At 40.9% G+C, this 48,941-nt stretch carries 42 protein-coding genes, 4 tRNA genes and 3 pseudogenes (1 of these 49 only partly in view); 29 read left to right on the top strand and 20 right to left on the bottom strand.

Annotation, left to right across the window (positions count from 1 at the left end; all coding sequences use genetic code 11):
* Nucleotides 1-16: 16 nt before the first annotated feature.
* From O3633_RS07755 to O3633_RS07740, 4 genes are all read left to right on the top strand, one after another.
* Nucleotides 17-88, top strand: a tRNA-Gly gene (locus O3633_RS07755).
* Between the two features lie 7 nt (nt 89-95).
* Nucleotides 96-181 (top strand) — tRNA-Leu (locus O3633_RS07750).
* An 8-nt stretch (nt 182-189) separates the two neighbouring features.
* Nucleotides 190-263: transfer RNA gene (locus O3633_RS07745), tRNA-Arg, on the top strand.
* Between the two features lie 16 nt (nt 264-279).
* A tRNA-Pro gene (locus tag O3633_RS07740) sits at nt 280-353 on the top strand.
* Nucleotides 354-607: 254 nt separating this feature from the next.
* On the opposite strand, the pseudogene O3633_RS07735 reads toward O3633_RS07740, so the two are convergent.
* Together O3633_RS07735 and O3633_RS07730 are read right to left on the bottom strand one after the other, a co-directional pair.
* Nucleotides 608-1,528, bottom strand: a pseudogene (locus tag O3633_RS07735) (IS110 family RNA-guided transposase); the annotation flags it as partial.
* 3 nt (nt 1,529-1,531) lie between these two features.
* Nucleotides 1,532-1,684 (bottom strand): annotated as a pseudogene (locus O3633_RS07730) (ISL3 family transposase); the annotation flags it as partial.
* Between the two features lie 164 nt (nt 1,685-1,848).
* Here O3633_RS07730 and O3633_RS07725 point away from each other — a divergent pair.
* From O3633_RS07725 to O3633_RS07645, 17 genes are all read left to right on the top strand, one after another.
* On the top strand, nt 1,849-3,000 hold the full coding sequence (locus O3633_RS07725) for an iron-containing alcohol dehydrogenase (RefSeq protein WP_371620903.1): 1,152 nt from the start codon (nt 1,849-1,851) through the stop codon (nt 2,998-3,000).
* 185 nt (nt 3,001-3,185) lie between these two features.
* On the top strand, nt 3,186-4,457 hold the full coding sequence (locus O3633_RS07720) for a glycosyltransferase (RefSeq protein ID WP_371620902.1): 1,272 nt from the start codon (nt 3,186-3,188) through the stop codon (nt 4,455-4,457).
* Complete coding sequence (locus O3633_RS07715; RefSeq protein WP_371620905.1) at nt 4,457-5,437, top strand: NAD-dependent epimerase/dehydratase family protein; 981 nt, start codon at nt 4,457-4,459, stop codon at nt 5,435-5,437. The genes O3633_RS07720 and O3633_RS07715 overlap by 1 nt, the downstream gene beginning before the upstream one ends.
* Nucleotides 5,412-6,227 (top strand): MBL fold metallo-hydrolase, encoded by an 816-nt coding sequence (locus O3633_RS07710; RefSeq protein WP_371620901.1) that lies wholly within the window; start codon nt 5,412-5,414, stop codon nt 6,225-6,227. Before O3633_RS07715 ends, O3633_RS07710 begins: the two co-directional genes overlap by 26 nt.
* The gene (locus tag O3633_RS07705; RefSeq protein WP_371620900.1) at nt 6,205-7,467 is read left to right on the top strand and encodes a F390 synthetase-related protein; all 1,263 of its coding nucleotides are present in this window, start codon (nt 6,205-6,207) and stop codon (nt 7,465-7,467) included. Before O3633_RS07710 ends, O3633_RS07705 begins: the two co-directional genes overlap by 23 nt.
* A gap of 14 nt (nt 7,468-7,481) precedes the next feature.
* On the top strand, nt 7,482-8,426 hold the full coding sequence (locus tag O3633_RS07700; RefSeq protein WP_371620899.1) for a 3-oxoacyl-[acyl-carrier-protein] synthase III C-terminal domain-containing protein: 945 nt from the start codon (nt 7,482-7,484) through the stop codon (nt 8,424-8,426).
* A 188-nt stretch (nt 8,427-8,614) separates the two neighbouring features.
* Nucleotides 8,615-9,079: an IS200/IS605 family transposase gene (tnpA, locus tag O3633_RS07695; RefSeq protein ID WP_049529891.1), complete on the top strand. Its 465-nt coding sequence runs from the start codon at nt 8,615-8,617 to the stop codon at nt 9,077-9,079.
* Nucleotides 9,080-9,353: 274 nt separating this feature from the next.
* A complete protein-coding gene (cls, locus tag O3633_RS07690; RefSeq protein WP_371620898.1) occupies nt 9,354-10,886 on the top strand; it encodes a cardiolipin synthase in 1,533 nt (510 codons plus the stop codon).
* A gap of 284 nt (nt 10,887-11,170) precedes the next feature.
* On the top strand, nt 11,171-11,461 hold the full coding sequence (locus O3633_RS07685; RefSeq protein WP_049529889.1) for a thiamine-binding protein: 291 nt from the start codon (nt 11,171-11,173) through the stop codon (nt 11,459-11,461).
* Nucleotides 11,424-12,182: an ABC transporter permease gene (locus tag O3633_RS07680; protein WP_080982612.1), complete on the top strand. Its 759-nt coding sequence runs from the start codon at nt 11,424-11,426 to the stop codon at nt 12,180-12,182. The genes O3633_RS07685 and O3633_RS07680 overlap by 38 nt, the downstream gene beginning before the upstream one ends.
* Before the next feature lie 36 nt (nt 12,183-12,218).
* Complete coding sequence (locus tag O3633_RS07675) at nt 12,219-13,226, top strand: ABC transporter substrate-binding protein (RefSeq protein ID WP_049529888.1); 1,008 nt, start codon at nt 12,219-12,221, stop codon at nt 13,224-13,226.
* Nucleotides 13,226-13,954 (top strand): ABC transporter ATP-binding protein, encoded by a 729-nt coding sequence (locus O3633_RS07670; RefSeq protein WP_049529887.1) that lies wholly within the window; start codon nt 13,226-13,228, stop codon nt 13,952-13,954. Before O3633_RS07675 ends, O3633_RS07670 begins: the two co-directional genes overlap by 1 nt.
* Before the next feature lie 117 nt (nt 13,955-14,071).
* On the top strand, nt 14,072-14,530 hold the full coding sequence (locus O3633_RS07665) for a CtsR family transcriptional regulator (protein ID WP_049529886.1): 459 nt from the start codon (nt 14,072-14,074) through the stop codon (nt 14,528-14,530).
* Nucleotides 14,531-14,536: 6 nt separating this feature from the next.
* Entirely contained in the window at nt 14,537-16,969 is a 2,433-nt protein-coding gene (locus tag O3633_RS07660; RefSeq protein WP_371620897.1) for an ATP-dependent Clp protease ATP-binding subunit, read from the top strand.
* Between the two features lie 247 nt (nt 16,970-17,216).
* Entirely contained in the window at nt 17,217-18,275 is a 1,059-nt protein-coding gene (locus tag O3633_RS07655) for an AAA family ATPase (RefSeq protein WP_371620896.1), read from the top strand.
* Between the two features lie 9 nt (nt 18,276-18,284).
* Entirely contained in the window at nt 18,285-19,061 is a 777-nt protein-coding gene (pnuC, locus tag O3633_RS07650; RefSeq protein ID WP_371620895.1) for a nicotinamide riboside transporter PnuC, read from the top strand.
* A 1-nt stretch (nt 19,062) separates the two neighbouring features.
* Nucleotides 19,063-19,836 carry an NUDIX domain-containing protein gene (locus tag O3633_RS07645; protein ID WP_049529882.1) on the top strand — a complete coding sequence of 258 codons (774 nt, stop codon included), beginning with the start codon at nt 19,063-19,065 and terminating at the stop codon, nt 19,834-19,836.
* Between the two features lie 356 nt (nt 19,837-20,192).
* Here the strand turns inward: O3633_RS07645 and O3633_RS07640 are convergent, their stop codons facing one another.
* On the bottom strand, nt 20,193-20,423 hold the full coding sequence (locus tag O3633_RS07640; protein WP_049529881.1) for a hypothetical protein: 231 nt from the start codon (nt 20,421-20,423) through the stop codon (nt 20,193-20,195).
* Between the two features lie 282 nt (nt 20,424-20,705).
* On the opposite strand from O3633_RS07640, the gene O3633_RS07635 reads away from it, so the two are divergent.
* The 3 genes and pseudogenes from O3633_RS07635 to O3633_RS07625 all read left to right on the top strand — a co-directional run.
* Entirely contained in the window at nt 20,706-21,395 is a 690-nt protein-coding gene (locus O3633_RS07635; protein WP_049529880.1) for a hypothetical protein, read from the top strand.
* A 211-nt stretch (nt 21,396-21,606) separates the two neighbouring features.
* A complete protein-coding gene (locus O3633_RS07630; RefSeq protein ID WP_049529879.1) occupies nt 21,607-22,293 on the top strand; it encodes a DUF1275 family protein in 687 nt (228 codons plus the stop codon).
* 331 nt (nt 22,294-22,624) lie between these two features.
* A pseudogene (locus O3633_RS07625) lies at nt 22,625-23,533 on the top strand (reverse transcriptase domain-containing protein); the annotation flags it as partial.
* Between the two features lie 65 nt (nt 23,534-23,598).
* Here O3633_RS07625 and O3633_RS07620 read toward each other — a convergent pair.
* The 7 genes from O3633_RS07620 to O3633_RS07590 all read right to left on the bottom strand — a co-directional run bounded on the left by O3633_RS07620 (nt 23,599) and on the right by O3633_RS07590 (nt 31,626).
* A complete protein-coding gene (locus O3633_RS07620) occupies nt 23,599-26,250 on the bottom strand; it encodes a valine--tRNA ligase (RefSeq protein WP_371620894.1) in 2,652 nt (883 codons plus the stop codon).
* Between the two features lie 123 nt (nt 26,251-26,373).
* Nucleotides 26,374-27,375, bottom strand: a complete 1,002-nt coding sequence (locus tag O3633_RS07615; RefSeq protein ID WP_371620893.1) for a virulence RhuM family protein — start codon at nt 27,373-27,375, stop codon at nt 26,374-26,376.
* Between the two features lie 31 nt (nt 27,376-27,406).
* Entirely contained in the window at nt 27,407-28,648 is a 1,242-nt protein-coding gene (locus tag O3633_RS07610) for a helix-hairpin-helix domain-containing protein (protein WP_371620892.1), read from the bottom strand.
* Between the two features lie 138 nt (nt 28,649-28,786).
* A complete protein-coding gene (locus tag O3633_RS07605) occupies nt 28,787-29,671 on the bottom strand; it encodes a hypothetical protein (RefSeq protein ID WP_049529876.1) in 885 nt (294 codons plus the stop codon).
* A gap of 60 nt (nt 29,672-29,731) precedes the next feature.
* On the bottom strand, nt 29,732-30,298 hold the full coding sequence (locus O3633_RS07600; protein WP_371620891.1) for a GNAT family N-acetyltransferase: 567 nt from the start codon (nt 30,296-30,298) through the stop codon (nt 29,732-29,734).
* A complete protein-coding gene (locus O3633_RS07595) occupies nt 30,285-30,863 on the bottom strand; it encodes a flavin reductase family protein (RefSeq protein ID WP_371620890.1) in 579 nt (192 codons plus the stop codon). Before O3633_RS07595 ends, O3633_RS07600 begins: the two co-directional genes overlap by 14 nt.
* A gap of 367 nt (nt 30,864-31,230) precedes the next feature.
* The gene (locus tag O3633_RS07590) at nt 31,231-31,626 is read right to left on the bottom strand and encodes a helix-hairpin-helix domain-containing protein (protein ID WP_371620889.1); all 396 of its coding nucleotides are present in this window, start codon (nt 31,624-31,626) and stop codon (nt 31,231-31,233) included.
* 215 nt (nt 31,627-31,841) lie between these two features.
* Here O3633_RS07590 and uppS point away from each other — a divergent pair, with 215 nt between their 5' ends.
* The 5 genes from uppS (at nt 31,842) to gmuD (ending at nt 38,044) form a co-directional block, all read left to right on the top strand.
* Nucleotides 31,842-32,594, top strand: coding sequence for an undecaprenyl pyrophosphate synthase (gene uppS, locus O3633_RS07585; protein ID WP_371620888.1), 753 nt, complete (start codon nt 31,842-31,844; stop codon nt 32,592-32,594).
* 8 nt (nt 32,595-32,602) lie between these two features.
* Complete coding sequence (locus O3633_RS07580) at nt 32,603-33,406, top strand: phosphatidate cytidylyltransferase (protein WP_049529872.1); 804 nt, start codon at nt 32,603-32,605, stop codon at nt 33,404-33,406.
* 21 nt (nt 33,407-33,427) lie between these two features.
* Nucleotides 33,428-34,684: an RIP metalloprotease RseP gene (gene rseP / locus O3633_RS07575; protein WP_371620887.1), complete on the top strand. Its 1,257-nt coding sequence runs from the start codon at nt 33,428-33,430 to the stop codon at nt 34,682-34,684.
* A 16-nt stretch (nt 34,685-34,700) separates the two neighbouring features.
* Nucleotides 34,701-36,554 (top strand): proline--tRNA ligase, encoded by a 1,854-nt coding sequence (locus tag O3633_RS07570; protein ID WP_371620886.1) that lies wholly within the window; start codon nt 34,701-34,703, stop codon nt 36,552-36,554.
* Between the two features lie 110 nt (nt 36,555-36,664).
* Nucleotides 36,665-38,044 carry a 6-phospho-beta-glucosidase GmuD gene (gene gmuD / locus O3633_RS07565; protein ID WP_371620885.1) on the top strand — a complete coding sequence of 460 codons (1,380 nt, stop codon included), beginning with the start codon at nt 36,665-36,667 and terminating at the stop codon, nt 38,042-38,044.
* Nucleotides 38,045-38,117: 73 nt separating this feature from the next.
* Here gmuD and O3633_RS07560 read toward each other — a convergent pair whose 3' ends face one another.
* The 10 genes from O3633_RS07560 to O3633_RS07515 all read right to left on the bottom strand — a co-directional run.
* On the bottom strand, nt 38,118-38,792 hold the full coding sequence (locus tag O3633_RS07560) for a rhomboid family intramembrane serine protease (RefSeq protein WP_371620884.1): 675 nt from the start codon (nt 38,790-38,792) through the stop codon (nt 38,118-38,120).
* On the bottom strand, nt 38,776-39,315 hold the full coding sequence (locus O3633_RS07555; protein WP_371620883.1) for a 5-formyltetrahydrofolate cyclo-ligase: 540 nt from the start codon (nt 39,313-39,315) through the stop codon (nt 38,776-38,778). Before O3633_RS07555 ends, O3633_RS07560 begins: the two co-directional genes overlap by 17 nt.
* Before the next feature lie 3 nt (nt 39,316-39,318).
* Nucleotides 39,319-40,449: an N-acetyldiaminopimelate deacetylase gene (locus O3633_RS07550; RefSeq protein WP_371620882.1), complete on the bottom strand. Its 1,131-nt coding sequence runs from the start codon at nt 40,447-40,449 to the stop codon at nt 39,319-39,321.
* A gap of 61 nt (nt 40,450-40,510) precedes the next feature.
* Nucleotides 40,511-41,209 carry a 2,3,4,5-tetrahydropyridine-2,6-dicarboxylate N-acetyltransferase gene (gene dapD, locus O3633_RS07545; protein WP_371620881.1) on the bottom strand — a complete coding sequence of 233 codons (699 nt, stop codon included), beginning with the start codon at nt 41,207-41,209 and terminating at the stop codon, nt 40,511-40,513.
* A gap of 63 nt (nt 41,210-41,272) precedes the next feature.
* Nucleotides 41,273-42,205 (bottom strand): DMT family transporter, encoded by a 933-nt coding sequence (locus O3633_RS07540; protein ID WP_371620880.1) that lies wholly within the window; start codon nt 42,203-42,205, stop codon nt 41,273-41,275.
* A gap of 100 nt (nt 42,206-42,305) precedes the next feature.
* Nucleotides 42,306-44,825, bottom strand: a complete 2,520-nt coding sequence (gene pbp1b / locus O3633_RS07535; RefSeq protein ID WP_371620879.1) for a penicillin-binding protein PBP1B — start codon at nt 44,823-44,825, stop codon at nt 42,306-42,308.
* A gap of 148 nt (nt 44,826-44,973) precedes the next feature.
* Complete coding sequence (gene galU / locus O3633_RS07530) at nt 44,974-45,873, bottom strand: UTP--glucose-1-phosphate uridylyltransferase GalU (RefSeq protein ID WP_049529865.1); 900 nt, start codon at nt 45,871-45,873, stop codon at nt 44,974-44,976.
* Between the two features lie 21 nt (nt 45,874-45,894).
* Nucleotides 45,895-46,911: an NAD(P)H-dependent glycerol-3-phosphate dehydrogenase gene (locus O3633_RS07525; RefSeq protein ID WP_371620878.1), complete on the bottom strand. Its 1,017-nt coding sequence runs from the start codon at nt 46,909-46,911 to the stop codon at nt 45,895-45,897.
* Nucleotides 46,912-47,059: 148 nt separating this feature from the next.
* Nucleotides 47,060-48,718 (bottom strand): ABC transporter permease, encoded by a 1,659-nt coding sequence (locus O3633_RS07520; RefSeq protein ID WP_371620877.1) that lies wholly within the window; start codon nt 48,716-48,718, stop codon nt 47,060-47,062.
* Nucleotides 48,708-48,941: the 3' end of an ABC transporter ATP-binding protein gene (locus O3633_RS07515; RefSeq protein ID WP_371620876.1), read on the bottom strand. Its footprint extends 858 nt past the window's final position; only the last 234 of its 1,092 coding nucleotides appear in the window; its start codon lies off the right edge, out of view; the stop codon is at nt 48,708-48,710. Before O3633_RS07515 ends, O3633_RS07520 begins: the two co-directional genes overlap by 11 nt.

Genomic DNA, 48,941 nt, shown 5'->3' with positions numbered 1-48,941 from the left:
TAACCAAGAGGTCGATGCGAACGTAGTTCAGTGGTAGAACACCACCTTGCCAAGGTGGGGGTCGCGGGTTCGAATCCCGTCGTTCGCTTAGAGAGGCCGGGGTGGCGGAACTGGCAGACGCACAGGACTTAAAATCCTGCGATTGGTAACGATCGTACCGGTTCGATTCCGGTCCTCGGCATATAAAGAGCACCCTTAGCTCAACTGGATAGAGTACCTGACTACGAATCAGGCGGTTAGAGGTTCGACTCCTCTAGGGTGCATTTTTTCTATTTAACTCGGGAAGTAGCTCAGCTTGGTAGAGTACTTGGTTTGGGACCAAGGTGTCGCAGGTTCGAATCCTGTCTTCCCGATTGATATTACAATAGTAAGAACACTGGTTGTTCTTTTTTTGTTTGTTATGACTGTTTTTTCAATAAAATTTGGCTCTTTTCTACTATTTGTCAAGTCTATCAAGGTTTTAAGTAAAAAAAGAGATAAGATAGTAGCTATTCTGAGGTTACTGTCTTATTTTTAACACTTTTTGATCCATAAAAGGGCATGCTAAAAAACACCTCATCTGGTATTTTTTGAAACAAGGTGTTACAATAATACGGCATAGACAGCCTTATCGATTTTGGGTCAAAGAGTAGAGGTAATACATTGTTCGAATGAGCCGATGTATAGAGGCAATCGTATGTGGCTTAGTTGAAGCTATTGTCGATTGTCTTTTTCGTTTCTCATAAAAGTCAGCGATATGGCAGGGATTGGTATGACTAGCTGAAGCGATGTTGTGAATACACTTGAACAAGATTTTTCTGGCATAGGGATTACCTCGTTTAGTGATGTGTCCCTTAGTGAGAAAGTTCCCAGATTCATAGTGCCTCAGGTCAATGCCAATAAAAGCGTTGATTTGATTGGTAGACTGAAAGCGACGAATATCTCCCAATTCGCCAATGATAGATGTCGCTGTGGTTTCTGCGATGCCAGGAATTAACCGTAAGATATCATACTCTGGTAAAGGCTGAGCTAGAGCTACCATGTCGTTTAAGACAACTTGTCTGCGTTCAGAAAGACGAAGCCATTCTTGGGCATAGTAACGAACCTCTTCAAGCATTGGAGAGGTTTTCTTGACCGCACAAAAAGATTGTTTAGCGAGTTTTATAAGTTTATCAGTCAGGTAAGCAATACGCTTTTCAGAGATGCGTTTGGAAGTAGATTGACGGATAATCTCACACAAGTCACTTTGAGATAGGCTTAATACAAACTCTTTGTATGGGAAAGCCATCACTAAGTTCCAATATTGTTCTCCAGTTGGTGTGGATAAGAGATTTTCCCATTCAGGAAAGGTGACTTGTAAGACCTTGTGTAGACGGTTTTTAGCTCGAACAAGATCTTCAGTCATATTTTGATAGAAACGGCTTAAATCAGGCAGGTGTTGATAAATTTCTTCCTGCACGCAAGTTGGTTTACGATTGTGCACAAGCTGAGATTTAGCCAACTTTTCAGCGTCAATTTTATCTGTTTTACGAACTCGCAGACTGTCCAATTACTTCATTTGACTTTCGCAATCCGGACAAGATGTGGCATTGTAATCCAGTTTAGCGATGATGTCCTTGTGAGTAACCATATTGATGATATCTAGAATCTTGATGCTTTGGTCTTTGATTTCGAGTAGTTTTGTGATAAAATGTAATGGTTCCATATGAATCTTTCTAATGAGTTGTTTTGTCGCTTTTCATTATAGGTCATATGGGACTTTTTTCTTATGAAAATGTGTTAAAAAAATCACAAATATTTGAAAAAATAGAAAGTATATTATATAATTAACTTAAATATATAGCGTGAAAGACGCAAGGAGGAAAAAATATGGCAACATTTTACGTTCCAGCAGTTAACCTTATTGGTAAAGGTGTGGTAAATGAAGTTGGTCCTTATGTTAAGGAGTTGGGCTATACTAAGGCTCTTTTGGTGACAGATAAGTATATCGAATCAAGTGATATCTTGCCAAAAATTTTAAAACCTTTAGATGATGAAGGGATTGATTACGTTATCTTTAGTGATGTTGAACCTAACCCTACTTGTAAAAATGTCATGGATGGGGTCGCTGCTTTGAAAGAGCATAACTGTGACTTTATCATCTCTGTCGGTGGTGGCTCTCCACAGGATGCAGCTAGCTGTATTTCTGTAATCGCTACTAATGGCGGTAAGCCACAGGATTATGAAGGTTTGCATAAGTCTGCTCAAAAAGGCCTTCCTGTTGTAGCTATCAATACTACTGCAGGTACATCAGCAGAAATTACTATCAACTACGTTATCACTGATGAAGAACGTAAGGTTAAAATGGTAATGGTTGATAAGAACAGTCTTGCTCTTATCTCTGTGAATGACCCTGAATTGATGGTTTCAAAACCTCAAGCTTTGACTGCTGCTACTGGTATGGATGCTCTTACTCACGCTGTTGAAGCTTTGGTAACACCAGGTGCTTATGATGTGACTAAGAAACTCTCTATCGGAGCTATCGAGCTGATCAAAGAATATCTTCCACGTGCAGTAGAAAACGGACACGACATCGAAGCTCGTGAAGGTATGGTTAATGCTATCTTCCTTGGAGGAATGAGCTTTAACAATGCTGGACTCGGCTATGTTCACTCAATGGCTCACCAATTGGGTGCTGTCTATAACTTGCCTCATGGCGTTTGCTGTGCTATGCTTTTGCCAGTCGTTGAGCGTGAAAATGCCAAACGTGTACCTGTAGCCTTCCGTAATGTTGCTAAGGCCTTGGGTATGCAAATCGAAGGAAAATCAGATGAGGAATGTGCGGCTTATGCTATTTCTGAAATTGAAAAACTTTCTGAAACTGTCGGTATTCCTAAGAAATTGACAGAACTTGGTATCGAAGAAAAAGACTTTGACTTTGAATACCTTTCTAAGAATGCCTTGATTGATGCTTGTGCACCAGGTAATCCATTCATGCCAACTTTGGAAGAAACCATTGCTTTCTATAAGGAATTGTTCTAAGCAAAGCTACTTTTGAATTTTTTTAGGGATAGTAAATTTAAGATTCTTACATTACGAATTCCTCCCGAATATTTAAATAATGTATTAGGGAATCAAATACTATTCCTATGATTTAAAGCCAATAATATTTAAGAAGAACTATCCTCGTGATAGTTCTTTTTTTGAAAATTTGATATGCTAGGATTATGAAGAAAATTAAAATCGATGTTGTAGTTGTCCCTTTAAGTGGTCATTTGTATCCAACTATGAATTTATTACTACCTCTATTAGACAATCCTCAGTATGAGATACGTTTATTTACAGGCCCCCAGAAAAAAACTGTTGCTGAGGCTGCAGGTTTTAATGTAGTTACTATACTAGAAGGCCACGTTGAGGAGTTCGAAAAAGCAGCAAATAACTCTGAACAATTAGGGATTTTATCAGCCTATCATCAACTTTCTGCTAGTATTGATTTAATTAATTTAGTTTCTGATCAATTAATGAAAGTGTGGCAAAAGAATCGTCCAGATATTGTTATTGCTGATTTTATAACTCTGTCTGGTGGCCTTGTAGCTGAGCAGATGGGGATTCCGTGGATAACAACTATGGCGACCCAGTTTGCGATTGAAACGACAGGGGGACCTCCTTGTTTCTTTGGAGGAATGGGGACTCCCCAGAATAGCTGGCAGGTTTTAGAACAGTTTCTTGGAAGAAAAATAACTCATTTGGGGAAACGGATAGTAACTTTATTATTACGAGACCGCTTAAGGCGTTATCATTTTAAACTTTACAATCAGAAAGACCAAGAGACTATTTATTCTCCATATTCAATCCTTGGTATAGGGATGAAAGAAGTAGAGTTAAAAAAAGGATTCCCAAAACACTATAAATGGGTGGGACCTTCAGGTGCTTCAGTAGAGGCTGGAGAGGATTATCCATTAGATTTGTCGGTTTTCCCTAATCGAAAAAAGGTTTTGGTAACTTGTGGGACACAACTGGCATGGGCCAAAGATAATCTAATCTTTCAAGCGAAGCAACTAGCCAAAGCGCATCCTGATTTTCACTTTTTTGTGACTCGTGGAGTTGGTGGAGAACCTTTTCAGTGTGAGAATCTGATGGAGAATCTGTCCCTTGTTTCTTATCTTCCTTACAAAGAATACATTCCTCAGATGGATTATGTGATTCATCATGGTGGAGCTGGGATTTTTTATCAGTGTATCATTTATGGTAAACCAGCTTTGATTTTGCCTCATGATTACGACCAATTTGATTATGCCGTTCGTGGTGTGGAAGCGGGTGTTGCTTTCACAGCTAAAAGAGATAATAGCAAGGAGATTGGGCAGGCTTTTGAAAAATTAATTGCTAAAGAAGATTGGTCAGAATTAGAAATTTTACGCCAGGCTGCACAATCCTATCATCCAACAGAAATTTTGGAAAGCGAAATCCACCGTCTGTTAGCAGATAAGGAGAAAGAATGATGAAAAAAGTATTGGTTACAGGAGCCACTGGTTTCTTGGGTAAATATGTAGTAGAAGAATTAGTCGAGCATGGCTATCTGGTTCGAGCTTTTGGTAGAAACAGTAAGGTTGGTCGCTCTTTAGAGAATTCTTCGGTTAGTTTTTTTCAGGGTGATTTGACCAAAGCTGATGATGTGCTAGAGGCTTGCAAGGGGATGGATTTGGTCGTTCATGCGGGAGCCCTGTCAACTATTTGGGGGCCATGGGATGATTTTTATCAGACCAATGTTTTAGGAACTAAATATGTTCTTGAGGCATGTCGCCAAACAGGTATGCAGCGCTTAGTCTATGTTTCTTCGCCAAGTATCTATGCTGCTCCAAAAGATCAACTAGGAATCAAAGAAAGTGATGCTCCAGAGGAAAATAATCTCAATAACTATATCCGTAGTAAATTGGCTTCGGAGAGACTCTTTAAGGATTATCCAGATGTTCCTAGTATTATCTTGAGGCCTAGGGGACTGTTTGGGATTGGAGATACCAGCATTTTGCCACGGGTGATCAATCTTAGTCAAAAAATTGGTATTCCTTTAATTGGAGATGGGCGTCAGCTCATGGACATGACTTGCGTGGAAAATGTTGCTCTCGCAATTCGTTTAGCCTTAGAAGTACCAGAAGCAAAAGGTGAGGTCTATAACATTACTAATGGCGAACCGAGGGCTTTTAGGGATTTGCTAGAGGAAAGTTTGAAAGGTTTGGGTTACCCAATCAAATATAGAAAAATTCCAGCATCTCTATTAGCAGGGATTGCAAGTAGTTTAGAGTTTCTTTACAAGTCTTTGAATCTGAAAGGGGAACCACCTTTAACACGATATACCTATTATCTACTTCGTTATAGTCAAACTCTAGATATTAGCAAGGCTGAGAGGGAATTGGGGTATCGTCCGAAAATTAGTATTTCAGAAGGGATTGAACAATATGTCCAAGATTATCGAAAGCATTGAGTATTTCCCAGCGGGATATTGTACGAGTTATGCCGGTTTGCTCTTTAAAGGTGTCAAGAATAGAAAGATGATTTTCCCAGCAGGCGTCTTTTTGATTAAACATAGGGATAAGGGCTATGTACTTTATGATACTGGCTATCACTACAATATTAAGACAAAACTAAGATATGCTTTATATCGCTTGGGGACGCCCGTTCAAATGACAGAGCAGGATCAGATTTCGCATTTGCTGAAGGCTAAAGGAATTAAACCAGAAGAAATTAATTTTGTCCTGCTGTCTCATCTACATCCAGATCATTTAGGAGGGGCTAGCTTCTTTCCAAACGCAACCTTTATTCTAACCCAGGAAGTGTATGATGTTTACAAGAAACCCAAACTAAAAGATTTAATTTTTAAAGAATTTTTGCCGACTACTTTTGAGGAAAGGTTGACTGTTATTAAGGCGGATCAGCAAAATGCTAACTTTAAGTATCGCCCTACCATCGATCTTTTTGGAGACGGAAGTATCCTTGTAGCTTCGATAGATGGGCATGCCAAGGGGGAAGCTTGTCTCTTTATTCCAGATTATCATCTCTTTATTGCAGCCGACCTTTGTTGGGGAATTGACCTCTTACCTTACACTAAACAGATGCATCTGATTCCTTCCTTGGTGCAAGATAGTAAGGCTGACTATATCAGAGGAACAGAGCTCTTGGAAGAGGTTTTAAAGGATGGAATAGAAGTGCTAGTTAGCCATGACCCTGTAGAAAGGATTGAGCGGATTTTGTATGAAAAAAGTAACCTTTCTTAAAACTTTTATCCAAACTCGCTGGCTTCATAACTTTAGATCTCGAGAAGCATTAGAAAACTATCAGAAGAAGCAACTGGCTAGCTATATGGACTTTCTCAAACGTGAGTCACCTTATTTTAAAAATGGTGTACCTAGTGACTTTGACCATATGGACAAATCTTTTATGATGGCCCATTTCAATGAGCTTAACACCCAAGGAGTGGATCGAGACGAGGCCTTGGCTTTGGCAATCGAAAGTGAAAAGACCAGGAATTTTACAGAGCTTAAGGGAGAAATAGCTGTTGGGTTGTCTTCTGGAACATCTGGGCACCGGGGACTCTTTATCACAACTGAAAAAGAGAGAAGTATGTGGGCAGCAGCTATCTTGGCAAAGATGTTGCCCAAGGGCCAACTTTTTGGGCACCGCATAGCCTTTTTCCTCAGAGCGGATAATGAACTCTATCAGACCATCAATACGGCACTTATTCGTTTAGAGTACTTTGATATTTTCAAGAATACAGATGAGCATATCGAGCGTCTCAATAGCTACCAACCGACCATTGTGGTGGCACCTGCTTCTATGTTAATTGAATTGAGCAAGCGTCTAAAAGATGGGGAGTTAGTCATTCACCCACAAAAAATCGTTTCAGTAGCTGAAATCTTGGAAGATAGTGATAAAGAGCGAATTTTGAACGCTTTTGAGTTGCCGATTATTGACCAAGTATATCAAGCAACGGAAGGTTTCTTAGCCTGTACTTGCTCTGCTGGAAATCTTCATCTCAATGAAGATATCATTTTTGTGGAAAAACACTACTTGGATAACCGACGTTTTTATCCAGTCATTACTGATTTTAAGCGGAGCAGTCAGCCTGTTTATCGCTACCAGCTCAACGATATCTTGGTTGAGAATCCTAAACCTTGTTCATGTGGATCTCATTACACAAGGATTGACAAGGTCGAAGGGCGTTCTGACGACATCTTCTATTTTGATGGACAATATGGAGGTCAGGTAACGATTTATCCTGACTTTATCAGACGTTGCATTCTCTTTGTGGAGAATGTTGGAGATTATCAAGTCAAACAACATTCCGAGAAGTTAGTAGAAGTTTGTCTGAGTCGAAGGGATGAGCAAGTTGAAACAGCGATTACAGAGCAGTTCCAACTCTTGGCGCAACAAAAAGAGTTTAAAGAAGCTGAAATACAATTTTCTGATTATCACTGGGATACAAGTCGTAAGCTCAAACGTATCCAACGTTTATGAAAGGACAAAAGATTATGACAGAAGTAAAAAGACATCTAGAAATCGCAGGCTATGGAGTATGCCTTCCAAAAAATACGGTGAAATTTAAAGACCAGACCCGTTATCGTGTGGTTGAAAATGGAGAAACACAGCTAGATTTGGCAGAAGCAGCGATTCAGCGTGCACTTGAAAATGCAAATTTGAGTATGAAAGACATTGATTGCCTGGTATCAGCTAGTGCGGTAGGTGTTCAGCCGATTCCTTGTACAGCAGCCTTGATCCATGAGCGCGTGGCAAAAGGGCTCTCTATCCCGGCTATGGATATTAATACAACTTGTACAAGTTTTATTTCAGCTCTTTCGACTATGTCGTACTTGATTGAAGCTGGAGAATACCGTCGTGTTTTGATTGTATCTAGTGAAGTTGGTAGCTTGGGTCTTAATCCAAAGCAAAAAGAAAGTTATGAACTCTTTAGTGATGGAGCGGCTGCCTTCATTTTCCAATCAAGTGATAAGGATAAGGGAGTGATAGCAAGCCTTCAACGTACTTGGTCAGAGGGGGCTCACGATACAGAGATTCGTGGAGGCTTGACTTCTTATCAACCCAAGGAATATGCTGAAGACACCAAGACAAACTTTATGTTTGATATGAAAGGCAAGAAAATTCTCTTGCTTTCTGCTCGTGTCATCCCAGAAATGTTCCAAGAATTCCAAGAGAAATCTGGTATTTTTAAAGATGCTGTAGACTATATTATTCCCCACCAAGCTAGTCGCGCTCTTCCTTTGGTCATGGGAAAACTGGGTGTAGACGAAGACAAATACCTTAATCTCGTTACGGATTATGGGAATATGGTTTCAGTTGCGGTACCTTTTGGTTTAGCCTATGCACTCGATCATGGCTATGTAAAAGAAGGAGATACCATCTTCTTGATGGGAACTGCAGCTGGTATGACGGTCAATATGTTGGCTTTGAAATTGTAAAATAGGAGCAGGCCTAGATACGAGGCCTGCTCTTTTAATTATGTGACTTTCAGTCCGTCTCGCTCCGTTAGGTGCGAGACAAAAAAACCACCCGCTATGCGGGTGCGCGTCGAAGGATATACCCAAAAAACTCCAAACGCGATACAATAAAGGTGTTCAAGCCAATTGTAAAGCGAAAGGAGAAAAATATGGCACAAAAGGCTCATAGTTTATCGCACACAAAGTGGCATTGTAAGTATCACATTGTGTTCACCCCTAAGTATAGACGAAAAGTGATCTATAATCAATATCGAAGTAGTTTGGGAGAAATATTCCGCCGATTATGTAGTTATAAAGGTGTTGAGATTATCGAGGGCCATTTAATGCCTGATCATGTACATATGTTAGTCAGTAATCCACCGAGGATAAGTGTTTCAAGTTTCATGGGTTATTTAAAAGGTAAAAGTGCACTCATGATGTTTGACAAACACGCTAATCTCAAGTACAAGTTTGGGAATCGGCATTTCTGGGCAGAAGGTTACTATGTGAGTACAGTAGGGCTTAATGAAGCCACAATTAAGAAATATATTCAAGATCAGGAAAAGCATGATATAGCACTAGATAAATTGAGTGAAAAAGAATATGAGGATCCCTTTAGGGATAGTGGTAAGTAATACTCACGCCTCTTTAAGAGGCAAGTGACGAGTCAAGAGCAATGAGGCTTGAACAACGTGAAAGCCAGCGTCTTTAGGCGCTGGCTGGTGATTTGGGCTTGTAGCCCTGGTTCAAACCACCCGTTAGACGAGTGGTCATGATTGATTTTATAGATAGAACCATCGGCCTATACAGAAAAAACTTGATAAGTTTTATGAAACTAAGTATACTAGAAGGTAACAAGCGTTTTCAGACGGTATATTAGGGAGTATACTTAGAAATTGAGAGGGAGAGATGGGAATAAGAAAATTTCGATTATTGATGTCCAAGTATGGCTTTAGTATTGCGATTATTTTGATAGAATTATTTCTTGTTTTCGGAATTATTCTTTACATGAGCCAGATTGCTCCGATTATTTGGGTGACTCTTGTATTTTTGATCAGCGTTGCAACTGTTATAGCGATTGTGAATCGTTCGATGACACCTGAAAGCAAAGTGACTTGGTTGATTGTGACCTTTGTGCCGGTATTTGGTCCACTGCTTTATCTCATGTTCGGTGAGAGAAGACTATCAAAAAAAGAACAGAAACAACTCCAAGAGTTGAATTCTATTGCCTTTCATGAGAATCAGGGGCACCAACTCCATCTGCAGTTGCAGGAAACAGATAAATCTGCCTACGGGATCATCAATGCCTTGCTACATATGGATAGTAATGCAGAGGTTTATGACCATACAGACTCACAATTCTTTGCTAATGGAAAAGAAATGTGGCAACAGATGCTGGAGGATCTGAAGAGGGCTGAAAAATTTATTTTTCTAGAATACTACATTGTCGACGAAGGTTTGATGTGGGATAGTATGCTTGAAATTCTTGAAGAAAAAGCTGCTCAGGGAGTCGAGGTCAAGATGCTCTACGATGATATTGGTTGTATGGTGACTTTGCCTGGGGATTATACCGTTCATTTGCGTTCTAAAGAGATTGATGCTCATAAGTTTAATAAGGTGATTCCTCGTATGACAGTGGCCTATAATAACCGTGACCACCGAAAAATATTAGTCATTGATGGGCAGATTTCCTATACTGGTGGGATCAACCTTGCAGACGAATACATCAATCAGATTGAACGTTTTGGACACTGGAAAGATAGTGGGATTCGGATAGACGGTCCGGCGACTCAAGCCTTTACCAGACTATTTCTCATGAACTGGTACATCAACCGTGGAGAAATTAGTGATTTTGATCAGTATCATTTGGAAAATCAGACACGACCAGGTGGTGGTCTTTGTATCCCGTATGGAAGTGGCCCTAAGCCTATCTATAAAATGAAGGTGGGTAAAATCGTCTATCAAAATCTGATTAATCAAGCGGAAGATTTTGTCTATATCACCACGCCTTATCTCATTATTGATTATGATTTGACAGAGGATATAAAAAATGCAGCCATGCGAGGTGTAGATGTGAGAATTATAACTCCATTTATCCCAGATAAAAAGCTCATCCAGTTAGTAACTCGAGGGTCTTATCCTGATCTTTTGTCTGCTGGTGTACGTATCTATGAGTATACTCCTGGTTTTATCCATAGTAAGCAAATGATTGTTGATGATCGATTTGCGGTTGTTGGAACCATAAACCTTGATTATCGCAGCTTGGTTCACCACTATGAAAATGCAGTTTTATTGTATGAAACACCGTCCATTGCAACTATTCGCAATGATTTTGAAGAAATTTTTGAAGAGTCGCAAGAAATTTTTCCTGGAACAATCAAGCCTACTTGGTATCAAACATTAATCAAAGAAGTAGCTCAGTTATTCGCCCCTATGCTTTAATTGAAAGAGCTAGTTCATCTGTATAATTAGAGAAAGAGACGGTTTGCCGTCTCTTTTTCTGTAAGCAGTTTCCTTGACATCTTGTTTGTTTTGCGTTATCATATGTCCATATAATATATGGGAGTCTGTGTACAGTCTGAGAGGAAGTGTTAAACTTCGACCGCACCTGATCTGGGTAATGCCAGCGTAGGGAACGATACTTGGCCTAATTTTGCACCTTTTTCATATATGAAAGAGGTTTTTCTTTTTTACAAAGAAAAACTGTAACTTAGAAGGAGGATTTAATGAAAGCAAGCATTGCTTTACAAGTCTTACCCCTATCGCAGGGGGTTAACCGGATCGCTATTATCGATCAGGTTATTGCTTATCTGCAAGCTCAGTCCGTGACCATGGTGGTGACACCCTTTGAAACGGTCTTAGAGGGAGACTTTGATCAACTTATGCGCATTCTCAAAGAAGCGCTGAAAGTGGCCGGGCAGGAGGCAGATAATGTCTTTGCCAATGTCAAAATAAATGTAGGAGAGATTCTAAGTATTGATGAGAAACTTGAAAAGTATACTGAGACGACACATTAGTCTATTGGGTTTTCTAGGAGTCTTGTCGGTCTGGCAGCTAGCAGGTTTGCTTAAACTTCTCCCCAAGTTTATCCTGCCAACTCCTCTTGAGATCCTCCAGTCTTTTGTTCGTGACAGAGAATTTCTTTGGTACCATAGTTGGGCAACCTTGAGAGTAGCTTTACTAGGTTTGGTGCTGGGTGTCTTGATTGCCTGTATCATGGCCGTCCTTATGGATAGTCTGAGTTGGCTCAATGACCTGATTTACCCCATGATGGTAGTTGTCCAGACCATACCGACCATTGCCATAGCCCCTATCCTAGTTTTATGGTTGGGTTATGGAATCTTGCCCAAGATTGTATTGATTATCTTGACGACGACCTTCCCTATCATCGTCAGTATTTTAGATGGTTTTAGGCATTGTGACAAGGATATGCTGACCTTGTTTAGTCTGATGCGAGCCAATCCTTGGCAAATCCTGTGGCATTTTAAAATCCCTGTCAGCCTGCCTTACTTTTATGCAGGGCTTAGGGTCAGTGTTTCCTACGCCTTTATCACAACAGTGGTATCTGAGTGGTTGGGAGGCTTTGAAGGACTAGGTGTCTACATGATTCAGTCCAAAAAACTGTTTCAGTATGATACCATGTTCGCGATTATTATTCTGGTATCACTGATCAGTCTTCTGGGTATGAAGCTAGTCGATATCAGTGAAAAATATGTGATTAAATGGAAACGTACTTAAAAGAAGCGTTTTGGAAAAAGAAAAGAGGAAATAAAAATGAAGAAAACATGGAAAGTGTTTTTAACGATTGTAACAGCTCTTCTAGCTGTCGTGCTTGTGGCTTGCGGCCAAGGAACTGCTTCTAAGGATAACAAAGAAGCAGAACTCAAAAAAATTGACTTTATCCTGGATTGGACACCCAATACCAACCACACAGGGCTTTATGTAGCCAAAGAAAAAGGTTATTTCAAAGAAGCTGGAGTGGATGTTGATTTGAAATTGCCACCAGAAGAAAGCTCGTCTGACTTGGTTATCAATGGCAAGGCACCGTTTGCTATTTATTTCCAAGATTACATGGCTAAGAAATTGGAAAAAGGGGCAGGAATTACTGCCGTTGCAGCGATTGTAGAACACAATACATCAGGAATTATCTCTCGTAAGTCTGACAATATCAATAGTCCTAAAGACTTGGTTGGGAAGAAATATGGAACTTGGAATGACCCAACAGAACTTGCTATGTTGAAAACCTTGGTAGAATCTCAAGGTGGAGACTTTGACAAGGTTGAAAAAGTACCAAACAACGATTCAAACTCGATCACTCCGATTGCCAATGGCGTTTTTGACTCTGCTTGGATTTATTATGGTTGGGACGGTATTCTTGCTAAATCTCAAGGAGTGGATGCCAACTTTATGTATTTGAAAGACTACGTCAAAGAGTTTGACTACTACTCACCAGTTATCATCGCTAACAATGATTATTTGAAAGATAATAAGGAAGAAGCTCGTAAAGTCATCCAAGCTATCAAAAAAGGTTACCAATACGCTATGGAGCACCCAGAAGAAGCTGCAGATATCCTGATCAAGAATGCCCCAGAACTCAAAGATAAGCGTGATTTTGTCATCGAATCTCAAAAATACTTGTCAAAAGAATATGCAAGCGACAAGGAAAAATGGGGACAATTTGATGCGGATCGCTGGAATGCCTTCTACAAATGGGATAAAGAAAATGGGATTCTCAAGGAAGACTTGACAGATAAAGGATTTACCAACGAATTTGTAAAATAATGACAGAAATTAGACTAGAACATGTAAGCTATGCCTACGATGATGAAAAGATTTTAGAGGATATTAACCTACAAGTGACTTCAGGTGAAGTTGTCTCTATCCTAGGCCCCAGTGGTGTAGGGAAGACTACCCTCTTTAACCTGATTGCAGGCATTTTAGAAGTCCAGTCAGGTAGAATTGTGCTTGATGGGGAGGAAAATCTCAAGGGGCACGTGAGCTATATGCTACAAAAGGATCTGCTCTTGGAACACAAGACGGTACTTGGCAATATCATTTTGCCCCTCTTGATCCAAAAGGTGGATAAGGCAGAAGCTGTTGCGAAAGCAGATGAAATCCTTGCTACCTTTCAGTTGACGGCAATACGGGACAAGTATCCTCATGAGCTTAGTGGTGGGATGCGCCAGCGTGTGGCCTTACTTCGTACCTATCTTTTTGGACATAAGCTCTTTCTTCTAGATGAGGCCTTTAGTGCCTTGGATGAGATGACTAAGATGGAGCTCCACGCCTGGTATTTGGAGATTCACAAACAGCTAGGCCTGACGACACTCATCATTACGCATAGTATCGAGGAGGCCCTTAATCTTAGTGACCGTATCTATATCTTGAAAAATAGGCCTGGTCAGATCGTCTCTGAAGTCAAACTCGACTGGTCTGAAACCGAAGACAAGGAAGTTCAAAAAATTGCTTATAAACGCCAAATCTTAGCGGAATTGGGATTAAATAATTAGAAAGACAGGGAGTTGGTGAGGATTGTTCATTACCAGCCCCTTTTTCTTTTAAAAAATCGAAAAATTCGGTATAATAGTCAAAGATAGTCAAGGTTTAAAGAAAGAGGTGGGTTTGTAATGAGATTTAAAAATACATCGGATCATATTGAGGCCTACATCAAGGCAATTTTAGATCAATCTGGTATTGTGGAGTTGCAACGGAGTCAGTTAGCAGATACTTTTCAGGTTGTTCCTAGTCAGATTAACTATGTGATCAAGACACGCTTTACGGAAAGTAGAGGCTACTTGGTTGAAAGTAAGCGAGGTGGCGGAGGTTATATTCGCATTGGTCGAATTGAATTTTCCAACCATCATGATATGCTTCGAGATTTACTGTATTCGGTAGGTGAAGAAGTTAGCATAGCTATCTTTGAAGATGTTTTAAGACTCTTGTTTGAGCAGGATTTGGTGACCCGTCAGGAGATGAATCTATTATTAGCGATGGCGACAGACCGAGTTTTAGGCGATGATGCCAATCTTATCCGTGCCAATATGCTTCGGCAGTTATTACAAGAGGTAGATAGAAAAGGAAAATAGAACTAAATGAAATATTCAAAAGCATTGAAAGAATGTATAGAAAGTGCCTTTCTGGTCGCCAGTCATTTTGGGGCAGAATACCTAGAGTCTTGGCACCTATTGATTGCTATGGCCAATCATAGTTACAGTGTAGCTGGGGCGACTTTAAACGAATTTCCATATGAGATTGATCGTCTGGAGGAAGTTGCTGTAGAGCTGACTGAAACAAAGTATAGCGATAAGGAAAATTATCAGGAGCTTCCTTTTTCCCACCGTTTGAAGGTATTGTTGTTGGAAGCAGAGCACGTTGCTTCTGTTGTGCATGCCAAGGTATTGGGAACAGAGCACCTTCTTTATGCTATCTTACATGATGGCAATGCCTTAGCTACTCGAATTCTGGAAAAAGCGGGCTTTTCTTACGAAGATCAGAAGGATCAAGTCAAGATTGCTGGACTTCGTCGTAGTCTTGAAGCGCGTGCTGGTTGGACTAGAGAAGATTTGAAGGCCCTTCGCCAGCGTCATCGTACGGTAGCGGATAAGCAAAATTCCATGGCAAATATGATGGGCATGCCTCAAACTCCAAGTGGTGGTTTGGAAGATTATACGCATGACCTTACGGAGCAAGCTCGTTCAGGTAAATTGGAACCAGTCATCGGGCGCGACCAAGAAATCTCTCGTATGATTCAAATTCTGAGTCGAAAAACTAAAAACAATCCAGTTCTAGTTGGAGATGCGGGTGTTGGTAAAACCGCTCTAGCACTTGGCCTTGCGCAACGTATTGCCAACGGGGATGTACCTGATGAAATGGCTAAGATGCGAGTTTTAGAACTTGATTTGATGAATGTGGTTGCGGGAACTCGCTTCCGTGGTGATTTTGAAGAACGTATGAACAATATCATCAAAGATATTGAGGAAGATGGAAAGGTCATCCTATTTATCGATGAGCTTCATACCATTATGGGATCAGGAAGTGGGATCGATTCGACCTTGGATGCGGCCAATATCTTGAAACCTGCCTTGGCACGTGGAACTCTGAGAACTGTCGGTGCGACCACTCAGGAAGAGTATCAAAAGCACATCGAAAAAGACGCAGCCCTTTCTCGTCGCTTTGCAAAAGTGATGATTGAGGAGCCAAGTTTAGCAGATAGTATGGCTATTTTGCAGGGCTTGAAAGCAACTTACGAGAAACACCACCATGTCCAAATCACAGACGATGCAGTAGAAACAGCTGTCAAAATGGCACATCGTTATTTGACGAGTCGTCATTTGCCAGACTCAGCCATTGATCTATTGGACGAAGCAGCTGCAACAGTGCAAAACAAATCGAAGCATGTGAAAGCAGACGAGTCAGGTCTATCTCCAGCTGACAAGGCCTTGATGGATGGTAAATGGAAGCAAGCTGCTCAACTCATTGCAAAAGAGCAGGAAGTACCTGTTTATAAAGACTTGGTGACAGAATCAGATATTTTGACCACCTTGAGTCGCTTGTCAGGTATTCCAGTTCAGAAATTGACCCAAACGGATGCCAAGAAGTATCTCAATCTTGAAGCTGAACTGCATAAACGTGTTATCGGGCAGGAGCAAGCTGTGTCTAGTATCAGTCGTGCCATTCGTCGAAATCAATCGGGTATTCGCAATAACAAACGTCCAATTGGATCCTTTATGTTCCTAGGACCAACAGGTGTTGGTAAGACCGAGTTGGCTAAGGCCTTGGCGGAAGTTCTCTTTGATGATGAGTCTGCTCTTATCCGCTTTGACATGAGTGAATACATGGAGAAATTCGCAGCCAGCCGTCTTAACGGAGCTCCTCCAGGTTATGTAGGTTACGAAGAAGGCGGAGAGTTGACCGAGAAGGTTCGCAATAAACCGTACTCAGTACTTCTCTTTGACGAAGTAGAAAAGGCGCACCCAGACATCTTTAATGTACTCTTGCAGGTCTTGGATGATGGTGTCTTGACAGACAGTAAGGGTCGCAAGGTTGACTTCTCCAATACCATCATCATCATGACTTCAAACCTTGGTGCAACAGCCCTTCGTGATGATAAAACAGTCGGATTTGGAGCTAAGGATATTCGTTTTGACCAAGAAAATATGGAAAAACGGATGTTTGAAGAGCTGAAAAAGGCTTATCGTCCAGAGTTTATCAACCGTATTGATGAGAAGGTAGTCTTCCATAGCTTGTCAAGTCAAGATATGCAAGAAGTAGTTAAGATTATGGTCAAACCATTGATTGCAAGCCTGGCAGAAAAAGGAATTGACTTGAAACTCCAAGCATCTGCCCTTAAACTCCTAGCTCAGCAAGGCTATGATCCAGAGATGGGGGCTCGCCCACTACGCAGAACTTTGCAAACAGAAGTAGAAGACAAACTAGCAGAACTTCTCCTAAAAGGTGAATTGGAAGCTGGTAAGACTCTGAAGATTGGTGTCAAAGCTGGTCAATTAAAATTTGAGATTGTTTAAAATTGTGAGGTTGGAACAGATTGTTTCAGCCTCTTTTTTGAAAAGTTATTGCCCAAATAGCTACTTGGATTGTGCATTTATTTTAAGGATTTTAAAACAGAATTCTCCTGATCAGGTTTTGCATATCAAGTAAAAAATTCTTATCATGTAGCAATGTTTTTATAAAAAATAATAAAAAAGTGTTGACAAACAATAGAAGGAATAGTACGATATAAAATATAAAAAATTATAAAAAGGTTGAAAAGACTTGAAAAAAAAGATAGCAGTGGTTTTTGGAACCTTTGCTCCCTTGCATCAGGGGCATATTGATTTAATCCAAAGAGCAAAACGACAATGCGATGCTGTATGGGTGGTAGTTTCAGGTTATAAGGGAGATCGTGGTGAACAGGTTGGACTTACACTACAAAAGAGGTTTCGCTATATTCGTGAAGCATTTCGAGATGATGAGTTGACCTCTGTTTGTAAACTTGACGAAAGCAATATTCCACGCTATCCAATGGGCTGGCAGGAGTGGTTGGATCAGATGTTGCAGGCCATTTCCTATGACCAGACTGGTGAGGAACTAATCTTTTTTGTAGGAGAGTCCGAATACCAACAAGAATTGTCAGAACGTGGTTTTGAGACTGTTCTACAGGAAAGAAACTTTGGAATTTCGGCTACCATGATTCGAGAAAATCCAAGCAAATATTGGAAATATATCGCTCAACCTTTCCGCCGTCAGTTTACGAAAAAAGTGTTGATTATGGGAAGTGCTAGTAATGGTAAAACAACTCTAGCCAAGGATTTAGCTCGCTTTTATGATGCGCCAGTCAGTCTGGAGTATGCTCGTGAGTATCAGATAAAAAATAATGTTCGAGATGATGAGCTTACCCCAAAAGATTATTATTACCTTCTTTTGGGGCAATATGACCAAACTTCCAAGTTAATCGATAGCAATGCCAATCGAGGCCTAGTCATTGCAGATACAAACTCTTTGGTAACTAAGGGCTACTACGATTACTACATGGAAAGCGAAGAGCAGGAGGACTTATCCGGAGAGACCTTTGATAATCTCTTTGTTTCCATCTTAGCCAAGGAAAAGTGGGATTTAATCCTCTTTGTGCAACCTGTTGGCTCTTATGTCAATGATGGTTTTCGCGACATGACCATGGCAGAAGACCATATCCGTCATAGTTTTTCTCAGCATTTGGATATGATGAGGGAGCAATATCTAGCCAATATCCCTCATGTTTATTTAGCTGATGACTATCTAGGAAATTATGAAGCAGCAAAAGTAGCTATTGATGCCATTTACCAAGCAGATTAGGAGAAGAAAATGAAAAAAATAACTGAAAAAATCACACGATTTATTGAAAACTTTAAAAATGTTCACGCAGAAGCTCGTAAAATTGGTTTTGCAGGAGTTATGCGTTTGCTTTGGAAAGACCTCTTTGTAGGACGTAGTCTTTTCCAGTGGCTCTATTTGATTGTTTTATCGAGTGTTCCTCTTATTCTGGAGTTTACACAAAACACAGAAAGTCATGACTGGATTGGTCTCTTGGCTTCTTGGACAGGGATTGTCTGCGTTATCTTAGTAGCTGAAGGTCGAGCTAGTAACTACCTTTTTGGTGCTATTAACTCTGCAATCTATTTGGTCCTAGCTATGAATGCTACTTTCTACGGTGAAGTTTTGACAACAGTTTATTTCTTTGTCATGCAGCCTATTGGTCTCTATACTTGGTTGTCTAATCGGATCAATGAACAAGGGAAACCAGAGGAGTCTCACTTTGAAGCTAAGAAACTCGGTCTGATTGATTGGCTTAAGTACTTGGCCTTGACAGCTCTCATCTGGATTGGCATGGGTTTGGCTTACCAAAGTATCCATAGCGCTCGCCCATTCCGTGATAGTGTTACCGACGCGACCAATGGTGTTGGTCAACTCTTGATGACACGTCTTTACCGTGAGCAATGGATTTTCTGGATTGCAACCAATCTCTTTAGTATCTACCTCTGGTGGGGTGAAAATATCCATATCCAAGGAATGTACTGGGTCTACACCCTCAATAGTCTAGTCGGTTGGTACCAATGGACTAAGGCTGTCAAGGAGGGATAAGATGACTGAAACGATAATCCCGGCTGGAATGACAGAGAGAGAATATTTTGAGATTCATGCGACTGAGAAGGAATTTTTAGACTGGTACTGCAAACAGGATCTTCCTCAGTATGAAAAACCAAGCGTGACGGTGGATATGGTAGCTTATTGCTTTGTGGAAGGGAAAATCAAACTTTTGCTAATTCGTCGCAAGGCCCATCCTTATCAAAACTGTTTGGCTTTGGTCGGTGGTTTTATGGATAAGAGCGAAGATGCAAGGCATGCTTGTCAGCGTGAAGTGAGAGAGGAGGTTAACCTCGACCTTCCTTTGGAAAAAATCGAGCAGTTGATGACAGTATCTACTCCAGGTCGTGATCCACGGGGCTGGACGGTTACTATCGCCCATTTGGTGTATCTACCTAGCCGCGCACTTGATCTCGTTCAAGCTGGAGATGATGCCAAGGATGTGGTTTTTGTCGATGTCGATTTTCAGACGGGCAAGTGCTTCCTAGAGGGACTAGAGCTGGGGGAGCGAGCCTTCGCCTTTGACCACTATGCCATTATCCAAGAGTCTATTAAACGAATTCAAGGACGTCTTGACTGGAATCCGACCTTCCTCTATCTGCTAGAGGAGGAATTCACTGTCTATGAAGGAACCGAATTAGTCAATCTCATCAACCCAGGACGACCAATCGTCAGCAATAACTTTCTAGTTAAATACGGTGAATATGTAGAAGAAGTTGGGCTCAAACGAGTGCCTAAAAAGAAACCAAGAAAAACCTATCGATTAAAATAAAAAGATTGGGGACCGAAATCGATAGACCAAGTCTTGGTTTCCTAGTTTCAGTCCTGAGAAGTTTCAACAAGTCCGATGGCTGGTTGAGCTTGAGAATAGAGAAAATACAGTTTGTGTCAAAAGTCAATTCAGCCATCGTGTCAAAGACTTATTAGTCATAAAAAAGCGAGAGGCTGGGACAAAAGTCCTAGCCTCTCAATTGTCTTTGGATTGTCGAGCAAGACGCAGTGGTTGAGTGGACTCTACTACGCTGATTTCATCAGCTTTTACAGCCCTACTCAACTGTGCGGAGGTGAGACGACGAAATCGAATTCTAACGAATTACCGATTTCTGTCCCACTCTCTCTTTTTGACTACTAAGGATGTTTATCTTTATTAGAATTGCTCATGATTCGAATGAATAAATCTTTGTATTTATATTTTAAATAGGTTTCGTGTAAATACAATAAAGCTACATAGACAATCATGAAAATGGCAGTTAAGTAGAACAAATCAAATGTTGTTTGAGCGTAATGAGTAGCACCCCCATAAGAACAGAAAGCAGCTAAAATCAACCAAGGAAGATACTTGTAATAGTTTCTTAACATATGCCTACCCCTCCAATATCCTATTTCAATTTTATTATAGTCCTTTAAGAAAAAAATGCAAGCGATTACACTTTTAAAATATAGCATCTTCAATAGGAAAAATTTTCCTGTTTTTTAAAATCTTTTACGAATAAAAGATATAGGGAGGGCAAGGAAATAAATGTACTAAAAAATAATTCTAAAAAATTTTAGATAAATAGTTGACAGATTCAAAAACAAATATTACAATAATGTTACAAAAATATTTCTTAACATTTCAAAAATGTTACAAAGGAGCATAAAATGAAAAATAAAACTTCTATCAAATTAATGGCTGCAACTGTACTCGCTTCAACATTACTATTGGGGGCTTGTGGTAATAAGAAAGAAAATACCACAAGTGATAGTTCTAGCAAGACAACACAAGCATCTTCTAGTTCTAAGGCAAGTTCTTCAAGTAAAGAGAGCAAGACTCAGAAGTCCTCAAGTTCAGCTTCATCAGAAAAAGCTAAGTCTTCTTCTGATCAGTCAGCGACTACTGCTAACCAATCGCAAGCAACACCGGCACCAGAAACAAAACAAAACCAAGAATCTTCTGCTAAACAAACCCCTGCACAGGTCCCATCCAATCAACAAGGAACACAAGCAAAAACGAATCAGTCAACTTATGATCCAGCAACTGATCGCAAACTCCAAGACAAGCAAGCAGAGCACAACAAACGTTACAAGGGAGTTCTAACCATGGTGGATAGAGATTTCTCAGCTGCAGCGGGGAATTGGAAGGGTGCGAATGGTGAAACTATCACTGTTTCATCAGCTGGTCAATTTACAGTAGAGTCTGCTGATGGTAAGAAAGAAAACTACTCTATCCAAAGCTATTCTTATACCCTTGATGATGGGAAATACAATGCGGAAGTAGGTGGTGGAAAAGTCATCCAAATTACAACAGGTGCAGATGGTACTGTTTCAAGTGTTACTTTGATTAAGCCATAGACTTCAGTACAGAAATAATTTGTTTAAAAATAGTTCAGTTGATGAGTACCTACAGCATTTGAAGTTGATAAGACGTCATAAATGAACTCCAGAGATGAGACTAACTGAGGAGTATATGTAATCATGTCTACCTGAATTGACCGTTTTCACTTAGTTTCTTTCAGAGAAAGTGGTATAATGAAAAAATCAAAGGGAAACGAGTGAAGAATAAATGGCGGATAAATTAATTTTACCTCAAAATACACGACTCATGGGAGTATTTCTTGGCTTTATAGGTGGTTCTTTGGATGTGTTCTGTCATATCCAGTACCATAGTTTGGTGGCGACACAGACAGGGAACATTCTCCTACTGATATCAGATTGGCACGATTCACATGTCATCAATACCATGTTGAGATTCTGTTCTATTATATTCTTTTCCCTAGGATTTCTTTTTGCCTTACACATGAAAGAATACCGTAAAACAGCCTATTGGCGGGTTAAGATGCTGCTTCCCTTATTTATTGGGACTCTTGTTCTTCCCTTCTTTTCCCGATTTCCTTTACTAGAAGTTCCTTTTATTGCTTTTGGAACAGGTATGATGATGCTAACATTTACGGGTAGCTTGATTGAAGATCATCCCTATGTCATTTTTATGACGTCTGGAAATTACCGAAAGATGTTGACTGCTTTGTATCGCATCGTTAGAGGAGAAGGAGATGTTCAAGAATATCGTCGTCAAGCCTTGAACTATGGCATTGTAGTAGGCAGTTTCGTAGTTGGGGCCATTAGCTTGGCTGTATCTATGCATTTTCTCCATGAATGTTCTATTTGGATTGTCAGCTTCAATCTGTTTTTGATCATGTCCTACTATATTGCTAGAGTGAAGCAGCTAGATTTGCAAGATGAAAATATATAAAAAACGGCAGATCTCAATTTAAGGGATTTGCCGTTTTTGGTACGATAGACATGTTGTACATCTGAGGTGGAAGTTCCTCGCTACCAGTGAACTCAATAGTGATTCCCAAGCCTGACTATCGTGAGGTAGCGGATTAAAACGGTCTGGTGATAGAGCGTTTTAAGTCTGATGTTTGAAATAGGAATCGTCAGAGGAAGGGATGGCGAAATCGTGGCTCTACGAACACAAGGCATGTATAGTGGATAAGGGGGTGCAAACTCTAAAGTCCAAATAGGGAGATGTAATCTATATATGTAAATCACGAGAGTAATTGAATTCGGACTAAGATTTTTGTGAAAAAGTCATCATGAAATTCTTAGAGTACCTAAATGGATATAGACCTAGGGAAATTTTTCGATACAGTTCCTCAAGATAGATTGACATCTTAAGTGCACAACATTATTGAAGATGGGGGTACGGCATCCTTGATTCGTAAGTATCTTCATTCGGGTGCGGTTATTAATGGTCAGCGTAATAAAACGCTAGTTGGCACGCCACAGGGAAGAAATTTATCTCCTATCTTATCCAATGTCATGCTTAATGAATTGGACAAGGAATTAGAAGAGAGGGCTTTAATTTGTATGCTACGCAGATGATTGATTGTGTGATTACGGTCGGAAGCGAGGCAGCCGCTAAGCGTGTGATGTATTCAGTCAGTCGTTTTATTGAGAAACGACTAGGTTTGAAAGTAAACATGACCAAGACTAAGATTACCAGACCAAGCGAGTTGAAATACTAAGGTTTTGGGTTTTAGAAATCATCAGTTCGTTGGGAAAGTTGTTCTCATCAAGATAGTGTTAAGAGATTTAAGTGTAAGTTGAAGAAACTAATACTGAGAAGTGGAGTATAGACTGAACGAGACGTATTGAGCAACTGAATTTGTCCATTCGGGGATGGAGAAACTATTTCTCATTGGGAAATATGAAGCGCATAGTAACCAGCATAGATGAGCGCTTGCGTACTTGCCTACGCGTGATTATCTGGAAGCAATGGAGGAAGAAATCTAGGCGACTAAGGGGCCTACTTAAGTTAGAGGTTCCTAAATGGATAGCAGATAAGGTATCTGTCTGGGGTGACCACTATCAATCAGGGCTCAGAGGTCGGTACTTAAACGCGATATATCAAAACCAGTCCTCGAAAACGTGGACTGGTTTCTTACTTGCTTTACTACCTTGAACGGCATGCCTTAAAAGTTAGTTGAACCACCGTATGCCGAATGGCACGTACCGTGGTGTGAGTGGGGTTAGTCTTAGTCGCTACTCGATTTTATTTCACCAACTTCTTCATCTCATCAATACGTGCTATGGTCGCATCGTATTTAGCTTGGTAGTCGGCTTGTTTGTCGCGTTCTTTTTGGACGACTTCTGGTTTGGCATTGGCTACGAAGCGTTCGTTAGAGAGTTTCTTACCAACCATGTCCAGTTCTTTTTGCCATTTAGCCAGTTCCTTGTCGAGACGAGCCAGTTCTTCTTCGACATTGAGGAGGTCTGCGAGCGGTAGGTAGATTTCTGCTCCTGTGATGACGCTTGACATCGCGAGTTCAGGTGCAGGGATGGTTGAGGCGATTTCCAAGTGCTCTGGATTTGTGAAGCGTTTGATGTAGTTGACATTGCTGTTAAAGAAGGCTTCCAAGTTGCTGTCGCTAGTCTTAACAAGAATCGTGATAGGCTTGCTTGGTGCTACGTTCACTTCCGCACGCGCATTACGAACAGCACGGATCAAGTCTTTGAGGCTTTCGACACCTATGTGAGCCGCAAGGTCTTCAAAGGCTGGGTTGACAGTTGGGTATTCTGCTGTAACGATAGAGCCTTCTGAAATTTGTCCAAAGATTTCCTCTGTCACAAATGGCATGATTGGGTGAAGGAGACGAAGGATCTTGTCCAAAGTATAAAGGAGAACAGAGCGTGTGATGACTTTCTCTTCTTCGTTGTCGCTATAAAGGACTTCCTTGGTCAACTCAACGTACCAGTCCGCAAACTCGTCCCAGATGAAGTTGTATAGGATATGCCCAGCCACACCAAACTCAAACTTGTCAAAGTTCTCAGTAACTTTTCCGATCGTTTCATTGAGATTGTGGAGAATCCAACGGTCTGTGACGTTCCCAGCTTCCTTGTTAACAACTTTTTCCACATTGACAGTAGCTTGCTCAAGAGTCAAACCTTCATTGTTCATGAGGATGTAGCGAGAGATGTTCCAGATCTTGTTAATGAAGTTCCATGAAGCATCCATTTTCTCGTAAGAGAAGCGGACGTCTTGACCTGGTGCAGAACCGTTTGAAAGGAACCAGCGAAGGGCATCAGCACCGTATTTCTCAATAACATCCATCGGATCAATCCCGTTACCAAGAGATTTCGACATTTTGCGTCCTTGCTCATCACGGATGAGACCATGGATAAGGACGTTTTGGAATGGCTGACGGCCCGTAAATTCCAAGGATTGGAAGATCATACGAGACACCCAGAAGAAGATAATGTCGTAACCTGTTACTAGGGTTGAAGTTGGGAAGTAACGTTTGAAGTCTTCTGAGTCAACATCAGGCCAGCCCATAGTTGAGAATGGCCAAAGGGCAGAACTGAACCACGTATCCAAGACGTCTTCGTCCTGAGTCCATCCGTCACCTTCTGGGGCTTCTTCACCGACGTACATTTCACCCTCAGCATTGTACCAAGCAGGGATTTGGTGACCCCACCAGAGCTGACGAGAGATGACCCAGTCGTGGACATTTTCCATCCATTGGAGGAAGGTATCGTTGAAACGAGGTGGGTAGAATTCTACCTTGTCGTCTGTGTCTTGGTTAGCAATAGCATTCTTAGCCAATTGGTCCATCTTAACGAACCACTGAGTAGACAAGCGTGGCTCAACCACAACACCTGTACGCTCTGAGTGACCAACACTGTGGACACGTTTTTCGATTTTAACAAGGGCACCGATTTCTTCTAACTTAGCAACGACTGCCTTACGAGCTTCAAAACGGTCCATGCCTGCAAATTCGAAGGCCAAGTCGTTCATGGTTCCGTTGTCGTTCATGACGTTGACTTGTGGCAAGTTGTGGCGTTGACCAACCAAGAAGTCGTTTGGATCGTGGGCAGGCGTGATTTTCACGACACCAGTACCAAACTCAGGATCAGCGTGTTCATCTCCAACGATTGGGATGAGTTTATTAGCGATTGGAAGGACGACGTTTTTACCGATCAAGTCCTTGTAGCGTGGGTCTTCTGGATTGACCGCAACCGCAACATCCCCAAACATGGTCTCAGGACGAGTTGTCGCAACTTCAAGGGCGCGTGAACCATCTTCCAGCATGTAGTTCATGTGGTAGAAGGCACCTTCGACGTCCTTGTGGATAACTTCGATATCAGAAAGGGCTGTGCGAGCAGCGGGGTCCCAGTTGATGATAAACTCACCACGGTAGATCCAACCTTTCTTGTAAAGGTCCACAAAGACCTTGCGGACAGCTTTTGACAAACCTTCATCAAGAGTGAAACGCTCACGAGAGTAGTCTACAGAGAGCCCCATCTTGCCCCATTGTTCCTTGATGGTAGTGGCATATTCGTCTTTCCATTCCCAGACTTTCTCGAGGAATTTCTCACGACCAAGGTCATAGCGGGAAATGCCCTCACCACGCAAGCGCTCCTCAACCTTAGCCTGAGTCGCAATCCCCGCGTGATCCATCCCTGGAAGCCAAAGCGTATCAAAGCCTTGCATGCGTTTTTGACGGATGATGATATCTTGAAGAGTCGTATCCCAAGCGTGACCAAGGTGGAGTTTACCTGTAACGTTTGGTGGTGGAATCACGATTGAATAAGGCTTAGCCTTTTTATCGCCTGAAGGCTTGAAAACATCTTCGTCAAGCCATTTTTGGTAACGACCAGCCTCAACCTCAGCTGGATTGTATTTAGGTGAAAGTTCTTTAGACATGTGTGTGTCCTTTCTAGTTAATATCTTTAAATAAAATTAGTATGTGGGAGATAAACTTTGATTCAACTCATCTTGTTTTTCTCATTATCTTCTATAAGCAAAGAAACGGTGAAAAATTTTGCATTAACTTTCTCTCATTATCTTCATAATATGTTTATCAAAATCTGACATGATTTTTTGAGTTCGGTTAAATTTTTCATACTCTTGGATGGCTTTTGAGTCTGCTTGTCTCTTGGAAATACTTCCTTTTCCTTCTAAGATTTCATATTCATTAAAAGATAGAAAGCGATCAATACTATCTGCCAATCCTCGCATTGTAAAAGTATTACGGCGCTCAACCAAACCCTCGATATAATCAAAGTAGGCTGTAACAGTTCGCTCTAGTTGTCGAATTTCTTTTTCTTGCAAATAATTTTTGGCTACAGTTACATCTGATTTGAGCACTCGTCCATCAGGTGCATTCTTCCAAGTAGTTAATCCCATTTTTTCTTTACTAGCATCAGCTTGCTGATAGATAATTTCTGCAGCAGTACTTCCAGTAATTGCATAATGAAATTTATTTTGCACCATAGCATAGAAATTTTTAGTAATATCTGAGTTTCGATCATAATCTATGGCACATTCGGCAAAGATATCCGTAATTTGCTGATAGATTCGGCGTTCGCTAGAACGAATAGAGCGAATTCGTTCTAAAAGTTCACGGAAATAATCTTGTCCGAAAACTGTCTGTCCTTGTTTCAAGCGTTCATCATCCAAAATAAAACCTTTGATGATAAATTCTTTCAAGGTATTGGTTGCCCAAATTCTAAATTGAGTAGCCTTGCTGGAATTTACGCGATAGCCAACTGAAATGATAGTATCTAGATTGTAATACTCAAGTTCACGCCGGACAGTTCTATTTCCCTCTTGTTGAACCTGTGCAAATTTTGCACAAGTTGATACCTTAGCCAACTCACCACTATCATAAATGTTTTTCAAGTGCTTTGTAATGACACTTCGTTCAACTCCAAAGAGCTCCGCAAGACCTTTTTGAGTTAACCAAAGATTTTCATCTTGTAAAAGGATATCTAGCTGAACGTCGCCATTGGGTGTAGTATACAGGATGAAATTAGAAATTTCATTCAAGACAATTCCACCTCCTCCCTTCAATAAACAATTACTTCTCGTTCTTAAACTGTATACCGTTTTCTTTCAGTTTTTGAACGGTAGCGGGACCAATTCCCTTCAAGGCGAGAACTTCTTTTTCGGTCCATTTTTTGAAATCTGTAGACCTACGAATCCCATTTTCAACAAAGATGTGAACAAGATCCATCCGGATTCCCTTCATTTTTTCCTCGCTCATAAAGGAGTACCAGTCGTTTACCTTGGATAAATTTCTTATCATACTGGAATGCTTCGAAAATACTGGTTTACGATGGAACTTCTTGGCTTCGTTTGTTAGAAATTTTGTTAAAATAATATTTTCTAGTAAATAATCAAACAAAGGATACAAACTAGCTTGTAGCGATTCAACTGAATTTGGACAATAGCATTCTTGGTCTTCGATATCTATAACTTTGGATTGCCAATCTTCCTCTATAAAGAATTCAACAGCTTCATCATTGATTTCCACTAATTTTGCAAATAGCTGACTTGCTTCCTCAATTTTTCCTTGAGAAAAAGCAGAGATGATGGCATGAATAAGAATGGTATCATCCCATTTGCCCTTATTTAATTCTTCATGATAGAAACGTTCAACCTTTAGCTCCTGACCAGTAATATGATACAAGGAAAGCATACAGAAGACAAAATTAGGAGGAAACCGTTCTGGTCGCTTACTCAAATATAGATTAATCAATTCTAAAGCCTTATAATTAAGGTTCTCCGTCATATAATATTCAATCAGGAACATCAGAGCAGACAGGATAGGGCGTGCTTCAAAATAATTCCAACTATTGTATCCGTTCATTTTCCATTTTTCTAAAACTAGAATTTCAAAATCCAATACTTTTTTAAAGGTTGGCAAATCAAAATCTTCAACTTCTGATAAGAATAGGTGGAAATCAGCAGCAAAATAATCTGGATTAATTTTTAAAACTTGCTTTAACAATTTATTTCGCTTCTGTGTATTCGGAGTATGCATAGCTTCTCTAAATAAAGCATGATCCTGATTCCAATCAAAAGTCCTATTTTTCAGTTGGTAATTGATTAGCTGAACATCTGGATACTCTCCATATTCATCAGCATATTGCATCACTGCTGTATGTAGTTCATCGAAATTTTGAATGGTCCGACGTTCTACAAAAGTTGGATTTTTGGCCATGATTTCTGTCCAAGCAGCCTCTTCTTCAGAAATAACTTTAATATCCAACTTTTGCTGTCGTTTTAATTCTTTTTTTCTATTTTTCTTTTTAGGCATCTATTCTCCTCTAACTCATTCTTCAATAGGTCCTATCTCGACTGCCTTAGAGATACAAGCATTAATGGGGAAAACCACTTTCTCAGCGATTCGTTGACTTTGAAGGTTGTGCCTCAAGCTTAATTAAGGTAGAGTTTTCTAGTTACGTTTGGTGGTAGAAATTGTGATTGAAAAAGTTTTAGACTTTTGAACTCCTTGAGGTTGTTTAGATATGTGTTTGTCGTTTTCCTCTTTTTCCTTTAAAGCGTCTATATATTCTTTTTCTTCATTATTGGCTTTCAAAATAATATTTCGCTCCGTACCTATTAATGGTATATATATCAATAAAGCGGAGATGATCATATCCAATGTGGTTGTGTTAGTAGGAATTATCCAAAATAACATAGCATACATACTAGCATACATTGACATAATTAATAACACAAGATATAGGACATCAAGTACAGTCCATTTTTTAATTTTTTTAGTAAATTCTTCGAAGTAGAATGTATGTATTATCATAATGATTGATGATGAGCACAATAAAACCTTCCACCAAAATTCGTCAAATTTAAAAAGGATTAATAAAGAATTAGATATGGATCCGATAACAAGAATAAAGTATATAAAACTATTAAAAATATCAAATTTTATTTCCCGCTTGGATCTCTCCCAGTCATATTTCCAGAGTAGTTGCACATAATCGGATAACTTTTCTATTTGACTAGTATTGGTTATATCAATTGTATTAATCAAACTCCAGATATGACCTTCATATAAATAAAAATTATCTCCATTCTTAACTGTCAAACTCTTTCCGTATGGATTAATTCGTGACTTTAAACGTTGTATAGCTTCTGCACGCTTACCTACTTTACCCAAGTCATCTAAAATAATTTGAATATCCTTTCTCCACTCTGAACGTTCTTTAGTTATAAAATCTAGTTTATTCTTTTTGCTATTATTTATAAAAACTAAAAATGCACTTAAAACAGCTCCTAGACCTGCTCCACTGAGCAGAATAATAATCTGATCTGTATTCATTTTTCACCTCTCTTTGAATTACTAATATTATCTCCAAACTGTTCGAAATTTTTGAACAATTCATCTAACAGTTTCCTCCCACTCATTCTTCAGTAAGCCGTATCTCAAATCATCACAGCGATTGCCTTGGGTATCTTTTCGATCTCTTATACGAGCTTCGAGGGTGAAGCCAAGTTTCTCAGCGACACGTTGACTTTGGACATTATAGCCAAAACAAGTCAGCTCAATCTTGTGAAGTCCCAATTCTTTAAAAGCCAGATCAATCAAGGCACGCGCTGCTTCGGGAACATAACCTCGTCCCCAATAGTCTGGGTGCAAGATATAGCCAATCTCCAGTACATCGTCTTCGTAGCGACGGGGGAAATCGACAGAACCAATAATCTTATCAGTCCCTTTGACCGCAATCCCATAGCCAGCTGGGAGATTATCCTTTTGATTACGCTCGGGAAGGATATGTTCTAGGTAATAAATCTCATCTTCCAAGGTCTTGACGGGTGGGAAGCCTGCTGGGTAAGAAACCTCTGGACGACTAGCGTAGGCATGAATATCCTCAGCATCAGCTACTGTACGAACTCGTAAGATAAGTCGGTCCGTTTCGATTTGTTCTGGCAGTTCAGCTCTTGTCATCCTTCTTCCTCGCTTTCTTGATAAAGCTTCCCATGGGATCTACTCGGTCATCCAGATAACGGTAAACGCGCTGATGACCGTCCCCCATAAAGTAAGTTGGGGCAAAGCGGTCATTTTTAAAATGCTCTTTATCGTCTAAGAGCTCTGGATCAGCCAGTCGCTCGAGAATCTTGGCAAAGATATGGCAGATGCCATCTTCCTCGATAATCCGATCTACCTGACAGTCCAACACGACTGGACATGCCTCTAAAATTGGGGCCTGAGTCCGTACAGAAATTTCGTAGTCAATCCCTAGGCGTTTTAACTTTTCCCGATGGCTGATAAAACCAGCCTGCTCCATTTCGAGCATGAAGTTTTCATCAGGGATGTTTACGGTAAACTGTTGATAATGTTTAATCTGGTCAGCCGCATTTTCCTCAGCGCCAACACCGATGACCAGCCAATCTCCCAGGCTATAAGAGGAACTGCAGGTCGTGATATTGTGCCCAAAGTTCTTGTCCTGATATCCCAAGATGAAGATTGGAAAACCATAGTAGAGCTTGCTGGTGTTAAAAGATTGTTTCATGACAACCTCCTTTGGCTAGGGGTCTAAAATAAAAATCGTCCCTGCCATCAATCTGACAGGGACGAATGTGTTAATCCGCGGTACCACCCAATTTCGGGCAGATGCCCGCAACTTTAATCTTCTTGTTTCTCTTTTATGACGTCGTTAGCTCGTCTTGCCGTACTTGAGTATAGCCTGCAACTCGCTGTCTAGTCCTAAAAGGAAACAAAAAGATTTATATTATTTTTAATTTCATCCATTAGCAACCAGTTTTGACACATTTGTGGACTTCTCAGCACCGCCACTTTCTGTAAAATGTGGGACTCAAAACACCTCTAATGGCTTTATTTTAACAAGTTTTTGACGGAAAAGCAAGGAACAAGAAAGATTACTTGAACTTGATGCCGTTTTCTTTTAATTTCTTGATAGTAGCTGGACCGATTCCTTTCAAGGCAAGGAGTTCTTTTTCCGTCCAGTTTTTGAAGTCAGTAGCAGACTTGATACCTTCATCGTAGAAAGTCTTAGCGCGGTCAACTGAAAGTCCCCCTAGGTTAGCTGCGAAATCTTCTACAGAAGTAGCAACTTTTTGAGCTTGCTCTTTGGTTGCTTCTACAGTTTTTTCAACCTTTTTAGAGACAGCTTTACCTGCATCGCTTGCTGCTTTTTCAGCATGTTTTACAACTTTTTTTGTTTCTTCGACAACCTTGTTTACAGTGTTTGAAAATGCACCTGAGCGACGTAGGCTGTTTCTCAATTGTTTTTTACGTTGGAGTGTCTTTGACATGATAAAATCCTTTCAATAAAAAATCCCTGTGGCTGAACAAGGATCGAATCTCTATGATTTTATTGTATCAACTTTCTTTAGGAATTGCAAGGCTTGATATACTGGAAATATAGGAGATATATGGGAAATTTCGCCGTAGAATGATAGACGATAATAGAAGAAAAGTGAAAAATATGGTATAATGAAACGATAGATTTTTGAATAGGAATACAATCATGTTTGGATTTTTAAAAAAAGATAAAGCAACAGAAACCCCCACAATGGTGCCAGCACATATCGGAGTTATCATGGATGGGAATGGCCGTTGGGCTAAAAAACGGATGCAACCACGTGTCTTTGGGCATAAGGCTGGGATGGATGCTTTGAGAACGGTAGTCATTGCTGCTAGTGATATGGGAGTCAAAGCCTTGACGGTCTATGCCTTCTCGACTGAAAACTGGACCCGTCCAGATCAGGAAGTCAAATTTATCATGAACTTACCTGTTGAATTTTATGATAAGTTTGTTCCCGAATTGCATCAGAAGAACATGAAGATTCAAATGATTGGGGAGACTGATCGTTTGCCGAAGCAGACTTTTGATGCCTTGAAAAAGGCAGAAGAACTGACTAAGTTAAATACAGGATTGATTCTCAATTTTGCCCTTAATTATGGTGGACGAGCTGAGATTACACAAGCGGTCAAGTTGATTGCACAGGATGTTTTAGATGCTAAGATCAATCCTGGTGATATCACCGAGGAGTTGATTGGGGAATATCTCTTTACGAGACATTTGCCAAAAGTCTTGCGTGATCCTGACTTGATTATTCGGACCAGCGGTGAACTTCGTTTGAGTAATTTCTTGCCATGGCAGGCTGCTTATAGCGAGCTCTATTTCACGGATGTCTTGTGGCCTGACTTTGATGAGGAAGCCTTGAAAGAAGCTATCATCGAGTACAATCGTCGCAACCGTCGTTTTGGAGGAGTTTAGGAGATATTATGATACAGGATTTACAAAAGAGAACCCTTTTTGCTATCTTGGCCTTGGCTATCTTTATCCCAATCTTGGCGATTGGTGGCTTATGGCTCCAGATTGCCATGGGGATTGTGGCGATGTTGGGAGTACATGAGTTACTGCGCATGAAGGGTTTAAATACCATGACGCCTGAAGGGCTCTTGACTTTACTAGCAACCTTTGCTCTGACCGTACCTTTGGAAAACTACTGGAAGTTTTTACCTGTAGATGGGAATGTTGTAGCTTATAGTGTCGTGATACTGATTTTACTAGGGGCAACAGTCTTCAGCAAGAACTATACTATTGAGGATGCTGTTTTTCCGATTGCCATGAGTTTTTATGTTGGCTTTGGCTTTAATGCTTTGGTCGATGCTCGTATTGCAGGTTTGGATAAGGCGCTTTTGGGACTTTGTATGGTCTGGGCAACCGATAGTGGAGCCTATCTAGTAGGAATGAAGTTTGGTAAGAGAAAGCTAGCTCCGAGAGTTTCCCCTAACAAAACCATAGAGGGTGCTATGGGGGGTATCGTGGCTGCTATGCTAGTGACTTTGATTTTTATGCTAGTTGATAGTACTGTTGCTTTACCTTATGGGATTTACAAAATGATGGTCTTTGCTATTTTCTTTAGTATAGCTGGTCAGTTGGGTGATTTGATCGAAAGTGCTATGAAACGTCACTTTGGTGTTAAAGACTCAGGCAAGTTTATCCCAGGTCATGGTGGGGTATTGGATCGTTTTGATTGCATGCTGGCTGTCTTCCCTATTATGCACCTCTTTGGCTTATTTTAAGGAAAGGTAAATAGAAATTAAATGATAGGATTACTAACATTTATCCTGGTCTTTGGGATTATCGTAGTGGTTCACGAATTCGGACATTTTTACTTTGCTAAGAAATCTGGGATTTTAGTTCGTGAATTTGCCATCGGTATGGGCCCCAAAATCTTTGCCAACATCGGAAAAGATGGAACTGCTTATACCATTCGTCTCCTGCCACTTGGTGGTTACGTTCGGATGGCAGGTTGGGGTGAAGATACGACAGAAATCAAGACTGGAACTCCCGCAAGCTTAACACTGGCAGTGGATGGCAAGGTCAAGCGTATCAATCTCTCTGGTAAAAAGGTTGACCAGACAGCTCTGCCTATGCAGGTCACTCAGTTTGATTTTGAGGATAAACTCTTTATTAGAGGCTTGGTCTTAGAAGAGGAAAAGACTTTCTCAGTAGACCATGATGCGACTATTGTGGAAGCTGATGGAACGGAAGTTCGTATCGCTCCCTTAGACGTCCAATATCAGAATGCGACTGTCTGGGGCAAATTGATTACCAACTTTGCTGGTCCTATGAATAATTTTATCCTAGGAGTCGTCGTTTTCTGGATTTTGATTTTCATGCAAGGTGGCGTCCGTGATACGCAAACGAATAACTTTAGTATTATTCCAGATAGCGCTTTGGCTAAGGTTGGTGTTGAAAATATAGCCCAAATCACTAAAGTCGGCAGTTATGAGATTTCAAACTGGTCAGATTTGATTCAGGCGGTCGATGCAGAAACCAAGGACAAAACCGCTCCCGTTTTGGATGTGACGGTTTCTGAAAATGGCACTGAAAAACAAGTCAGTGTGACACCTGAAGAAAGCCAAGGTCGTTATATACTGGGTGTTCAGCCAAGGCTCAAATCAGATATCTGGTCTATGTTTATGGGCGGATTTACAACTGCGGCAGATTCAGCTTTACGTATCCTGAATGCTTTGAAAAGCTTGATCTTCCAACCTGATTTGAATAAATTAGGTGGTCCCGTTGCTATCTTTAAGGCAAGCAGTGATGCCGCTAAAAATGGTCTTGAGAATGTCTTGTTCTTCTTGGCTATGATTTCCATCAATATCGGAATTTTCAACTTGATTCCGATCCCTGCGCTCGACGGTGGAAAAATCGTGCTCAATATCCTAGAAGCTATCCGTCGCAAACCACTAAAACAAGAAATTGAAACCTATGTCACTCTGGTCGGAGTTGTCATTATGGTCGTTTTGATGATCGCCGTAACTTGGAATGACATCATGCGAACCTTCTTTTAAGAATTAGAGGAAAAATATGAAACAAAGTAAAATGCTTATTCCAACGCTTCGCGAAATGCCAAGCGATGCTCAAGTTATCAGCCACGCCCTTATGTTGCGTGCTGGTTATGTTCGTCAAGTATCAGCAGGAGTTTACTCTTACCTACCGCTTGCTAACCGTGTTATCGAAAAAGCCAAGAAGATTATGCGTCAAGAGTTTGACAAGATTGGCGCTGTTGAGATGTTGGCTCCAGCCCTTCTTAGTGCAGATCTTTGGCGTGAATCTGGCCGTTATGAAACCTACGGGGAAGACTTGTACAAATTGAAAAACCGTGAGAAGTCAGACTTCATCTTGGGGCCAACTCACGAAGAAACTTTTACAGCTATTGTCCGTGATTCTGTCAAGTCTTACAAGCAATTACCTTTGAACTTGTACCAAATCCAGCCTAAGTACCGTGATGAAAAACGTCCACGTAATGGACTTCTTCGTACGCGTGAATTCATCATGAAAGATGGTTATAGCTTCCACGCTAACTACGATAGTTTGGATGTTACTTATGATGAGTACAAGGCAGCCTATGAGCGTATCTTCACTCGTAGTGGTTTGGACTTTAAAGCCATCATCGGTGACGGTGGAGCCATGGGCGGTAAGGATAGTCAAGAGTTTATGGCCATCACACCTGCTCGTACAGACCTTGACCGTTGGGTGGTATTAGATAAGTCTGTCGCGTCGTTTGATGAAATTCCTGATCAAGTGCAAGAAGAAATCAAGGCAGAATTGCTCAAATGGATGGTTTCTGGTGAAGATACCATTGCCTACTCAAGTGAATCAAGCTATGCAGCCAACTTAGAAATGGCAACCAACGAGTACAAACCAAGCAACCGTGTTGTGACTGAAGATGAAGTGGCTCGCGTGGAAACACCAGGTGTCAAATCAATTGATGAAGTGGCTGCCTTCTTGAATGTCTCTGAAGAGCAAACAATCAAGACCTTGGTTTATATCGCAGACGAAGAGCCAGTTGTGGCTCTACTTGTCGGCAATGACCAACTCAATGAAGTTAAGTTTAAAAACTACCTTGGAGCAGATTTCTTAGAACCTGCAACTGAGGCAGAAGTGAAAGAATTGTTGGGAGCTGAATTTGGTTCTCTTGGACCAGTTGGTCTACCTGAAAATGTTAAGATTATTGCTGACCGCAAGGTGCAAGATAGTCGCAATGCTGTTGCTGGTGCTAACGAAGATGGTTACCACTTGACTGGTGTTAATCCAGGTCGTGATTTCACTGCTGAGTATGTCGATATCCGTGAAGTTCGTGAGGGTGAAATCTCTCCAGACGGACAAGGAGTTCTTAACTTTGCGCGTGGTATCGAAATTGGTCACATCTTCAAACTTGGTACTCGTTACTCAGCAAGTATGGGAGCAGATGTCTTGGATGAAAATGGCCGTGCTGTGCCAATCATCATGGGATGCTACGGTATCGGTGTCAGCCGTCTCCTTTCAGCAGTCATGGAGCAACACGCTCGCCTCTTTGTTAACAAAACTCCAAAAGGTGAATATCGTTACGCTTGGGGAATCAACTTCCCTAAAGAATTGGCGCCATTTGATGTGCACTTGATTCCGGTTAATGTCAAGGATGAAGCAAGTCTTACATTGACAAATCGTATCGAAGAAGCTTTGGTAGATAAAGGCTACGAAGTCTTGACGGATGACCGTAACGAACGTGTCGGTGTTAAATTCAGTGACAGCGACTTGATTGGTCTTCCAATCCGTATCACTGTTGGGAAGAAAGCAGCTGATGGTATCGTAGAAGTCAAGATCAAGGCGACAGGGGATACAATCGAAGTTCACGCAGATAGCTTGCTTGAAACCCTTGAAATCCTAACAAATAAATAAAATCTATAATCAGAAGAAAAACAAGACAAAAATGTAACTAGTTTTTGCCTTGTTTTTTCTCTATAATGAGATAAAATAAACATAAAAAGAGTAAATAAAGAGGTAGAGCTATGCTAAAATTTCCAAAGGATTTTGTCTGGGGTTCCTCAACTTCTGGGCCACAGACAGAAGGACGAGTGCCTGGAGACGGCAAGGGAGATAATCTCTGGGATTATTGGTACCAAGTAGAGCCAAATCGCTACTATAATGGGATTGGACCAGATAAGACATCGACCTTCTATGAAAATTGGGAAAAAGATATCGAACTATTGTTAGAAACAGGTCATACAGCCTTTCGGACTTCAATCCAGTGGTCTCGTATTTTCCCACAGGGTCGTGGAGAAGTCAATCCTCAAGGAGTGGCTTTTTACCGTCAGGTCTTTGAAGCTATTAAGGCCAAGGGAATCCGTCTCTTAGTCAATCTCTATCATTTTGATCTGCCTTTTGCCCTTCAAGAAGATGGGGATGGTTGGGAAAATAAGGCAACTATTAAGGCTTATGAAGACTATGCTCGCTTCTGTTTTGAGACTTATGGCGACCTTGTGGACCAATGGATTACCTTCAATGAACCTATCGTTCCTGTAGAGTTCGGCTATTTCTATGATGCCCATTATCCTCATAAGGTAGATGCTAAAGCGGCGGTTAAGGTTGCCTATCATACCCAACTAGCCAGCACTCTTGCCGTTAAGGCCTGTCATGAAGTCTTACCGGGCTCTAAGATTGGAATTGTCCTCAACTTGACACCAGCTTATCCACGTAGTCAGCATCCTGCGGATGTCAAAGCTGCACGCATTGCTGATCTATTCCAAGCTCAATCTTTCCTAGATCCGTCTGTTTTAGGAGCTTATCCAGAAGAGTTGGTAGAAATTTTGGCTGAGCATAATTTGCTACCAGATTCTACAGCTGAGGAGTTGGAACTTATTCGTGAGAATACAGTTGACTTCCTGGGAGTGAACTACTATCAACCTTTGCGTGTCATGGCGCCGCGTTTTGCTAAGCATCCTGACAGCCCACTCTTGCCTGAGCATTTCTATGAGCCTTACGTCATGCCAGGTCGTAAGATCAATCCGCACCGCGGTTGGGAAATCTACGAGCAAGGGATCTATCATATCGCTCAAAATATCAAGGAAAACTATAGCAATATCGAGTGGATGTTGACAGAGAATGGGATGGGCGTTGAAGGTGAAGATAAATTCCGCGAAAATGGAATAATTCAGGATGATTACCGTATTGACTTTGTCAAAGGTCACCTTCGTGAACTTCATCGTGCTATTGAAGACGGTGCTAACTGTAAAGGCTACTTGATCTGGACCTTTATCGATTGCTGGTCATGGCTCAATAGTTACAAAAATCGCTATGGTTTGGTCGAGCTTGACTTAGAAACGCAAGAACGCCGTCTGAAAAAATCAGGCCACTGGTTCAAAGAACTCAGTGACAATAATGGATTTTAAGCTACTTTTTATAAAGATCCAAAAAACCATTGAAACTTCTCAATTTGAGAACTTCCAATGGTTTTTCTTGTTCTTATAATAGTCCGATAAAAAGTAGTAGAGCTGATAAAGCAATAAAGGCTAGGGTTGCTAGACCACGTTGGCCTGGGCTGTAAATCTTTCGTTCTCCTCGAACTGGGAAGACGATAGCCAGTAATGCACCCCCGACAGCACCCCCGACATGTCCAGCAAGGCTGATTCCAGGGATTAAGACACTACCTACTAGGTTAATCACTAAGAGGGAGAGGTAGGATTGACCAAGTTGTTGGAGATAGGGATTGCGTGAAGCATATCGGAGAACAACAATTGAGGCAAACATACCGTAGAGGGCAGTTGAAGCACCTGCAGTAATAGCATTGGGACTAAAAACTAGGACAAAGAGATTTCCCATCATTCCTGATAGAAGGTAGATAAAGAAAAACTGTTTGGAGCCAAAGATTTGCTCCATCTGGCGTCCCAAAAAGTAGAGGGATAGCATATTGACTAAAAAGTGCTGCAAGCCAATGTGGACAAAGGTTGCGGAGAATAAGCGCCAGATTTGTTCAGGCATGGCCTTGATAGCAGGGGGATACACAGCTCCGAATTTATACAAGGTGGCTGCGCTGGTATAGTTGAAACCACTGGTTAGAAACATGAGTACAAAAACCAGGGTTGTCACGAGTAGAAAGAAGCTCGTGACAGGATACCGACGATCAAAAATTTCTTTCATAGATGAGTACCTCCTCAACAGGAATATCGTAGTGCTCAGGTTGAAAATTCTGAATCTGACATGGATAAATCGTACTAATAGTATGACCTGGGAAACGCTCTAAGTAGCGGTCGTAATAGCCACCTCCATAGCCAACCCGATAGCCAGAAGTGTTGAAAGCCAAACCAGGAACATGAATCAGGTCAATCTGAGAGGGTTCAAGGATTGTGAAGTCTCCTTGAGGTTCAAGAAGTCCAAAAGAATTTCTTTCGAGTTTCTCTGGTTCATATAGAACAAAGTCCATTTTTCCATGTGGATAGGTTTTGGGAATGAGGAGTGTCTTCCCATCTTTTTGAGCCTGTTCAATGAGTCTAGCTGTCTGAAATTCATGAGGGAAAGACAGGTAAGTGGCGATGGTTTTTGCTTCCTTGTAGAAGGGATGTAGAAGTAGTTGCTCATTCAACCAAGCGTCCATGACTTCCTTTTCTTCGGCTGATAGAGATTTGAGTTCTTGTAAGACCTGCTTACGTAAGCTTTTTTTCATAGTCTACTCCGCAGCTTTCTTAGCTAAAAAGCTTGATACAGCCTCGACACCGATTGCCAGAGCTTCTTCCTTAGGACTCATCTTTGGATGGTGGAGAGCATAGGGACTATCAATTCCAAGCCAGAACATGACACCAGGAACCTTGGAAAGCAGATAACCAAAGTCTTCCCCTGTCATGGCAGGTTCGATGTCGATTAGCTCAATGCCCTCTTTTTCATCAAAGAAGGTCATCAATTCCCGAGCTAATTCAGGATTGTTTTCGACTGGCAAATAACCTCCCTGCTTGAGTTCAATCTCTACATCCATATCAAAGGCAGCTGCCACACCTTCAGCGATAGCTTTGACACGTTTTTGAACCAAGAGGCTCATGCTGTGTGTGAGAGCTCGAATGGTTCCATGCAAGAAGGCTGTATCAGCGATGACATTATTGGTTGTACCAGCTTGAAAAACACCGAAAGTGACGACAGCACCCTCGATAGGATCGACATTACGGCTGACAACCGACTGAACTTGAGTCACAAAATAGCTAGCTGCAACCAGAGCGTCGTTGGCTTCATGTGGAAAGGCAGCGTGTCCGCCTTTACCCTTAAAGCGAATCTTAACTTCACATGTTCCAGCAAAGAGTGTATGAGTATTGGTCGCAATTTGTCCAACTTTTAAGTCGGGGCGAACATGAAGTCCATAGAATTGGTCAGGCAACCAGTCACCAAAGGCATCATCTTCATACATGAGCATGCCGCCGGCCTCATTTTCTTCCGCAGGTTGAAAGAGAAAGAGGAGGTTGTTTTTTGGTTGTTTTTCTAAAGCACGTTCAAGACTTCCAAGTGCAATGGTCATGTGAAAGTCGTGCCCACAAGCATGCATGCGGTCTTGGTGTTGGGAGGCAAAAGGAAGGCCTGTTTGTTCAACGATAGGCAGACCATCAATATCTGTTCGCCAACCAATGGTACGTTCTGGCTGACTTCCCTGCAAGTAAACTAAAATACCGGTTCGCCAAGTACGAATCTGAACAAAATCCTTGCCGGCTGTTAATGTTTCAATGACATTGAGTAAATAAGCGTGAGTCTTGAATTCTTCTAAACCAATCTCCGGAATTTGGTGAAGATCGCGTCGAGTTTGAATCAAATCTAACATAGTTAATTTCCTTCTATTGATACGAGAAAGAGGCTGGAAATATTTCCGCCTCTGTTACTAATTACAAGGTGCGAAGCGCATCTTCTAGCGCTGTTTTTTGTTGGGTTTGGCTATCGATTTCCTTGATAACACGAGCTGGGACACCAGCTACCACAACATTTTCTGGAACATCTTGAGTGACGATGGCCCCTGCTGCAACAACAGAACCGCTACCAATTTGAACACCTTCGATAACCACAGCGTTAGCACCGATGAGAACATTGTCACCGACACGGACAGGTTCAGCACTAGCTGGCTCGATAACGCCTGCAAGAACAGCACCTGCACCAACGTGGCTATTTTTACCGACAATAGCGCGTCCACCTAAAATAGCTCCCATATCAATCATAGTACCAGCACCGATTTCAGCACCGATGTTGATAACAGCACCCATCATGATAACAGCATTGTCACCAATCTCAACTTGGTCACGGATGATAGCGCCTGGCTCGATACGAGCATTGATATCACGTTTATCAAGGAGAGGTACAGCCGAGTTGCGAGCGTCTTGTTCAACAACATAGTCCTTGTTTTCTGTAAGTCCATCTAGAAGTGGAACGATATCTTTCCAGTCTCCAAAGAGGACATTTCCGAGCTTGATAACAGAAGCAGGGATAGCTCCAGCAAGTTGCCCCTCAAAGGTCACTTTTACACTTGTCTTTTTCTCAGCATTTGCGATAAATTGGATAATTTCTTGTGCATTCATTTTTGTAGCAGTCATAGGTGTCTCCTCACTCTTTGTAATGCTTACTATTCTACCAAAAAAGGCTTCAATTTTGAAGCTTTAAGTGTTAAAAGAGGATTCTTTCAGTTTGTTTTTTGATTCTTCAATGGATAGAAAGATCATTGGAATGATAATCAAAATCATAGCCAGTAGCAGATACCCATCCAAGACTAAACCTAGAAAGAGGACGCTTAGAATAGCAGATGATAAAGGTTCGCTTGCGCTAACGACCGACACCACCAATGGGGAAACGAGAGAGACAGCCTTCATCGATAGGAAGAAGGCAAAGGCTGTTCCCAAAAAGGCAATGGTCAAACAAATCAAGATACTCACCCAATCAAGCTGAAAACTAATTCTATAAACAGGGTAGAGAAAATTACTAAAAAGTCCAGCTATAATCATTCCCCAACCAACAGTTGGCACAAATCCGTATTTTTTTGCAAAGCGTTGGGGTAAGATGACATTGAACATAACACCTAGGGCACTGAGAAGACCTGTCAGTAAAGCAAGTGGTGTGATAGATAACTTAGACAAATCGCCTTTGGTAGCCATCAAAAAGACCCCAAGCATAGCAGTCAGAACATAGAAGATCGCTTTTTTAGAAGCTTTTTTCTTGTAGATAATGCGGTTGTAGATAAGAATGAAGACAGGACTGATAAATTGGAGGATGGTTGCAGTTGTAGCGTTGGAGTACTCCACACAGAGATAAAAGAAAAATTGTACGGAGAAGATCCCTAAGATAGCATAGGCAAAGAAAGGAAGGTAGTTGTTTCGATTTCTCCAGATATCGAAAAGCTGGAACCGGAGTTTAAGGCTAGATAAGATGATTACGAAACTACCCGCGACGAGTAGACGCATAGAAGTAATCCACCCTGAAGAGACTTGATAATGTGAAAAAAAGTACTCTCCTAAGATTCCGCAGATCCCCCAGATCAAGCCAGATAGGAGAGAATAAATGGTTCCCTTAAAAACATTCTTTTGATAGTTATTCATGTTGCTATTGTACCATGAAAGGAAGAAAGAAAAAAGAGAGTGAAGAAAAATCATTTCTTTCAGAAATTTTTTTCCCACTCTCAATGATTGTGCTGTTTAGTTAGCGCTGCTGATTGCTACTTCTGTTATTGGAACTAGAGCTACTATTACTGTTCCCGTTACTATTAGAAGTATTATTACGATTATTATTGTTGTTACTGTTACTGCTATTGTTTGATGAGGAAGAAGATGCTTTAGGCAGACTTCCTAAAATGGTGTTCCAAGCATTTTGGTAGTCAGAATCGCTTCCGCCAATAGCAAATTTGTAGCTAGTAGTTGGAGCACCAGCTTGGTTTGCCCAGTAACTAGTCACCGTTTCTCCGCTCAGATTAATTTCTTTTCCATTAATAGTCACCTTTCCTGGCTTTTGACCAGTTGATTTGAGGACTTGTGATGAAGTGACACTTGAATCGAGTTTGAAACGTTCTGAACCCCAAGCAGAAGGGGCTGCTTGCTGAATGGCATTTACCAGATGAGCCATATATTTTGCATTGCGGTAGTAAGCTCCCTGGGCTAGAGAACTGTTGTCGTCATGTCCAACCCAGCCTCCCAGAGTTAATCTTGGAGTAGAGACCATTAGCCACATATCTCCTTCTTCATTGCTTGTACCAGTTTTTCCGATCCAGTCAGCGCCTGCTAGACTGGAATTGATAGAAGCCAGATCCGTTTGGAAGCTTGTAGTAACTCGAGATGAAAGCACATCTCTTAGCAGACTCTGCATAATGGTTGCAGTAGCTTTAGAGTAAACTTGGATGGGTTTAGCCTGATGTTCATAGAGAACCTCACCACTCGTTTTCTCAATTTTTGAGATCATGTATTTCTTATGATAGGTACCATTGTTAGCGAGTGTTTGGTAGCCATTGGTGTGCTGGGCTACCGTAACTTCAATTCCTCCTCCCATTGGAAGACTTTCAATGCCATATTCTGGGATTTCATAGCCCATTTTTTCCATGTAAGAACGGACGTCAACCCCTTTTTCACGGAGCATTCGGTAGGTCCAGTAGGCTGGGATGTTCCAAGAATAGTTCAGAGCTTCTTTAAGGTCTATCATGGCTGTTCCAGGACTGTTGACATGCATGATCGGAGTTCCGTTAGAGAAGTTTGTTGGATAGTTAGAGAGGATACTAGCACTTCCCATGAGCCCTTGGTCAATAGCGATACCATAGGCCAAGAGTGGCTTGGTAGTAGAGGCAGGGGAACGCTTGGTATCAAAGGCATGATTGTTTTGGTTGGTCTGATAATCTCGTCCACCTACAAACCCTAAAATCGCCCCAGTTTGATTGTCCATCAAGACATTCCCAACTTCAGGTTGACCCGAGCTATCATTTAGAAGGTATCCGTAGTTTGTTACGGCATTTTGCATAGCAGTATGAATCGTTTTATCGATGGTAGTTGTAATACGGTAACCACCGTTTTGGATTTCTTTTTCGGCCAATTCTTGATAAGATTTTCGGATCGATTCGTTCTGTAGTTCTTGGTCAGAAACATTGTCCTTTTGCACCAGATAATCATACATAATCTTGGTAGCCTCATCGAGTGCAGTGAAGTAGAGGAAGCCTTTAGAGGTAACGCTAGCATTTTCTGCTGGCAAGAAATCTTGCTTAATGTCATAAGCCTTGTAGGTTTCATAGTCTTCCTGGCTGAGGGCTCCTGTTCGATACATATTGTAGAGAACATCTTTTGAGCGCTTAATACCGAGTTCAATATCTTCTTCGCTCTTCATCTCACCAGTAGACTCGTAAGGTGAGTAGGAAATAGGGCTTTGTGGTAAACCTGCTAGGAAAGCCGCTTGAGGGATGGTTAGTTTGCTTGCATCCACTCCAAAAATCCCTTTGGCAGCCTGTTGAGCCCCTGCGATATTTTGACCTTTATTGTTACGACCAAAAGGAGCAACGTTGAGATAGGTGGTTAGGATTTCGTCCTTGCTCATGGCTCTTTCTAAGGCTAAGGCGTCAACGATTTCACTGGCTTTACGGGCAAGTGTAGGAGCATCACCGACTACTTGTTGTTTGATGAGCTGCTGTGTTAGGGTAGATCCTCCACTGGAAGAACCAAGTCCGATGAATTTTCCTAGACTGGCACGAATGACAGCTTTAGGAACGACACCGTTGTGCTCTGCAAAGTGTTCATCCTCGGTTGCAACGATAGCTTGCTTGAGGTTATCTGAAATGGCATCTGATGATACAGATGTGCGAAGTAGATCGCTTTCGATAGCGCTAATCATGGAACCATCTGCATAGCGGATTTCAGAGATGGATGAAATATTATTGACCTGCTTGATCAAATCTTCTGTTTGAGGGACACTAACCTGATCAAAGAGAGAAACAGCATACCCCAAGGCAACCCCTGTTCCAAGGAGACCGCCAATAAAAGCTAGGATGAAAAGTGTGTTAAAAGTTGCCTTTATTCCAAGTAAAATTTTTGCAAATAAAGTCCAGATATCGAATGGTGTTTGCGTTTGCTTTTTCTTCTTAGAATTTTTTCCACTCTTTTTCTTTGTATTCATTTTAGAAATTGTTAATTTTAGAGACCCAAGTAAGGCCAGTCCTTTTTGTTTGATTCTTGTTACATGTTTGTTCATAGAATTCCTCACTCTTTATTATTATACCATAAAAGCATCTCTTGCAAGAAATTAGGCTTAGAACAGGGCTTTGGATAGGGATTGGGTCTTGAGATTTAGACATCAAAAAAGCCAGATTTAAGTTAAATCTGACTGTTTGACAAATTGTTTATTTTTCTCCTGAAAGTTCTTTTCCAAGATCAATCAAGTAGTCCTTCAAGTGGTCTTTGACTTGTGGATGTTTAAGGGCGTATTCGATGGAAGTCTTCATAAACCCAAACTTGTCTCCGACATCGTAACGTGCACCTTTAAACTCACGAGCAAATACTCGTTGGGTTTTGTTGAGAGTATCGATAGCATCTGTTAGCTGGATTTCATTTCCTGCTCCTGGTGTTTGATTTTCAAGAATACCGAAAATCTCAGGTGTGAGAAGGTAACGACCGATAATAGCTAAATCACTTGGTGCGTCTTCAGGTGCTGGCTTTTCAACGAAGGTTTCAACACTGTAAAGGCCGTCATTTCCTTCTCCCTGAGGAGCGATAACACCGTATGAAGAAACTTCTTCGTGTGGGACAGGCATTACGGCAATAGTAGAAGCATGAGTCTTCTCATAATCATTCATGAGCTGCTTGGTCAATGGAACAGCTTTGTCATCAGTGATATCCATGAGGTCATCTCCAAGCATAACCACAAAGGGTTCGTTTCCGACGAAAGCTTTGGCTTGTAAGACGGCATCTCCGAGTCCACGAGGGTGTGTTTGACGGATGAAGTGAAGACGCATACCAGTTGTTTCATCAACTAGTTTCAAAAGGTCGGTTTTTCCTTTTTCCTTGAGGTTGTATTCTAGTTCAAAGTTTGAGTCAAAGTGATCTTCGATAGAACGTTTTGACTTTCCTGTTACCACAAGAATGTCCTCAATTCCAGACTTGAGAGCTTCTTCAACGATAAACTGGATGGTTGGTTTATCCACGATTGGCAACATTTCTTTGGCCAAAGCTTTAGTTGCAGGTAGGAAACGAGTTCCAAGTCCCGCAGCAGGGATAACGGCTTTTCTAACTTTTTGTTTCATGAGCTTCCTTTCTAACGGTGACTAAGACCACTCGTTCTCTGCCTTGAACTCATTGCTCATGAGTTCAGAAACGGCATCCTTAATATTAACATTTTCATAAATAACTTGGTAGATGGCTTGGGTAATAGGCATATAAACTCCGAGTTCTTGCGCCAATTCATAAGCAGCTTTGGTTGTTGAAATTCCTTCAATGACCATTCCCATATTTGCTTCGATATCTGCCAAGGCTTTGCCACGCCCAAGAGCATCTCCAGCACGCCAGTTACGTGAGTGGACAGAAGTTCCTGTAACGATTAAATCCCCAACTCCAGAAAGACCACTGTATGTTAATGGATTTGCTCCAAGTTTAACCCCCAGACGGGTAATTTCTGCCAGACCGCGCGTGATAATAGCAGCTTTTGCATTATCCCCAAATCCAAGTCCATGAAGGGCACCTGCACCAACAGCGATGATATTTTTAAGAGCACCAGCTGTTTCCACTCCGATAACATCCGTATTGGTATAAAGGCGGAAGTAGTGGTTGCTAAAGAGTTTTTGAACATATTGAGCAGTCTGTAAATCTTTAGAAGCAGCCGTAATCAAAGTGATGTCACGTACAATCGTTTCTTCTGCATGGCTAGGACCAGATACAACCACAATTTCACTACGCAACTCTTCAGGGATTTCTTCTTCTAGGATGGTTGAAAGGCGTTTGTGACTATTTGGCTCGAGGCCTTTTGAAGCATGCATGACAACCACTTTATGATCCAAAACAGCAGCCACTTGTTGAGCTACCAATCTGGTCACCTTGGTTGGCACCACAAACAAGACAGCATCAACCCCCTTTAAGGTTTCTGCCAAATCATGATAGGCAACAATTTTTTCGTCTAATACAGTATCCTTAAAATAGCGTTTGTTAGTATGTTGTGTATTGATTTCGTCAATTTGATCAGGAATATTTCCCCAGATACGTACTTGGTGTCCGTTGTCATTTAAAACTTGTGACAAGGCAGTACCCCAAGAACCAGGCCCTAAAACAGCGATGGTTTGTTTGTCCATATTTTCCTCCTTCTGAGAAAGCACTTTCCTATATTCTACCATAAAAAGCCCTATCTTGCATCTATATTATTTATGAAGAATTAATTGAATGATAGAGTATAAATAAAAAAACAGCCAATGAGAAATTTGGCTGTCTTTAGGAGAAAAACTAGAGGGTAATGCTATTGTTTTTAGAAATTTTCATAAATAGTAATAATGAAGTAACTGTCAAGACAGTGAGGATAGTTGACAAAGCAGCTGCCACACCATAATTTCCTCTGAGAACCTCTGTATAGATTGCTACGGTCATAGTTTTTGTTTTGGCGTTATATAGCAGGATAGAAGTAGATAGTTCTGAAATCATTGTTACCCATGATAGAATAGATCCAGAAATAATACCGGGTAACATCATTGGAACAGTGATGTTACTGAAAGTATTGAGACGGCTACTTCCTAAACTCTCAGCTGCTTCTTCAATACTAGGTGCTATTTGTTGTAAGCTAGCAACAGATGAGCGGATTGTATAAGGGAGTCTTCTTACAGATAAGGAGATAATCAAGATGAAGGCTGTTCCTGTAATCATAAGGAAGCCACTTCCGAAGATACCTGTATTGAATGAAGAGATAAAGGCAATACCGAGAACTGTTCCTGGTACGATATAAGGTACCATACTAAGGCTATCAATTAAGTTTGTAAACAAATTTCGTTTTCTAACAGCTAGGTAGGAGATAAATGATGCAAATAAAACAACTAGAATCAAAGCAATCAAAGGAATGCGAATCGTATTAAAAATAGTAGCTCCCATGCGATTGAAGGCAATCTTGTAACTGTTTAAAGAATAGCCTTTGACAAATACCATACCTGATGTTTTTAAGAAAGAGGTATAAATCAAAAATAATTGAGGTAGAACAGAAAATAAGACAATTCCGTAAACTGTTGCATAAATTGCTGCCATTTTCCCTTTTGTAGTTTTTTTCGGCTCAATTGGATGGAGAGAATTCATGCTGAAACTATAGCGATTGGAAATATATTTTTGAATAAGAAAGATTGTTAAAGCAATGATAATCGCCATGATTGCTAAAGCAGATGCAAAAGCAGAATTTCCGCCAACCTCACTAATGAATTGATTATAAATTAAAACAGGGAAAGTTCGATATCCTTCACCAATTAACATAGGAGTTCCGAAGTCGGAGAATGCTCTCATAAATACGAGTAGGGCAGCGGCAAGTAAAGTTGGAACTAAAAGGGGTAAAATAACTGTTATCATTCGTTTGAATCCAAATACCCCCATACTTTCAGCGGCTTCAAGAAGAGAATGGTCAATTCTTTTCATGGCTCCAGCCACGTATAGAAAAACTAATGGGAATAGCTGAAGTGTAAACACAAGTACAATACCTTTAAAGCCATAAATATCAATAGCTGGAAGATGAAGGGCATTGGTCAAGAATTTAGTGATGACACCATTTCGTCCCAACAAGAGAATCCAGGAGTATGCCCCTACGAAAGGAGCTGACATGGAAGCAATGATAATCAATATCTGTAAAACTTTCTTTCCTTTGAAGTCATATATAGAAAAGAGATAAGCTAATAAGGTCCCTAAAACTAGGGAAGTTACAGTAGAAGTAATGGAGACGTTAAAACTGTTTACTAGTGTTTCAGAGTAATAGGATTTACTAAAGAAATCCTCAAAATTAGCTAGTGAGAATTTACCTTCATGTATGAGTGCTTGCTTGAGTACAATAACGATAGGATAAACAAGAAAAATAAGATAGGTAAGAAAGATGAAGAACGAGGAGGCTGTCCAAATATTTAGTTTTTTACCTTTCATAACCAACTCCTGTAATAAGATTTTGGGAACCATCTGCAGAAAAGACATTTAACTTTTGAGTATTGATTCGTAGACGAATTCGATCCCCTTTTTGAAGATCTTCTTCAAAAGTTGATTCTTCGCTCACCTGTATTTTTGAAGAAAATACAGTCTCTACGAAATATTCAGTGGTGAGTCCAAGATAAACACTATCTGAAATGATTCCTTCAATATCACCAGATTC

It is taken from the genome of Streptococcus sp. 27098_8_22 (genome assembly GCF_041432415.1).
GTDB classification, from domain to species: Bacteria; Bacillota; Bacilli; order Lactobacillales; family Streptococcaceae; genus Streptococcus; species Streptococcus pseudopneumoniae_M.
This window is presented reverse-complemented; position numbering and strand designations above follow the sequence as displayed.

Excerpts from the sequence above, each read along its gene's own strand:
- O3633_RS07725 (WP_371620903.1), top strand. The coding sequence starts at position 1,849 with ATGGCAACATTTTACGTTCCAGCAGTTAACCTTATTGGTAAAGGTGTG.
- O3633_RS07720 (WP_371620902.1), top strand. The coding sequence starts at position 3,186 with ATGAAGAAAATTAAAATCGATGTTGTAGTTGTCCCTTTAAGTGGTCAT.
- O3633_RS07715 (WP_371620905.1), top strand. The coding sequence starts at position 4,457 with ATGAAAAAAGTATTGGTTACAGGAGCCACTGGTTTCTTGGGTAAATAT.
- O3633_RS07710 (WP_371620901.1), top strand. The coding sequence starts at position 5,412 with ATGTCCAAGATTATCGAAAGCATTGAGTATTTCCCAGCGGGATATTGT.
- O3633_RS07705 (WP_371620900.1), top strand. The coding sequence starts at position 6,205 with ATGAAAAAAGTAACCTTTCTTAAAACTTTTATCCAAACTCGCTGGCTT.
- O3633_RS07700 (WP_371620899.1), top strand. The coding sequence starts at position 7,482 with ATGACAGAAGTAAAAAGACATCTAGAAATCGCAGGCTATGGAGTATGC.
- tnpA (WP_049529891.1), top strand. The coding sequence starts at position 8,615 with ATGGCACAAAAGGCTCATAGTTTATCGCACACAAAGTGGCATTGTAAG.
- cls (WP_371620898.1), top strand. The coding sequence starts at position 9,354 with ATGGGAATAAGAAAATTTCGATTATTGATGTCCAAGTATGGCTTTAGT.
- O3633_RS07685 (WP_049529889.1), top strand. The coding sequence starts at position 11,171 with ATGAAAGCAAGCATTGCTTTACAAGTCTTACCCCTATCGCAGGGGGTT.
- O3633_RS07680 (WP_080982612.1), top strand. The coding sequence starts at position 11,424 with ATGAGAAACTTGAAAAGTATACTGAGACGACACATTAGTCTATTGGGT.
- O3633_RS07675 (WP_049529888.1), top strand. The coding sequence starts at position 12,219 with ATGAAGAAAACATGGAAAGTGTTTTTAACGATTGTAACAGCTCTTCTA.
- O3633_RS07670 (WP_049529887.1), top strand. The coding sequence starts at position 13,226 with ATGACAGAAATTAGACTAGAACATGTAAGCTATGCCTACGATGATGAA.
- O3633_RS07665 (WP_049529886.1), top strand. The coding sequence starts at position 14,072 with ATGAGATTTAAAAATACATCGGATCATATTGAGGCCTACATCAAGGCA.
- O3633_RS07660 (WP_371620897.1), top strand. The coding sequence starts at position 14,537 with ATGAAATATTCAAAAGCATTGAAAGAATGTATAGAAAGTGCCTTTCTG.
- pnuC (WP_371620895.1), top strand. The coding sequence starts at position 18,285 with ATGAAAAAAATAACTGAAAAAATCACACGATTTATTGAAAACTTTAAA.
- O3633_RS07645 (WP_049529882.1), top strand. The coding sequence starts at position 19,063 with ATGACTGAAACGATAATCCCGGCTGGAATGACAGAGAGAGAATATTTT.
- O3633_RS07640 (WP_049529881.1), bottom strand. The coding sequence starts at position 20,423 with ATGTTAAGAAACTATTACAAGTATCTTCCTTGGTTGATTTTAGCTGCT.
- O3633_RS07635 (WP_049529880.1), top strand. The coding sequence starts at position 20,706 with ATGAAAAATAAAACTTCTATCAAATTAATGGCTGCAACTGTACTCGCT.
- O3633_RS07630 (WP_049529879.1), top strand. The coding sequence starts at position 21,607 with ATGGCGGATAAATTAATTTTACCTCAAAATACACGACTCATGGGAGTA.
- O3633_RS07620 (WP_371620894.1), bottom strand. The coding sequence starts at position 26,250 with ATGTCTAAAGAACTTTCACCTAAATACAATCCAGCTGAGGTTGAGGCT.
- O3633_RS07610 (WP_371620892.1), bottom strand. The coding sequence starts at position 28,648 with ATGCCTAAAAAGAAAAATAGAAAAAAAGAATTAAAACGACAGCAAAAG.
- O3633_RS07605 (WP_049529876.1), bottom strand. The coding sequence starts at position 29,671 with ATGAATACAGATCAGATTATTATTCTGCTCAGTGGAGCAGGTCTAGGA.
- O3633_RS07600 (WP_371620891.1), bottom strand. The coding sequence starts at position 30,298 with ATGACAAGAGCTGAACTGCCAGAACAAATCGAAACGGACCGACTTATC.
- O3633_RS07595 (WP_371620890.1), bottom strand. The coding sequence starts at position 30,863 with ATGAAACAATCTTTTAACACCAGCAAGCTCTACTATGGTTTTCCAATC.
- O3633_RS07590 (WP_371620889.1), bottom strand. The coding sequence starts at position 31,626 with ATGTCAAAGACACTCCAACGTAAAAAACAATTGAGAAACAGCCTACGT.
- uppS (WP_371620888.1), top strand. The coding sequence starts at position 31,842 with ATGTTTGGATTTTTAAAAAAAGATAAAGCAACAGAAACCCCCACAATG.
- O3633_RS07580 (WP_049529872.1), top strand. The coding sequence starts at position 32,603 with ATGATACAGGATTTACAAAAGAGAACCCTTTTTGCTATCTTGGCCTTG.
- rseP (WP_371620887.1), top strand. The coding sequence starts at position 33,428 with ATGATAGGATTACTAACATTTATCCTGGTCTTTGGGATTATCGTAGTG.
- O3633_RS07570 (WP_371620886.1), top strand. The coding sequence starts at position 34,701 with ATGAAACAAAGTAAAATGCTTATTCCAACGCTTCGCGAAATGCCAAGC.
- gmuD (WP_371620885.1), top strand. The coding sequence starts at position 36,665 with ATGCTAAAATTTCCAAAGGATTTTGTCTGGGGTTCCTCAACTTCTGGG.
- O3633_RS07560 (WP_371620884.1), bottom strand. The coding sequence starts at position 38,792 with ATGAAAGAAATTTTTGATCGTCGGTATCCTGTCACGAGCTTCTTTCTA.
- O3633_RS07555 (WP_371620883.1), bottom strand. The coding sequence starts at position 39,315 with ATGAAAAAAAGCTTACGTAAGCAGGTCTTACAAGAACTCAAATCTCTA.
- O3633_RS07550 (WP_371620882.1), bottom strand. The coding sequence starts at position 40,449 with ATGTTAGATTTGATTCAAACTCGACGCGATCTTCACCAAATTCCGGAG.
- dapD (WP_371620881.1), bottom strand. The coding sequence starts at position 41,209 with ATGACTGCTACAAAAATGAATGCACAAGAAATTATCCAATTTATCGCA.
- O3633_RS07540 (WP_371620880.1), bottom strand. The coding sequence starts at position 42,205 with ATGAATAACTATCAAAAGAATGTTTTTAAGGGAACCATTTATTCTCTC.
- pbp1b (WP_371620879.1), bottom strand. The coding sequence starts at position 44,825 with ATGAACAAACATGTAACAAGAATCAAACAAAAAGGACTGGCCTTACTT.
- galU (WP_049529865.1), bottom strand. The coding sequence starts at position 45,873 with ATGAAACAAAAAGTTAGAAAAGCCGTTATCCCTGCTGCGGGACTTGGA.
- O3633_RS07525 (WP_371620878.1), bottom strand. The coding sequence starts at position 46,911 with ATGGACAAACAAACCATCGCTGTTTTAGGGCCTGGTTCTTGGGGTACT.
- O3633_RS07520 (WP_371620877.1), bottom strand. The coding sequence starts at position 48,718 with ATGAAAGGTAAAAAACTAAATATTTGGACAGCCTCCTCGTTCTTCATC.